This window comes from Rhizobium sp. C104 (assembly GCF_022354505.1).
GTDB lineage: Bacteria > Pseudomonadota > Alphaproteobacteria > Rhizobiales > Rhizobiaceae > Rhizobium > Rhizobium redzepovicii.
Genome location: NZ_CP092353.1, coordinates 173,015 through 230,685, shown reverse-complemented (window position 1 = coordinate 230,685; position 57,671 = coordinate 173,015). Strand labels below are relative to the sequence as shown.

The 57,671-nt window shown below is 57.5% G+C and carries 41 protein-coding genes and 19 pseudogenes (2 of these 60 running past the window's edge); 21 read left to right on the top strand and 39 right to left on the bottom strand.

Going from position 1 to position 57,671, the window contains the following annotated elements; translation table 11 throughout:
* From MF410_RS33240 to MF410_RS33220, 6 genes and pseudogenes are all read right to left on the bottom strand, one after another.
* On the bottom strand, nucleotides 1–1,052 hold the 5' portion of the coding sequence (locus MF410_RS33240) for a condensation domain-containing protein (RefSeq protein ID WP_239621051.1). It extends 97 nt beyond the left edge of the window; 1,052 of the gene's 1,149 nt are visible here — the first part of the coding sequence; the start codon lies at nucleotides 1,050–1,052; the stop codon falls past the left edge of the window.
* Nucleotides 1,053–1,499: 447 nt separating this feature from the next.
* Nucleotides 1,500–1,745: an aminotransferase class III-fold pyridoxal phosphate-dependent enzyme gene (locus tag MF410_RS36715; protein WP_245424680.1), complete on the bottom strand. Its 246-nt coding sequence runs from the start codon at nucleotides 1,743–1,745 to the stop codon at nucleotides 1,500–1,502.
* Nucleotides 1,746–1,839: 94 nt separating this feature from the next.
* A pseudogene (locus tag MF410_RS33235) lies at nucleotides 1,840–2,492 on the bottom strand (aminotransferase class III-fold pyridoxal phosphate-dependent enzyme).
* A 92-nt stretch (nucleotides 2,493–2,584) separates the two neighbouring features.
* Nucleotides 2,585–3,073, bottom strand: a pseudogene (locus tag MF410_RS33230) (IS630 family transposase); the annotation flags it as partial.
* Between the two features lie 79 nt (nucleotides 3,074–3,152).
* On the bottom strand, nucleotides 3,153–3,767 hold the full coding sequence (locus tag MF410_RS33225) for a group II intron maturase-specific domain-containing protein (RefSeq protein ID WP_170961545.1): 615 nt from the start codon (nucleotides 3,765–3,767) through the stop codon (nucleotides 3,153–3,155).
* Nucleotides 3,768–3,887: 120 nt separating this feature from the next.
* Nucleotides 3,888–4,991 (bottom strand): annotated as a pseudogene (locus MF410_RS33220) (IS3 family transposase).
* A 75-nt stretch (nucleotides 4,992–5,066) separates the two neighbouring features.
* Here MF410_RS33220 and MF410_RS33215 point away from each other — a divergent pair.
* The 3 genes and pseudogenes from MF410_RS33215 to MF410_RS33205 all read left to right on the top strand — a co-directional run.
* Nucleotides 5,067–5,156, top strand: a pseudogene (locus MF410_RS33215) (IS5/IS1182 family transposase); the annotation flags it as partial.
* A gap of 10 nt (nucleotides 5,157–5,166) precedes the next feature.
* A pseudogene (locus MF410_RS33210) lies at nucleotides 5,167–5,681 on the top strand (transposase); the annotation flags it as partial.
* 364 nt (nucleotides 5,682–6,045) lie between these two features.
* A complete protein-coding gene (locus tag MF410_RS33205) occupies nucleotides 6,046–7,179 on the top strand; it encodes a response regulator transcription factor (RefSeq protein ID WP_239621050.1) in 1,134 nt (377 codons plus the stop codon).
* 246 nt (nucleotides 7,180–7,425) lie between these two features.
* Here MF410_RS33205 and MF410_RS33200 read toward each other — a convergent pair.
* The 25 genes and pseudogenes from MF410_RS33200 to MF410_RS33090 form a co-directional block, all read right to left on the bottom strand.
* Nucleotides 7,426–8,590, bottom strand: a pseudogene (locus tag MF410_RS33200) (uridylate kinase).
* Nucleotides 8,572–9,617, bottom strand: a pseudogene (locus MF410_RS33195) (aspartate-semialdehyde dehydrogenase). The pseudogenes MF410_RS33200 and MF410_RS33195 overlap by 19 nt, the downstream one beginning before the upstream one ends.
* Before the next feature lie 352 nt (nucleotides 9,618–9,969).
* Nucleotides 9,970–10,983, bottom strand: a complete 1,014-nt coding sequence (locus tag MF410_RS33190; protein WP_096772145.1) for a 1-aminocyclopropane-1-carboxylate deaminase — start codon at nucleotides 10,981–10,983, stop codon at nucleotides 9,970–9,972.
* Between the two features lie 24 nt (nucleotides 10,984–11,007).
* Nucleotides 11,008–13,436 (bottom strand): annotated as a pseudogene (locus MF410_RS33185) (glycoside hydrolase family 2 protein).
* Between the two features lie 67 nt (nucleotides 13,437–13,503).
* Nucleotides 13,504–14,463, bottom strand: coding sequence for a DUF1839 family protein (locus tag MF410_RS33180; RefSeq protein ID WP_239621049.1), 960 nt, complete (start codon nucleotides 14,461–14,463; stop codon nucleotides 13,504–13,506).
* Nucleotides 14,464–14,465: 2 nt separating this feature from the next.
* A pseudogene (locus MF410_RS33175) lies at nucleotides 14,466–15,337 on the bottom strand (amino acid--[acyl-carrier-protein] ligase).
* A gap of 5 nt (nucleotides 15,338–15,342) precedes the next feature.
* Nucleotides 15,343–16,536 carry an acyl-CoA dehydrogenase family protein gene (locus MF410_RS33170; protein WP_096772147.1) on the bottom strand — a complete coding sequence of 398 codons (1,194 nt, stop codon included), beginning with the start codon at nucleotides 16,534–16,536 and terminating at the stop codon, nucleotides 15,343–15,345.
* Nucleotides 16,536–16,787, bottom strand: coding sequence for an acyl carrier protein (locus MF410_RS33165; protein WP_096772148.1), 252 nt, complete (start codon nucleotides 16,785–16,787; stop codon nucleotides 16,536–16,538). The genes MF410_RS33170 and MF410_RS33165 overlap by 1 nt, the downstream gene beginning before the upstream one ends.
* The gene (locus MF410_RS33160) at nucleotides 16,784–17,080 is read right to left on the bottom strand and encodes an exopolysaccharide production repressor protein (protein WP_239621163.1); all 297 of its coding nucleotides are present in this window, start codon (nucleotides 17,078–17,080) and stop codon (nucleotides 16,784–16,786) included. Before MF410_RS33160 ends, MF410_RS33165 begins: the two co-directional genes overlap by 4 nt.
* A 132-nt stretch (nucleotides 17,081–17,212) precedes the next feature.
* Nucleotides 17,213–17,528: pseudogene (gene fdxB / locus MF410_RS33155) on the bottom strand (ferredoxin III, nif-specific).
* Nucleotides 17,528–17,731, bottom strand: a complete 204-nt coding sequence (locus MF410_RS33150) for a CCE_0567 family metalloprotein (RefSeq protein ID WP_096772150.1) — start codon at nucleotides 17,729–17,731, stop codon at nucleotides 17,528–17,530. Before MF410_RS33150 ends, fdxB begins: the two are co-directional and overlap by 1 nt.
* A complete protein-coding gene (locus MF410_RS33145) occupies nucleotides 17,718–18,230 on the bottom strand; it encodes a NifX-associated nitrogen fixation protein (RefSeq protein WP_096772151.1) in 513 nt (170 codons plus the stop codon). The genes MF410_RS33150 and MF410_RS33145 overlap by 14 nt, the downstream gene beginning before the upstream one ends.
* Nucleotides 18,231–18,233: 3 nt before the next feature.
* Nucleotides 18,234–18,728 (bottom strand): nitrogen fixation protein NifX, encoded by a 495-nt coding sequence (gene nifX, locus MF410_RS33140; RefSeq protein WP_054186335.1) that lies wholly within the window; start codon nucleotides 18,726–18,728, stop codon nucleotides 18,234–18,236.
* The gene (gene nifN / locus MF410_RS33135) at nucleotides 18,725–20,080 is read right to left on the bottom strand and encodes a nitrogenase iron-molybdenum cofactor biosynthesis protein NifN (RefSeq protein ID WP_239621048.1); all 1,356 of its coding nucleotides are present in this window, start codon (nucleotides 20,078–20,080) and stop codon (nucleotides 18,725–18,727) included. The genes nifX and nifN overlap by 4 nt, the downstream gene beginning before the upstream one ends.
* A 9-nt stretch (nucleotides 20,081–20,089) precedes the next feature.
* On the bottom strand, nucleotides 20,090–21,580 hold the full coding sequence (gene nifE, locus MF410_RS33130) for a nitrogenase iron-molybdenum cofactor biosynthesis protein NifE (protein WP_141399572.1): 1,491 nt from the start codon (nucleotides 21,578–21,580) through the stop codon (nucleotides 20,090–20,092).
* 58 nt (nucleotides 21,581–21,638) lie between these two features.
* Nucleotides 21,639–23,180, bottom strand: a complete 1,542-nt coding sequence (nifK, locus tag MF410_RS33125; RefSeq protein ID WP_239621047.1) for a nitrogenase molybdenum-iron protein subunit beta — start codon at nucleotides 23,178–23,180, stop codon at nucleotides 21,639–21,641.
* Between the two features lie 122 nt (nucleotides 23,181–23,302).
* Nucleotides 23,303–24,804 (bottom strand): annotated as a pseudogene (gene nifD / locus MF410_RS33120) (nitrogenase molybdenum-iron protein alpha chain).
* A gap of 106 nt (nucleotides 24,805–24,910) precedes the next feature.
* On the bottom strand, nucleotides 24,911–25,804 hold the full coding sequence (nifH, locus tag MF410_RS33115; RefSeq protein ID WP_054186393.1) for a nitrogenase iron protein: 894 nt from the start codon (nucleotides 25,802–25,804) through the stop codon (nucleotides 24,911–24,913).
* 871 nt (nucleotides 25,805–26,675) lie between these two features.
* Nucleotides 26,676–26,909, bottom strand: coding sequence for a hypothetical protein (locus MF410_RS36880; protein WP_345774745.1), 234 nt, complete (start codon nucleotides 26,907–26,909; stop codon nucleotides 26,676–26,678).
* 1,185 nt (nucleotides 26,910–28,094) lie between these two features.
* Nucleotides 28,095–29,159 (bottom strand): LLM class flavin-dependent oxidoreductase, encoded by a 1,065-nt coding sequence (locus MF410_RS33110; protein WP_097622025.1) that lies wholly within the window; start codon nucleotides 29,157–29,159, stop codon nucleotides 28,095–28,097.
* Between the two features lie 268 nt (nucleotides 29,160–29,427).
* Nucleotides 29,428–29,514, bottom strand: a complete 87-nt coding sequence (locus tag MF410_RS36710) for a hypothetical protein (RefSeq protein WP_275593060.1) — start codon at nucleotides 29,512–29,514, stop codon at nucleotides 29,428–29,430.
* Nucleotides 29,511–31,103 carry an SDR family oxidoreductase gene (locus MF410_RS33105; protein ID WP_245433383.1) on the bottom strand — a complete coding sequence of 531 codons (1,593 nt, stop codon included), beginning with the start codon at nucleotides 31,101–31,103 and terminating at the stop codon, nucleotides 29,511–29,513. Before MF410_RS33105 ends, MF410_RS36710 begins: the two co-directional genes overlap by 4 nt.
* The gene (locus tag MF410_RS33100) at nucleotides 31,042–31,596 is read right to left on the bottom strand and encodes a nuclear transport factor 2 family protein (protein ID WP_097622026.1); all 555 of its coding nucleotides are present in this window, start codon (nucleotides 31,594–31,596) and stop codon (nucleotides 31,042–31,044) included. Before MF410_RS33100 ends, MF410_RS33105 begins: the two co-directional genes overlap by 62 nt.
* 203 nt (nucleotides 31,597–31,799) lie before the next feature.
* Complete coding sequence (locus tag MF410_RS33095) at nucleotides 31,800–32,054, bottom strand: ferredoxin (protein WP_007636857.1); 255 nt, start codon at nucleotides 32,052–32,054, stop codon at nucleotides 31,800–31,802.
* A 20-nt stretch (nucleotides 32,055–32,074) separates the two neighbouring features.
* Entirely contained in the window at nucleotides 32,075–33,253 is a 1,179-nt protein-coding gene (locus tag MF410_RS33090; RefSeq protein WP_179874258.1) for a cytochrome P450, read from the bottom strand.
* Nucleotides 33,254–34,348: 1,095 nt separating this feature from the next.
* Between MF410_RS33090 and MF410_RS33085 the strand changes: the two genes are divergently transcribed.
* Entirely contained in the window at nucleotides 34,349–35,071 is a 723-nt protein-coding gene (locus MF410_RS33085; RefSeq protein ID WP_097622028.1) for a Crp/Fnr family transcriptional regulator, read from the top strand.
* A 79-nt stretch (nucleotides 35,072–35,150) separates the two neighbouring features.
* Here MF410_RS33085 and MF410_RS33080 read toward each other — a convergent pair.
* Nucleotides 35,151–35,435 (bottom strand): annotated as a pseudogene (locus MF410_RS33080) (cobyrinic acid a,c-diamide synthase); the annotation flags it as partial.
* Between the two features lie 520 nt (nucleotides 35,436–35,955).
* Between MF410_RS33080 and MF410_RS33075 the strand changes: the two are divergent.
* The 16 genes and pseudogenes from MF410_RS33075 to MF410_RS33000 all read left to right on the top strand — a co-directional run bounded on the left by MF410_RS33075 (nucleotide 35,956) and on the right by MF410_RS33000 (nucleotide 50,953).
* Nucleotides 35,956–36,495 carry a peroxiredoxin gene (locus tag MF410_RS33075; RefSeq protein ID WP_037080445.1) on the top strand — a complete coding sequence of 180 codons (540 nt, stop codon included), beginning with the start codon at nucleotides 35,956–35,958 and terminating at the stop codon, nucleotides 36,493–36,495.
* Nucleotides 36,496–36,569: 74 nt separating this feature from the next.
* Nucleotides 36,570–38,023 (top strand): annotated as a pseudogene (rpoN, locus tag MF410_RS33070) (RNA polymerase factor sigma-54).
* 525 nt (nucleotides 38,024–38,548) lie between these two features.
* Nucleotides 38,549–38,866: an iron-sulfur cluster assembly accessory protein gene (locus tag MF410_RS33065; protein WP_097622030.1), complete on the top strand. Its 318-nt coding sequence runs from the start codon at nucleotides 38,549–38,551 to the stop codon at nucleotides 38,864–38,866.
* 961 nt (nucleotides 38,867–39,827) lie between these two features.
* Nucleotides 39,828–41,023: pseudogene (nifS, locus tag MF410_RS33060) on the top strand (cysteine desulfurase NifS).
* Nucleotides 41,024–41,037: 14 nt separating this feature from the next.
* The gene (locus MF410_RS33055) at nucleotides 41,038–41,391 is read left to right on the top strand and encodes a hypothetical protein (protein ID WP_141098819.1); all 354 of its coding nucleotides are present in this window, start codon (nucleotides 41,038–41,040) and stop codon (nucleotides 41,389–41,391) included.
* The gene (gene nifW / locus MF410_RS33050; protein ID WP_007636875.1) at nucleotides 41,372–41,755 is read left to right on the top strand and encodes a nitrogenase stabilizing/protective protein NifW; all 384 of its coding nucleotides are present in this window, start codon (nucleotides 41,372–41,374) and stop codon (nucleotides 41,753–41,755) included. The genes MF410_RS33055 and nifW overlap by 20 nt, the downstream gene beginning before the upstream one ends.
* Nucleotides 41,756–41,931: 176 nt before the next feature.
* A complete protein-coding gene (locus MF410_RS33045) occupies nucleotides 41,932–42,783 on the top strand; it encodes an electron transfer flavoprotein subunit beta/FixA family protein (protein WP_097622033.1) in 852 nt (283 codons plus the stop codon).
* A gap of 15 nt (nucleotides 42,784–42,798) precedes the next feature.
* Nucleotides 42,799–43,908: an electron transfer flavoprotein subunit alpha/FixB family protein gene (locus tag MF410_RS33040; protein ID WP_097622034.1), complete on the top strand. Its 1,110-nt coding sequence runs from the start codon at nucleotides 42,799–42,801 to the stop codon at nucleotides 43,906–43,908.
* A 9-nt stretch (nucleotides 43,909–43,917) separates the two neighbouring features.
* Nucleotides 43,918–45,225 (top strand): FAD-binding protein, encoded by a 1,308-nt coding sequence (locus tag MF410_RS33035; protein WP_097622035.1) that lies wholly within the window; start codon nucleotides 43,918–43,920, stop codon nucleotides 45,223–45,225.
* A gap of 12 nt (nucleotides 45,226–45,237) precedes the next feature.
* On the top strand, nucleotides 45,238–45,537 hold the full coding sequence (locus MF410_RS33030; protein WP_007636883.1) for a ferredoxin family protein: 300 nt from the start codon (nucleotides 45,238–45,240) through the stop codon (nucleotides 45,535–45,537).
* 218 nt (nucleotides 45,538–45,755) lie between these two features.
* A pseudogene (nifA, locus tag MF410_RS33025) lies at nucleotides 45,756–47,436 on the top strand (nif-specific transcriptional activator NifA).
* A gap of 216 nt (nucleotides 47,437–47,652) precedes the next feature.
* A pseudogene (gene nifB / locus MF410_RS33020) lies at nucleotides 47,653–49,132 on the top strand (nitrogenase cofactor biosynthesis protein NifB).
* Nucleotides 49,133–49,166: 34 nt separating this feature from the next.
* Nucleotides 49,167–49,373, top strand: a complete 207-nt coding sequence (locus tag MF410_RS33015; protein WP_082366400.1) for a 4Fe-4S binding protein — start codon at nucleotides 49,167–49,169, stop codon at nucleotides 49,371–49,373.
* Between the two features lie 77 nt (nucleotides 49,374–49,450).
* Nucleotides 49,451–49,768, top strand: coding sequence for a nitrogen fixation protein NifZ (locus MF410_RS33010; RefSeq protein ID WP_007636887.1), 318 nt, complete (start codon nucleotides 49,451–49,453; stop codon nucleotides 49,766–49,768).
* 4 nt (nucleotides 49,769–49,772) lie between these two features.
* Nucleotides 49,773–49,985: a putative nitrogen fixation protein NifT gene (gene nifT, locus MF410_RS33005; RefSeq protein ID WP_007636888.1), complete on the top strand. Its 213-nt coding sequence runs from the start codon at nucleotides 49,773–49,775 to the stop codon at nucleotides 49,983–49,985.
* Between the two features lie 29 nt (nucleotides 49,986–50,014).
* The gene (locus tag MF410_RS33000; RefSeq protein ID WP_088396960.1) at nucleotides 50,015–50,953 is read left to right on the top strand and encodes an SIR2 family protein; all 939 of its coding nucleotides are present in this window, start codon (nucleotides 50,015–50,017) and stop codon (nucleotides 50,951–50,953) included.
* Between the two features lie 328 nt (nucleotides 50,954–51,281).
* Here the strand turns inward: MF410_RS33000 and ectB are convergent, their stop codons facing one another.
* From ectB to MF410_RS32970, 6 genes and pseudogenes are all read right to left on the bottom strand, one after another.
* A complete protein-coding gene (gene ectB / locus MF410_RS32995) occupies nucleotides 51,282–52,556 on the bottom strand; it encodes a diaminobutyrate--2-oxoglutarate transaminase (RefSeq protein ID WP_097622038.1) in 1,275 nt (424 codons plus the stop codon).
* A gap of 327 nt (nucleotides 52,557–52,883) precedes the next feature.
* Nucleotides 52,884–53,702 (bottom strand): LuxR family transcriptional regulator, encoded by an 819-nt coding sequence (locus MF410_RS32990; RefSeq protein ID WP_097622039.1) that lies wholly within the window; start codon nucleotides 53,700–53,702, stop codon nucleotides 52,884–52,886.
* 400 nt (nucleotides 53,703–54,102) lie between these two features.
* A pseudogene (locus MF410_RS32985) lies at nucleotides 54,103–54,409 on the bottom strand (transposase); the annotation flags it as partial.
* 232 nt (nucleotides 54,410–54,641) lie between these two features.
* Nucleotides 54,642–55,745 (bottom strand): histidinol-phosphate transaminase, encoded by a 1,104-nt coding sequence (hisC, locus tag MF410_RS32980; protein WP_088396963.1) that lies wholly within the window; start codon nucleotides 55,743–55,745, stop codon nucleotides 54,642–54,644.
* A gap of 184 nt (nucleotides 55,746–55,929) precedes the next feature.
* A pseudogene (gene cysC / locus MF410_RS32975) lies at nucleotides 55,930–56,544 on the bottom strand (adenylyl-sulfate kinase); the annotation flags it as partial.
* Nucleotides 56,545–56,550: 6 nt separating this feature from the next.
* A pseudogene (locus tag MF410_RS32970) lies at nucleotides 56,551–56,691 on the bottom strand (adenylyl-sulfate kinase); the annotation flags it as partial.
* A 50-nt stretch (nucleotides 56,692–56,741) separates the two neighbouring features.
* Between MF410_RS32970 and MF410_RS32965 the strand changes: the two are divergent.
* A complete protein-coding gene (locus MF410_RS32965; protein ID WP_143540776.1) occupies nucleotides 56,742–56,963 on the top strand; it encodes a hypothetical protein in 222 nt (73 codons plus the stop codon).
* A 251-nt stretch (nucleotides 56,964–57,214) separates the two neighbouring features.
* On the opposite strand, the gene MF410_RS32960 is transcribed toward MF410_RS32965, so the two are convergent.
* Nucleotides 57,215–57,671, bottom strand: partial view of a helix-turn-helix transcriptional regulator gene (locus MF410_RS32960; RefSeq protein WP_063856477.1) — the 3' portion only. 50 nt of this gene lie beyond the right edge of the window; 457 of the gene's 507 nt are visible here — the last part of the coding sequence; the start codon falls outside the window, past its right edge; it ends in the stop codon at nucleotides 57,215–57,217.

Genomic DNA, 57,671 nt, shown 5'->3' with positions numbered 1-57,671 from the left:
TGGTATGCCTGCGCCCAAAGCGCGGCATTCACCCGCTTCATTAAGTCCCCCAGAGTGGGGTCGCCTGACAGATCAATCCGCAGTGTCGGCGCGTCTACAAAGGGGCCGATCAGCCCCGCAATCTCGGAGCGCGTGCGGTTGGCGTCCGGCGTGGCAATGACTATCTCATCCTGACCCGACAACCGTGCCAACACGAGCGCCCAGCCCGCCAGCAGAGTGACGAACAATGTGGTCCCAAGAAGACTGCTTTGTGCCTTGAGCCGCGTGGCCAGCGGCTCCCGTAACACGAACTCGACGTAACTGTCCCTGCGGTCCTGCCGCGCCGGACGCGGCCGGTCTGTCGGCAGCTTCAGCGTCGTTGGCGCGCCCACCAGTATCCGGCCCCGGTATTCCGAGTGGCGCTCCAACAGCTCGCCCGCCAGCCAACGACGCTGCCAAACAGCATAGTCCGCATACTGCACCGGCAATGGCATCAGCTGATCGGCGCGGCCCTCGCAGGCCGCAGTGTAGCGCTCGTTGAACTCGCGCGCCAGGATCTTTCCTGACTGCTCATCGGAGATCATGCGGTGCATGGTGATCAGTAACACGTGGTCGTTCGCTGCCAAGCGCAAGAGCCGAGCACTGATCAGCGGCCCGGAGTCCAAGTCGAACGTCGCCTGCACTTCGTGGCTCATGAACTCCGCGAGGGTCGCCTCCACATCTGCTGCCGCCGTCAGATCGTCCCGTTTCAGTGGCAGCCGGACGTCCGACGGCCCGATCCGCTGGAACGGCCGGCCGTCGTCAACCCCGAAGGTGGTGCGCAGCATCTCATGACGCGCCACCAGCCCGTCCAAAGAAGACTGAAGGACTGCCTCGTTCAACTCGCCGCGAAGCCGAAGCTCCATCTGAACGTGACGGGCTCGGCTGCCGTCCACCGGACGCGACGAAAACCAACGCTCCTGGGACAACGACAGCGGCACCCGCTGTGGGCGAGGCAAAGCTTCAATTGGCGGAACCGCACCAAACAGTGCAGCATCTATCGCATTGATTGGGAGCGTTCGAGCAAAATTCATGTAGACCTCCTCGGCCGGAGCTTGCAAGACCCCCATGGTCGTAACGGATTATTTCACGCTGTCCCATGCAATCGGCGTGCCATTGAAGAGATTGTGTCAAAAGGCGCAAAACCAAGGGATTTGCATCGCAGCGACGGAAACTTGCGGCTGGCGTGTCAGGTTCCGAACATAAACAGGCTTATCGCAAACTCGGACTTTGGGCGCGAGAATGCCTTAAAAAGCCTGCTTTTTAGCCTGACCCTTGATTCAGAAAAAGCGCGAGCAGCTCGTTCTGCTGGCGGACGGATGGTCAGCGGTCCAATCCTTTGCTCAGGAAAGCATCGCCTCGAACATGGCACCGGCCTTTCTTGCTGAGTCGAACAATTTGCCGATCCTGGTGGTCGCTCTCGATGCGTTGGCAGGTGTTTGTGCAATTCAATGCGCCGGCTGCGCCGTCAGAGGGCGGCTTTAGGGGCTTGTACGCACAGCCTTGTCCAGAATGTCCAGACCACGTTGAAGCGTCTGCCCGTCAATAGTCAACGGAGGAAGAAATTTGACCACTTGGTCCTCCGTGCCGCATCGTTCTATCACAAGTCCGTCTTCGAAGGCCTGGCGGACAATTTTCTCGGACAGTTTGCCCGTACTGCAGTCAAGCCCCATCATCATGCCCCTTCCACGTACGGAAAGGTAAGAATCTCGGTTGCTTTGAGCGATTTGCCGAAGGCGCTCGCTCAGGATGCGTCCTGTTTCGACAACAGCTTAGACAGGTTTTCATTTGTCCAGTATTTTCGCAAAGCGGCAGTGCCCGTCACGAGTGCGAGATTGTTGCCTCTGAAAGTCCCGCTGTGCTCGCCCGGTCGCCACACGTCCAGTCGGGTTTGAACAGCAAAAGGGACAGAGGTAGTCCACAGCCACTGAGGGACTTTGACAAAAGAACGATGTCTGGAGATATATTCGCAAACTCAAAACTGAAAAAATCGCCGGTTCGGCCGCAGCCCGCCTGAATGTCATCAACAATCAGGAGGATGCCGTTCTTTTTGCAAAGCCGATCGAGCGACTGCAGCCAGTCTTTGCTGGCAGGATTTATACCCCCTTCCCTTGGATGGTTTCTAAAATGATGGCTGCCGGCATGTCAATACCACTGCTAGCATCCGCGAGCACCCTTTCCAGATATTCTGAAGTGTCTTTGTCAGCTCCCCAATACCCGTCGTAGGGCATGAACACTGCGCCGCCAGCAGGAAGACCTGCTGCATCTCGGCAGTATCGATTGCCAGTTACTGCGAGCGCGCCTAAGCTCACGCCATGATAGCCGTTGGTGAATGAAATTATACTGTGCCGTCCAGTGGCCTTGCGCGCGAGTTTCAAAGCAGCTTCGACGGCATTGGCGCCCGTAGGACCGGCAAACTGAAATTTGTATGTCAGACGACGCGGGCGCCATTTTATCTCGTCAAAATACTCCATAAACTCTCGTTTCGCTGACGTGGCCATGTCCAAGCGTGGATAATCCGATTTGATTTCAAGTATTCCACGGCATCGTCTGGAGCAAATCCTGTTCAATCCGGATCATATCCAGCAGCCTTGAAGTAATTGGCGCATTCTGCGGGGGTGAAGCGGGGTATCAAGGCGCCGACTGCGTCCCACAGGGCGTCAATCTTACGCTCCGCCCGGCCTCGCAGCATCGCCTTCAGTTTGGAGAAGGCGTTATCGATCGGATTGAAGTCTGGGCTGTAAGGAGGCAGGAACATGAGCGTGGCGCCGACACGTTCGATGGCGTCGCGTACACCGGCTGTCTTGTGAGCCGGTAGGTTGTCCATGACCACCACGTCGCCGATCTCCAGGGTAGGCACCAACACCTGTTCGACGTAAGCCAGGAAGACGTTACCGTTCATGGCGCCATCGTAGACAAACGGCGCGGTCATCCCGGTGAGGCGCAACGCTCCGGTAAAGGTCGTTGTTTTCCAATGGCCATGTGGCACGCCAGCTCGGCAACGCTCACCTCGAAGTGCACGTCCGCGTAGCCGTGCCATCTTGGTCGAAAGGCCGGGGTGAGTAGGCCGGAGGGATTTCACCTGCCGGCCTCTCGCAGAACGGTGCGTGAACCTCTCGATTACACCGCTCCCATCAGGTAAACGTGTTCGTTCCGGACGCCTGCCAGTGTACGAAGAGGTCCCGTCTATCTCGGGCAAGTTGCCGCAGGAACTGCGAAGCCCGAGTTTTGTGGAACCGAAAGCGCTTGTACTTTCGCATGATCCAGGCCTTGAGCTTCCGATTGACATAGTCAGCCAGGAAGAACAGGGCCGAACCACTGAACCGCCCATAATAGGCAATCCATCCCCGGAGGAGCGGATTGATCTGTTTGGCAATTTCAGCCAGCGTCCCGGGCGTTTGCCGCGGAATGTTCAAGCTCTTGATCGTGGCCCGCATCGATTTTAGCGCCGCCGGACTGGCCGCTGGGGTATAGCCACAGAAGAACTCATTCCGCTGTGAAGTCGCCACCTGTCGCGGCCTGAACTGGTATCCAAGGAAGTCAAATTTGAACGTCGGATACATTTCCCGGCGCCGATTATCTTTGCCGTAGACGATATGGGTCTTAGTCGGATGCATCTGAAGTCCGCATTCTGCCAGCCGCGCTTGGAGCTCGACCATGAGGGCCTCTGCTTCCTGCTCGGTCCGGCAGTGCACCAGACCATCGTCTGCATACCGACACCATGGTAGATCCGGATGCGTCCGGGTCATCCAGACGTCAAACGCGTAATGCACGAAGAGGATTCGATAGGATCGGGCTGACCACGCCCCCTTGCGGGTGAACCGCTCCCAAACGTTGGACCACCGGATGCTATAGTTTTCCGGCTTTACTCAGGGAGGCGGGCTGGTTGCGCACCCTGAATTCACCAACGAGATCGGCACCTTGTTGCCGATCGCACCATGAGGTCTTTCCTCATTGTAGTATCTACGCCAATCCTCCATCTTTTCGCGGGCATCCGCAAGGGTCAGGAACCAATGCTGGTTCAGGCATTCTGCACGGAAGCGGCCATTGAACGCTTCGATGAAAGCATTATCAGTTGGCTTGCCGGGGCGTGAGAAGTCCAACGTCACGCCCTTGGAATAGGCCCACAGGTCCAAGTCGCGCGACACGAACTCCGTCCCTTGGTCGACACGGATCGTTTTCGGATAGCCGGCTTTTTGGCACACCCGTTCAAGGGTTTGCACAACGTCTTCGCCTTTATAGCTATGACGTGGATCAAGCACCGGCACGTAGCGCGAGAAGGTGTCGACCACCGTCAGCACGCGCAGTTTCTTACCCGTTGCGAGTTGGTCGTGAACGAAGTCCATCGCCCAGACGTCGTTGGGTCCGACGGCCATGTGCCGATCCTCGCGAAGCTTGGCTTTTACCCTCCGCTTCGGTGTCTTGTTCCGCAACTGTAGCCCCAAGTCCCCGTAAATGCGGTAAGTTCACTTGATGTTGGTGCCCCAACCCTCGCGTTCCAACAGCACATGCACGCGGCGATAGCCGTACCGCACACGGATCTCGCAGATCTCGCGAATACGACGTTCCAAACCGGCCTGATCAGCACGGCGAGAGGTATAGTGGTGAGTTGATCGATCGAAGTTCAACGCTCCACAAGCACGCCGGATCGAGATCGCCCAATCGCGGCACATGCCTTTCACCATCTCCCGCTTCCGAGCAGGCCTCAGAGCTTTCGGCGGATGACATCCTGCAACATCTCGCGGTCCAGCGTTAGATCCGCGACGATCTTCTTCAGGCGCGAATTCTCTTCCTCGAGACTGCTTCAACCATTTCATCTCCGGTGGCAGCATGCCCGCGTATTTTTTCTTCCAGTTGAAATAAGTCGCCTGGCTGATCCCCGCCTTCCTGCAGATTTCAGCAACCGACACGCCTTCATCACCTTGCTTCAGAATGAACGCCTTCTGAGCGTCCGAAAACTGCGATGCTTTCATCGTCTTCTGGTCCTTTCCCAGCCAGGAAAATGCACCGGAAAACTCTAACCAAAATTGGTCCAGTTTGAAGGGTTCAGATCAATCGAAAGCGCAACCGCATGGGCGCAAATCGCTTCAATCAGAATGCTCACAAGGCGCATCGCAAGATATTGGATATACGAATGAACTTTTGAATCGGGCTCTCAGGTTCTTCGAGCAGCTCTACCGGATCGAAAGGCAGACGCGAGGCGAAAAGCCCGACGCCGGTGAAACGACAGGTGACTGCATTCGCCGATTCCGCCAACAGCACAGCTTGCCTGTCCTCAACGCCCTGAAGACGTGGCTCGACAACATCGCGCCAAAGATCGTGCCGGATACCAAGCTCGGCGATGCCGTCTCCTCACCCTGAACCAATGGGATTACCTGACACGCTACATCAGCGATGGCAGGATGCCGATCGACAACAACATTTTGGAGCGCGAGATCAGAGTTTTTGCCACCGGCAGAAAATCGTGGCTGTTCAGTGATACCTCCGACGGTGCCAAGGCCAGCGCCGTGATCTACAGTCTCATGCTGACCTGCCGTGCCTGCGGATCGACCCGCTCGCCTGGCTGCGCCACACTGCTCACAGAGTTGCCGCAACGGGGCAAAGCGGCCGAAATCGACGACCTGCTGCCGTTCAACTTCTCCAAGACTATTAAGGCCGGATAGAACCGGATCTCGCTACCAATGCGCGAACGTCATCGGTCTTGCCGCCGTCAATGCGCATCGAAAATCGCGCTTACGACTATGCCGCTGCAAGCGCTAGGTCGAATATTGACCATATTTCGGATTCGACAAACCCGACAGTAGGTGTCGGTTTCCAGCCGTTTTTGCTATCAATTGCCACGAACTCCCATGCACCGGCGATTGGAGTATCCGGCCAGGAAACGGCACCCAGGACACCTTCGAGCGGAATTCACACGCGCCATACCACCCGCGCCCCGCATTGTAGCATGTCCGGCGACGTCACAAACGCGACAACAGCACTTACGCCATATTGTTTTTAGAACGTCGGGCTACTTTGGCACGGTGCATGCATGATTGTGAGCAAACCGCATTACCGAGCGAGGAGAAGTCGTCCTGTGATAACACCCATCTACAATACTGTCCCGGCCACTCCCAGGTCGCTCATCCCGATCTGGAAGATACGATTGCTGAGCGGAATCTGCAGGTTGATCAATCCACGATCAACCGCTGCATTGTTCCCGTCTCTACTCACCTGCTGGAGCTGTTCAACGGATGCAACGGCCCCACCGGAAACTGGCATATTGACAAGAACTACATCAAAGTCCGGTCCAATCCGATTGATGCTGACTTGAAAGCATGGTGTCGGCGGCAATCAGTGCGTCGCGTAGCACACTGCTCTTCGTGGCCAAAATTCATATTCGCGACAGAACCACAAATGGAGCGGCCGGTCGAAGGCACATCTGAAGGGTCTACGATGTCGAATGACGCTACTAGTCCGGGTTTCCTGCCACCGCCAATGGTACTGATCGCTGCGGCAGACGATAGCTTTCGCACGTTTTTGGAATACACCGTAAAAAGCAATGGCCTTGTGGTTGCAGGCGTGAGCGATGGCGAGGCGCTTGCGAAGCGCCTCCGGACAACGGCGCCGGATCTGCTGCTTCTTGAATCACGTATACCCGGTGTGGAGACGCAGACGCTCTGTGAACGCCTCCGCTTGGACCGCCGGACGCAGTCAATGTCGATTATCGCGCTTGCGGCCGAAGGTCACGAAGCAAGTCGGCAAGAAATGCTTGAGTCCGGTGCCGACCAGTATCTTTGCAGACCATTCTCGCCCGAGATACTCATGACAAGTATTGGCGCGATCTGGCAGGAAGCGAATCGGGATCCCGCCCTCAGCCCAAGAGAACTCTTGACCTTTCTCGATCTCGAACTGGATGCAAGCAGTTATCGCGTGCGGCGAAATGGACGTACGATTCATCTCGCTCCAATGGAGTTTCGACTGTTGCACCATCTCATGAAGGACCCACATAAGGTGTACTCCAGGGATGAACTGCGGGGCGCGGCTTGGCAACGCGCTGTTCATGTTGGCCCCCGCACCATCGATGTCCACATTGGCCGCTTGCGAGCGGCTCTCAATAAGGCGGGCGGACAGGATCTCATACGCACCGTATGGTCCGTCGGATACGCACTTTCCGATTAGGCACGCGAGGTATTTTGGCTACAGGTAGCTTCGTCGACCTGCCTCCCCCGCGCCCTCAATTGTACCGATGTTGGAGCTGTTCCATACCATCAAATCAGCTGTGATGTGATTACTGTTCAATGCCGGGAAAGGATGACGAGCAAGCTCAATATTTGCTCATTCCTGCTTCTTACGCGTTGCCCCATGCGCCGGGGCTCCAAGTGTCTCGAGCGACGGTCCCATCCGCTTCGGCACCCCTCGACGGCGTCATTGCGTATTTTCCGGCGCATCCGTACCGATGAGCAACGAACTGTGAGCGGAGCGCTGCTTAGCCGCTCTCGGCGCAACTGGTTCGCCGTCCGTTCCGGGATACAATCGTTCATGGATCTCACGCGCCCGGGAAATCGCCAGCTTATGATCGTCTTCCAAATGGACGCGCAACGTTGAAGAATCGAGCTCTGTCACTGCGGTTCTTGAACCAACGGAGACCGAGCGGTTGCCTGTCAGCGCGACAATCCGAAGGGCAAAATCAACGTCGCTTAAAATGCAAATGCCGATCCCGCGGTTGTCCTCCGTACAGATTGCGCTGATGTCCTCCTGATCAAGAATCGCGCGGAGCTTGTTGCGTTCCGCAAGGCTGCCGCACGATAACACGGCTGCACCGCGAGCCAGTGTCACGGAAGGGGCATTCCCATGCTCTGTGACAATCGTGCCATTAACCACTCCGTCGCTGGTGAGCGATTTGCAAGCAATGGTGACCGAGTGCTTTTCGGCATACTCCACTGCCCTGTGGTGCAGTACTTTTGCGCCATATCTCGACATCCGTGCGATTGTCTCGTAGGCAATCTTTGGAATCAATCGCGCTCCCGGCACAAGATAAGGGTCTGCTGTATAGACACCCGGAACATCCGAGTATATTTCACAAAAGCGCTCTCCCAACATGGAGGCAATTACGATAGCTGTCAGATCAGAGCTATTTCTGCCGAGAAACGTTAACCTGCCCGACTGATCAATTGCCTGTCCGCCCGTGGCAATGACAATGTCATTTCCCCGTAACGCTGCAATAATTGAACTAGGATTTACGCTTTCTATCGAAGCGCGGCCGAAGTCTGAATTCGTACATATTCCAAGGGAATAACCGTTTAAAGACATGACGGGAATCCCTTGCCGGCTCACGGCGGCCTCCAACAGGCAGGCACTGAGCATCTCTCCGGTTGCGAGTGCCGCATCGAGGTTCGATGGTTTTACTTGCTTGTTGACGTCGAGCATGACTGATTTGAGGTTGTCGGTCGTTCCCGACATTGCGCTGACCACGGCAACGATTTTGTTTTCACCGGCTGCGAGTTCGCTCGGCTAAATGCCGAGCGACTCGACCGAAGTCTTCAGGATGCCGAAAACTAGAGCCTCCGAATTTTAGAACCGTTGCGTACATGGTCCACCAATCACGTTGTTGGCGATTGCAAGCTTTGCGATGGGAAGTGCGTTAAGCGCCGCTCCAACTTGAAGATTATCTGCGACGATCCAGAGCCAGAGCCCGCACGGATTCTCGGGGTTTACTCTCACGCGCCCGACGTGAACAACCGTAGGATCTTCCAGAAAGCGCGGTGTGGGGTATCCTTCGTGGGTTCCGTCTGCATAGAGCCGGACATCGGACTCTATCGCCAGCAACTCATGAACCCGCTCCAGGGGAACGGGCTCGTGTAGCTCGAGATACACCGCCTCCGAATGGCCATTTACTACGGGAACCCGAACGCAGGTGGAGGTTAACCGCAGATGAGGCAGACCCAAGATTTTTCGAGACTCCTGAACGAGCTTACGCTCTTCTAAAGTCACGCCCTCCGAGGCGATCTCACCAACTTGCGGTATTACATTGAACGCAAGGGGAAAAGGGAAATGCTCCGCGGTTGGCGGCGCTCGTCCAACCAGTGCGGCTCTGGCCCCTTCCAATAGCTCGTCGATCCCTTTCAGGCCGCCCCCGAAGCGGCCTGAAAGGTGGTCAAAATGATCTGATGGACATCGAATTCAGTGACCAATGGTCTAAGAGCGCGGACCAGCTGAATCGTAGAACAGTTTGGGTTTGCCACTATCCCCGAACGCGGGCGAGCCGCGAGCGCATTAGGACTAACTTGTGGTATGAGGAGTGGTACGTCCGGGTTCATTCGAAAGGCGTTCGAGTTGTCGATCACGAGGGCGCCCTGGGCTGCGAACAGAGGTCCATATTTGGCGCTTACCGCGCCCCCTGCGGAGAATAACGCGATATCGGCTTGGGTATCGTCGATTTCGTCGAGTGGCTCCACGATGCAGATTTCATCTCGAAACCTTGTTTGGCGACCGACCGAGGTGCGGGACGCTAGCAACCGCAAACGAGAGACCGGAAGCTGGCTCGAATCCAGCAACTTTATCAGTTCAGCCCCGACGGCCCCCGTGGCTCCAATGATAGAAATATCCAAGGCTCTCATGATACTCGACCTCCAGAGGGCAGTTCCGGGCAGCTCGCTGCCCGCGTGGCTATGTTCACTGCTCCTATGGAGGCTGTGTCAGGTTCCTGATTGGGTATGGTGGACGATCACCGCCCACACTCTATGTGATGATGGAATCATCAAAAACTACCAGGTTCGGTAGGGGCCGTATTGAATGCACCTGCTATGCATCACATGAAAAAACATTCAGCAAACCGTACTTTTTGTTGGAGGTGCCTGTCACTCAGACCGAGGTTGGCTCTAAACTGGAGATTTCCGAGAACTCGCAAGAGCATCTTCGTGGAGCAGTACCACCGCATAGCGCGTGCGCTCGCCGCAACATCGCCTGGCGTCAGCCGTTGCGAAAGGCATAGCTGTAACCGTTGATCGCCGGAACGCCCCCCAAATGCGCATAGAGGACCTTCGATCCTTCTGGAAAAAAGCCCTTCTGCACGAGATCAACCATCCCTTGCATTGATTTGCCCTCGTAGACCGGATCGATGATCATGCCCTCCAGCTGCGCGCACAAGCGGATGGCCTCCTTCGTTTCCTCTGACGGAATGCCATAACTAGGATACGCATATCCCTCGAGCAGAAGCACGTCGTCGTCGTCGATTTCCTTGTCGAGGTCAACGAGCGTTGCAGTATGCCGAGCAATTTTTAGCACCTGCGCCTTGGCTTGGGCGGGGCTTGCGGAGGCATCGATCCCGATCACGTTGCGCTGTCGCCCGTCACTGGCGAACCCGACCACCATGCCGGCTTGCGTCGAACCCGTCACCGTGCAAACCACGATATAGTCGAAGGCAAATCCAAGCTGCTTCTCCTGTGCACGGACTTCCTCCGCGAAGCCGACGTAGCCGAGACCACCAAATGTGTGAACGGATGCCCCGGCTGGTATTGCATAGGGTCTACCTCCTCTTGACTTGACCTCGTCGAGTGCCTCTTCCCAACTGCCGCGGATGCCGATGTCAAAGCCCTCATCGACCAGCCGCACCTCTGCTCCCATGATACGGCTCAAGAGAATGTTACCGACTCGGTCGTAAACGGCATCTTCATGTGGTACCCAGCTCTCTTGGACAAGCACGCATTTCATGCCGATCTTGGCGGCGACCGCCGCGACCATCCGCGTGTGGTTGGACTGCACGCCGCCGATGGAGATAAGCGTATCGGCTTTCGACGCGATCGCAGCGGGGATGATGTATTCGAGCTTGCGAAGCTTGTTTCCGCCAAACGCGAGACCGGAGTTGCAGTCCTCGCGTTTGGCGTAGATTTCCATCTTTCCCCCTAGATGCTTGCCGAGGCGGTCGAGCTTCTCGATGGGCGTAAGTCCAAAGGTGAGCGGGTATCGTTCGAACTTTTTCAGCATGTTCTCTCCAGTGACTTACCTTGATCAGACTTCGACTATTCGCCGGCTACCCAGGGTTTTGATCTGACAGGTGGGAACAGTTTCCGCCGACGTTCCAGTTCTCGGATGAAGCCTCAACCGCCGCATCGGACCCGGCGGTAGGTGGAACCAATCATCCTCCGCCCGATAGGCCTCAAGATCGATCTGTACCGATTGTGCAGCCGGTCGCTGCGCAGATCAAGGAACCAGTGATCGTCCTGATGCGCGACGGAAGCGGTGATTTCGGCCTCATGAAAGGCTTTCGTCCTGCCCAAGGGGAAATAGAAAGCTTCCGCGATCAGCGCCTCGGTGTCGGGCGCTATGAGACGCGCTACCGTGACGTCATGCGACGGCGGGCCGAAGCGGAAGGCATAGGTGGTGTCGAAGAAGGCGCCGAGAGATCGGTGCAGGCGATCTTGCACTTGGCGCGGGCTTCGATCGAGAGGCCAAGCTTACCGCTCACCACTTTTTGACGGCCATCGCGCAGGCAGCGGACCTCGGGATCGAGGTCGAGCGTCACATTGCTCTCGTTGGCCACATGCAAATCGAGACCGTTGGTGCCTTCGTCGGTGAAAAGCACTTGCACGGGCCGAAAGGGGCGGCGCAGCGCATACCATGTTGGCTTCGGTTCTCCGGTCGAATCGATACGCCCCAGCCGGGCCAGGCAATAAATCCTACAGCGTCCAGACCAGAGCGCCGTTGCAGCCCGAACCCTGCCGCCGCCACTCGGCATAACACTCTTCCGCGACTTCGCCGGTGACCGCCTGCGACAGAGCAAGATAGAGATCAGGATCCTCCCGGAGCAGCCGATCCGACTCGAAACCATAGAGCTCGCAAGATAATGATCGCGCACATCCTCAAAATCCCAGGAGGCGCCACGATCGCGCGGCACACGCTCCTTCCATAGCGGGCTTTGGACTGGAGGAACCGAGAGATGCCGCGACAGCTCCGGGCCTGTGGTAATGCGCGAAACCCAAGCTTTCCGCCGCAAAGCGGACGTCAGCGCGGCGTGAGTCATCGAGAGGGCGCATATAGGCTCCGACGCCGACGGCATGGCGCCGCCGAAGGGCGAATTGGCGACATAGGGGATATCCGGCCGAAGCGATCGGGCAACCGCCGGTATGATCTCCTCGACGATGGGGCTCGGCCAGAGTCGCTCCGGCAGGCCGAGCATCGCCGCCTGCTGGTTTCGCTGCCGCCGCAAACGACGGCGAGTGATGGCGACAGTCGCGTGGCGGAAAGGAACTGCGCCACTTCCGCCTCGACATGGGCGTTCAAAGCCTTATCGTCTTTCGGATAGTCGAAATTGGCGAACATGAAATCCCGCCAGACCAGCAGGCCGAACTCATCGCAGAGGCGGAAGAACTCCGGCGTCTCCTAGGCCATAGTGCCGCCAATGCGGATCAGGTTCATACTGGCCTCCGCCGCCAGCCGCAGCCACGGTTCGGAATCGGCGCTACCGCCAGGTAGGCGCACGATATCGGCTGTGATCCAGACCGCGCCACGGCAGAAGATGCGTTCGCCGTTTACCATCAGGCCGAAATCCTGCCATCGGGGCCGCGATCGATCGCCAGCCGACGAAAGCCGGCGCGTCCGAGCGGATGCTCGACATCATCGATGATCAGCGTGACCTCATGGAGGTGCGGTCTTCCATGCGTGCGTGGCCACCATGGCGTCACACTAGGGATCTTCAGGATCGTCGTGCAGCGGCCGTGGCTATCCCGCTCGAAGGCCTGCTTGATCTCGCCGCAGCGAAGGGTGACCTCGCTGACATACCCTTCGATCGAAAGCGAGGCATAGAGCAGTCCCTCGCCATCCTCGAGCAGATCAGACCGCAGCGAAAGGTCGCGAACGATGGGCTTATGCGGATGCAGCAGCGATACCGGCCGCCAGGGTCCGACGGCCTGTCTTTCCGGGCACCAGCCAGGCATATGGCCGAGCAGGGTCGTGCGCACCAGCCGCAATCCCTGCGGCGTGATCATTTGCGGCCGCCAGCGGGCGCGCGGGCCGGGTTCGCCAAGGCCCGGCTCCAGCGCACGGAAGCACAATGCCAGTTCGTCGCCGCCATGAAGGTGAACGGCAAGATCATGGGTTTCGAACATGCTCTCGGAGACGAGAATTTTCTGGCCGTTCAGGAAGACTTCGCAGAGCGTTGCCAGACCTTCCAGCCGCAATACGGCATCGCCGGCATTAACATCGACCAACCGGCAGAGATACCAAGCGTCACGGTCGTTCAACGGATGCGGTTGTTCTCGGTCGAAAAGCCCGGCCTTTTCCAGCGCTTCCGCCACAGTGCCCGGCACAGGTGCCGGGATGAGACCAGCCGAAGGCGATAGATCCGAAGACGAAGCGCAGGCGCCCGCATCCGTCAGAACCAGATTCCAGCCATCGCTCTGCAGCGCGTCGCCGCTGATATCAGCCAAACGCCCTTGCATTGGATCCCCCAACTCAAAACATGATCCCGATAAGTGAAAAGCGACTCTTGGAGGAGATCATGTTCAACTACAGCTTTTGTTGAAGCAGGCCCATCATGGAATCCCATGCATCCACGGCCGGCTCAAGCGCCATCTGCAACGGCTCGAATTTCTTGCGCGTCACAGCTCGGGCAAGCTGGAACTGCACCGATTTCGCCACTTCCGAAATCCGCCGTGCCTCACCAGCCGCCTCAGCGAAATCCGCCGACAGCCAATCGAGATGACTGCCCGCCAGCTCGAAATTGGCCCCGAGCTGGCGCAGCGTATTGAAGGCATATTTATGGAAAAAGCCGAAGGACCGCTCGGCCACCGCTTCCGCCTGGGCCGGGAAAACCGCTGCGAAGGCACGTATGGGGTTGGCCGTGGGGCGGCGGCAGAAATGGAAATCCAGGAGCTGCCGCGATGTTTGCCGAATGGCGGATTTTCCCGGCGCCTTTTCCGGGAATTTAGCAAATTCGGTATAGGGCAGGAACGGGGGATCCTCTTCCGTAAGCTGCAACTGCAACAGTCCGTCGAAATCCTCGCCCGAAAGGCTGAAGAAGCCGCCATTGTGAAAATAGTCGAGCGAACGGCCCGCGATATCAAGCCGATTGATCGCCATCGTCGTCTTGCCGTGCTCGCAGCGATAGCCGACGCCCTGCGTATCCGGCATAAAGAAGGGATCCATCTCCACCAGGCAAAGCCGGCCACGACCGATCTGTTCGGCAACGTGATGCTGGACCTCGTTGTAGATCGCCAGCTCCGTGCAGCGGATGCCGTAGATCGCTTCGAGATCTTCGAGCGGCACCTTGAAGAAGGGGAACTGGTCGCCCTCGAAATCCAGGGTCACAGTGAAGCCGAGCATCGCTTCCGGAGGCAGCCTAAGCGTGTTCAGCACTTCGATCCAGAGGTCGATATAGCAGTTGGTTTCCGGCCACATACGCTCGCTGGCGTGCAGCGCGTGTGACTTATGGGTAACGGGATCGAGGTCCCTGAAGACGGAAGCCATGATCAACCCCACAGTGCCTTGCGCACGCTCTCGGGCCATTCCACGGTATCGAGCCCATGATGATGGAGAAGCGCAAGCGCGATGCGCTCCAGCCCGAAGCCGACACAGGCCGTGTGCGCGACGCTGCCGTCTTCGAGGTTGAGACCCCATTTCGTGCCGAAGGCGTCCTGATGATAGTTGAAGCTCATGCAGGCGGTGGGATTGGCGGACGAGGTGATCGGGATCAGCAGTTCGAACTTCAGGTTCTGGTCGCGCTGATTGTTGGCGAGCATCTTGCCGGCGCGGCCGAAGAACGGATCGTTGGCGATGTCGATCGTCACCTCGAGGCCGACGGCTTTCATCATCTCGACGCCGCGATCCATCCAGCGTTGGCGGAAATCGGTGACATGCTCTTCGGTGCCCATGCAGACATATTCGCGCATCCGGAACAGCTGCTGGCGGGCCGGGTCTTTCGACGGCTCGTGGCGGAAGCAATAGGATTGCAGGTCGAAGAGGCCGCCCGTCTTCGGCAGATTGCCGCGCTTGGCGACCGTCGGATAGAGCGGATAGCAGGCAGCCGGCGTCAACACGATATCGGTCGCTTCCTGCCCCTTGGTCCAGTCCTCGCCGACTTCCATGCATTGCAACAGGCTGACATGGTCGAGTTCGCTGCCGCAGAAGCTGTGCACTGTGCCGGCCAGCTGCGGGAAGCTCTTCATGTAGCCGCTCTTTTCGAAAAAGGCGCGGTTCATGCCGGGCGGAAAACGCATGGCCTCCGCACCGTCGCCGCCGCCTCTTCGAACTGGCCGCTGCGGCCATAGAGCCCGTCGATACCCGTATCGATCAGCAGGCCGGATTCGAAAAGCCGGTCGAGAAACGAGGTCTGCATATCCATGACTGTTACCCCAGTAGGCTAGTGTCCTGCTTGTGGACAAGAAGCATGCTCGACGTATTGCCGAGGATGCGGTCGTTCGAAATCATCAGCTGCGCGGAATGGGCGTCGCGCAGATGGCGTCCCAGGCTGAAGGGCGTGCCGTTCTTGTAGCCCATGATGCCGCAGATCAGCATGGCGTGGTTGACGATCTCCAGGATCGTCTCGGATGAGGCGATCTTGACGTTGTTCATCGCCACGGCAAAGCCCATCGACGACAGCCTGTCGGGATCGGCCTTGGCATGTTCATAGGCCTTGAGGCCGGCAACCACGTTGGATTTCACCATCTGGAGCAGGTTCGACACCTCCGCCAGGCGCAGCGCACCCGGCGGCTGGGCATCCGGCGCCTTGCGGGCAGCGGCGCGCACGAAGGCCTGGGCGCGAGCGACGGCGTCGACCGCAATGCCGTACCAGACACCGCTCCAAAGCAGATGCGAGGAGGCGAGCATGGACTGCGCCGCGATTTCGGCAAAAGGCTTCGGCAGGATCTGCTCTGCCGGCGCTTGTCCCTTGAACAGGAAGCCGTCGGAGCAGGTGCCGCGCATGCCGAGCGTGTTCCAGACGTGCGTTTTCTCGAGCGTGTACTGGTCCTTGAGGAAGGCCGTAAGCACCTGATCGGAGGAAGCCGCCTGGGCATGCGCACGCGAGGTGATGAGAATGGCGTCGGCATGCGAGCCGTAGGAAATGACGGTGGCATCCTTTTCGAGGCGGCAGCTATCGCCATCGACCTCAACCGCACAAATACTGTTGCGCAGGTTTCCGCCGATCCCACCCTCGGTGGTGGCGGAGGCGATCAGCAGTTGCTCGGCAGCAATGCGGCGCATGAAATGGCAATGCCATTGGCTGTCGGCGCCGTGTTCGACAAGGCTCGACAGCTTAATGTGGTGCATGGCGAAGACCATGGCGCTCGCCGCGCAAGCCTGGCCGAGCATCGAGCACAATTCGGCGATCTCGGTGATCGAGGCCGATTCACCGCCGAGATGGTGCGGCACCTGAATGCCGAGCAGCCTTTCGGCGCGCATCGCATCTACAGCTTCGCGCGGGAAACGGCCTTCGGCATCGACTGCGTCAGCATATTTGCCGGCGATCGCCGCGACGCGTGCGGCGCGCACCGCCGCCGCGTCTCCGGCCCTGGCTTCAATCAGAGCGCCCGCGACGTTCATCAGACGACCTTTCGGCTATCCAGGATCATGCCAACCGTCTTTTCGATGGCGACGATGCTGGCAAAGGATTTACGGTTCAGCAGATTGTCGGGAAACTCGATATCGAAAGCCTCTTCGATGCGGAGCATGAGTTGCACCGACGCAAAGGAAGACAGCCCCGCCGCATAGAGATCGGCGTCGTCGGCAATCTGATCCATTGTGACGGGGAGCGCATCACACTTGGCCAGCAAATCGCGAATAGTCTCATTCATCCTGGAGTCCCTCTAGGCAATCGCAAACACGGTAACGGCGTCTTATCCTGAGCCGAGAGGTAATAGTGAAAGGCCACCCAAGGGAGCGCCGATACTCGGAGGGTTTGACCCGGTTGGAGCGCGTCGGAGCCTTCATTTGTCGCCCTCATGATACGCTTGCGACTGATAGCGTCCTTCCTGGCAATGATCGACCGCTTAGCCCTTTGGCGACCGCTCTGAGCGCGGCTAGACCGCCAGATGAGAAAGAGCATGCTTGCGAAATAAGCCACTTGAAGAAGGAGCCAAGCACCCATCGTTTTGACCATTACGATGCGGATGGAATGCGAGACGAAGTAGCTCGTTGGGGCGCTGGCGCCGACGACGAGCAGCAGGAGGAGACAAAAGATTCTGAAGGGCAACACTGTTCTCCTGATTTGTTCGCAAGATCACGCAGCAACCTTGTCTGCGGCAACATGAGTCTGGCAGTTCTTCGGGCAGACGCGGCCACAGGCTCCGCAGCCAATGCAACAGCCGGCATGGTCGACGACCATCAATGCGATTGAGCTCGCCATCGAAGTCGTCGTCCTGGCCGTCGCAGATGCCGAGGATTTCACCGGTGTCATCGATTCCGTGAAGGTGCATGACCTCGCGCGAGCAGACCTTAAAGCAGCGGCCGCAACCGATGCAGGTCGTGCCATCGATAGCGGTCAGATATTCCGGCATCCATCTGGAGCCATCGCGGGTAACGAAAATTGGGCCCATCATCGTGAGTTCTCCAATGCGCCGAGCTCTCGTTTCGCAGCCTCCAACTCGGCAAAAACCCCGAACGTCTTCTCGGCGACCGCCTTGATCTCGGTCCAGTTGACCGGGAGGTCCTCGGCTAGGTCGTGCAATTCCATCTTCGCATTGCCCGCCCGCGACTGCAGCTTGCGGACCTTCTTCTGTAGTTTCTCAAGGTCTGACATGATCTCCTTCCTCAAAAACCGGCTCATCACGCCCGCGCCACATTGGGACTGCGATCGCATCGTCGACCAATTTTGTGCCCACCTCGGCGAGTTTCCCAAGCATCTCAAAGCCGAACCGGTGGACATCGCGTAGGGTCTTCGACAGAACGACCAACCGTCCGGTCGTGAGAACCACGCGGCCAAAGCCCTCATGGCCGATCGTCATGATCGGCGATGCCACCAGGCCGCATCGCTCTTCGATAACAAGTCCCACGCAACTGTAAAAATTCTGGAGCCTCCACAGCACGTCCGGATCGGGATCGCCGATGATCGGGATCTCACGGCGCTGCTCCTTGGCGAGGATGAAGTCGGCCAGCAGGTCAGCGTCCGATTTGCCTTCCCACGCCCCATGGGCATCCTGAGCGCGGATGAGCCTTATGAGGCATCTGAGAAAAGGGGTGGCGAGATCCCCATCCTCGTTGATAGCAGGGCCATCCGTACTTCCTGCCAATGTACCCATGTCCTAGTCCTCCTCATCGAAAGGCTTCTTTTCGGTGGCGCCTGCTTCGGCTAGCACCTTGCGCAACCAGGGCGGTGGAGTCGTCCTGAGCATCGCCCTAGTTTGGGACAGTACGTCTTCAATCAATTGAGCATCGGGTACTTTTATCGGGTGGATTTTGGCCGAAACGACCCTTGCTGCCGAAGGCCCGCCAATCGCCAGACAGAACAAGAGGTGACAGCCTTCCAATGCCTTCACCTTGGGGGCAATGCGATCGTCGCCCTCGTTTCGATGCATTCCGCTCTCATCGGAAACGTCTTCGAAACACAGGACTTCCACGAGTTTCCAATCGTCGGGACTGACGTCAAAGACCGCGAAGCGCTTGGCCGATCCGAAATGGGCGTCCAGACATTTCATATCTTGGGTGGCGATTGCTACGCGCAAGGCGCCAGCCTTCCGCTTCGGAGCTGCCGAGTGAGCCCCGTCAGGGACGATGGAGAGGCGACGGGCGGCGGTCATCTAGCCAGTTCTCCTTTGCGGGAGGGATCAAGCGATCCAGGACACGGCGCGCGCTGATTGGCCTGGAAGATGTTGGAAACATCGAAGATCAGGTCGCGCGTTCCCTGATAGAGACTTGTGATCTTATGCTGGCTGCCGAGTTGGTCGAAAATCGGGAAGCCCACCCGCATAAGCGGAATGCCAAGGCGCTCCGCCGCTTGTCGTCCATGCGAATGCGTAACAAGAAGATCAGCGTCGACGGCAAGTTCTTCGAGATCGCCAAGATCACCCACCTGGAGCGATTCGACCGGCATTTCCTGGATTATTTTTGAAGTGCCGGTCGTGGTGACTGCCGCCGTAATCTTGGCGCCCATGCCGGTGAAGAAGGTAGCGAATTGGTAGAGCTGGTCCGGCTCCGCAGCAATTGCGATCTTCTTGCCGCCGAAATAGAAATGCCCGTCGAGCAGGGCGTCCTGCAGCTGTGCTCGGCGACGGCGAATGTTTGCTGGCACCGGCGCACCTGAAATCCTTGAAAGCAACGAGACGAACCGGTCGGCTCTTTTCAATCCTGTCAGCGACTGGAACAGTGCGTAAGGCACTCCCGTCCGGGTCCGCAGTAGCTCTGCGGGGCGGCGCATATGCTCGCCGATCGCGATACATTGTGCCGCCGTGCCAAGCTCTTGGATCTCGTCGACGGGAGTACCGCCATAGGTGGTCGGCACCCAACGATCGTCGGGCACCGTGCCGTCGAGCGAGCCGGAAATGTCCGGCAGGATTACCGGCTTCAGACCGAAGCTTTCGACCGTTTCGCGCAGAAGCTCGATGTCGGCGACTGTCACATGCCATCCTGGTAGGATCGCAATCTTCTTTTGGTCGCGGCTCTGCTCGCCTTGCGTGGTGATGCGCTCGATCATAGAGGTGACAGCCTTAGCCCATCCCTCTTCGATCGCTCCCTCGAAATCCGGTGTGCTCGCCAGCACGATCTCCGTACCCGCAAGCTCATCGGCACGATCCCGCTTGATGTTGGTGAGATCGCCTGCAAAATCTTCGCCGCGGGTTTCCACCAGGGCTGTCGTGCAGATTCCGATCAACTTTGGTTTTGCGCGCCTCTTGAGATTGAGTATCGCCTCTTCCAGATTACCTGCGCCGCCGAGGATCGTCGCCACTGCGTCCAATGCCGTTGTCTGCAAGGGAATGGCTTCCTTGAAGTGCCGGACTAAAAGTACGAGAGCCAGGCTGGTGCAGCCCTGGCTGCCGTGGAACAGCGGCACTGCACGCTCGACGCCAAGAAAGGCGAGCGCGGCGCCGAGCGGCTGTGATGATTTCAGCGGATTGACCGCAGCTGATTTGGTCTGGGGAAAGACTTGAACCATCGGCTTTCCTCAACGCTTGCCGAAGCTGCCGGCGACCGCGCCGACAAAGTTTTGCAAGGCGTACCCAGTCTCGTTCTCGCTCTTGGTATTCGTCAGTTCTTCTTCCACCGCATGCTGGCATTCCCACGGTGCCGGCTCCCGCACCTCAATCCAGATCGGATTGTGAATAGCAAGATCGATCTGGCGAACGAGCTCCACCATGCCGTCATAGCCGGCATAGGGCTGGTGGCGTTCCTGGTTGATATCGAGCCAAGGTGTCTTGGCCTTCAGCGCGATGAATTGCGTGCGCCCGCCAGACAACATGATGTCGGCTTTACCGTCGGCGAGCATGTTATAAAGCTCGCGCGGCGCCATCGACTCGAACAGGTGGTTTTCGTCTTTCAGGAGTTGCTTGATCCGTTCCTTGTCTTCAGGCGTGGATTTCTTAACCGAGGTGCCGACGATCTCGATGCCCACCTCCATCAGCGCATCGACAATCGACCAGGACTTCACGCCGCCGGTGTTGAGCAACACGCGCTTGCCTTCAAGCCTTGGTCGATATGCTGCGAGTTTCTTCCAGGCAATCGCCTCCTCCTCCGCGATCAATGCCTCGGTGCGCTCGAGGATTTCGGGATCCGCCCCCTGCGTCACGAGCAGCTTGGCGATCTGCCTGAGTGCTTCAGAGGTGTCGGTAATGCCGTAGAAGGAGCCTTCGAAGAACGGGATATCCCAGAGCTCCTCCATTTTGCGGGCAAGGTTGATGAGTGCTGTCGAGCACACCAACATGGACGCCTTGGCGCGATGCGCAGAAGCAATGTCAAGATATCGAGCGTCTCCTGGAATGCAGGCCCGCACTCTGATCCCCAGCCGGTCAAGAAGCGGCTTCACCAGCCAAAACTCGCCGGATAGGTTGAACTCACCAATGATATTGATGTCGTAGGCGGTCACGTCGTTCGGCTCTACGCTGCCGATCACATGATCGAGCAACGCTTCACCGGCGAGCTTATTGCCAAGGTTCTTGGAGCCGGCAAAGCCCGGTGCGTTGACTGGCACCACCGGAAGGCCGAATTTTTCCGCGGCCCGCTCGCAGACCGCCTCGATGTCGTCGCCAATCAATGCTGTCACACAGGTCGAATAGACGAAGACCGCCGGTGGAGCATAGGCCTCCTTGATCTCGCGGATTGCTTTAAAAAGCTTCCGCTCGCCGTGTCCCATCACCACTTCGGTTTCAGTGAGGTCGGTCGTGAAGCTCGTGCGCCAGAGCGTTGGACCTGAGGAAGCCGATCCTCGGTTGTCCCAGGAATTGCCCTCACAGCCGAGAGGCCCGTGGATCAGGTGCGCGACGTCGGTGACGGGCTGCAGCACGATCTTGGCGCCATCGAAAGCGCATCCGCCGGCTGCCGCCCCGGGGATCAGCGACTTCGAGCAGCCGTTCTTACGCGCCTTGGAATCCTTGCTGCGGTTCTTCTCGCAGGCAGGCTCGTCGAAGACGTCCTGGACTTTAGCATTGAGCGAGGGCATTGCGGTCTCCAAGTTCAGATGAAGGCGGCCGGCCTCACAAGGCCGACCGCCGCCGCTCCTAGCGGGTCAGGTCGTAAGAATAGTCTGTCACACCCGGCTCGCTCGTCTCGCGATCGAGCTTGTCGAAGATCTTGTCGAGGATCGTCGTCAGGACGCGCAGGCCGCCCTGGTAGCCCATGAGCGGGAAACGGTGGTGATGGTGCCGGTCGAATATCGGAAAGCTCAGCCGGATCAATGGGGTGCCGGTGTCGCGCTCGAGATACTTGCCATAGGAATTGCCGATCATAAGATCTACCGGCTCGGTAAAGAGCAGCGAGCGCAACGCCCAGAGGTCCTTGCCCGCCCAGACCTGGGAATCCTTGCCGAAGGGCGAGGATGCGAGCAACGCCTTCATCTCGGCTTCCCAGGCCGACGTGCCGTTGGTAGCAAGGCAGTGGGTCGGCTCACCGCCGGTTTCCAAGACGAAGCGGGCAACGGCGTAGACGAAGTCAGGATCGCCGTAGATCGCGTATTTCTTCCCGTGCAGCCAGGCCTGGCTATCTGCCATAGCGTCGACGAGACGGCCGCGCTCCAGGCCGAGTGCCGGAGGAATTTCCTTGCCGGTAATCTCCGAGACCTTCATCAGGAATTCATCGGTCGCCTGGACACCCAGCGGATAATGGAACGAGGCCGTAGCCTGACCGACCTCCTTGCAATATTCCAGCGTTTTGCGCGTGTTATAGTGCTGCAGCGACAGGGTCGCTTCGGCGTTCAACGTCGTTTTCACGTCCTCGATCTTCGTGCCGCCGTCATACATGCGGTACGTGCCGTCAGACGGCGTGTCGAACTGGTCGGAGGCATCCTGGATGAAGATGTAGGATACGCCCATCATGTCGAGCAGGCGCTTCAGTTCGCGGTTGTTGCCGACGCAGAAGCCGTCGAAGCCGGGAATGATGTTGATGGCTTGGGCAACCTCCTTCCGCTCGTTGCCTTTCCAGAAGTTCTCCAGAATGCCCTTGATCATGCCGTCATAGCCATCGACGTGGCTGCCGACGAAGGCAGGCGTGTGAGCGAAAGGAACATCGAAGTCGTGCGGGACCGACCCTTCGTTCTTTGCGTTTTCGATGAAGCTGTGGAGATCGTCTCCAATGACTTCGGCCATGCAGGTGGTCGAGACGGCGATCATCTTCGGATCGTAGAGCTTGTATGTATTGGCGAGCCCGTCGACCATGTTCTTCAATCCGCCGAACACCGCCGCGTCCTCCGTCATCGAGGACGAGACCGCCGATGAAGGCTCCTTGAAGTGACGCGACAGATGCGAACGGTAATAGGCGACGCAGCCCTGGCTGCCGTGGACGAAGGACATCGTTTGCTCAAAGCCTGCGGCTGCGAAGACGGCACCGAGCGGCTGGCAGGCTTTGGCCGGGTTCACGACCAGGGCTTTGCGGCCCAGGTTCTTTTCGCGATACTCCCAGGTCTTCGTGAAGTCGTTTTGATCGGCAACGACCTGATCCGGGTGGGGGCATTCGAATTTAGCTTTCTTCTCGGCGAGCATCTGCCTGTATTCCGGCTCGCGGAACAGGGGAGCATGATCGAGAACTTTTTCCGCCGACTGCGGCATAGTAAGCACCTTTCTTTTCATCGCGCCGCACCGGTGGCGGCAATGGGATGTCATCTGTCACGAGTGCGGATCAAGGCCGATGGAAGGGCCTGGCCTGCCCCTTCCCAAGACAGGCCAGGCTCTCATTCGGCCGCAACCGCCTCAGCTGGCGCGGCCTTTTTTTTCCAGGGGACGTCGTAGAGATCCCACACCGGATTATTGATGGCCAGATCCATGTCGCGGGCGAATATGGCAAAGCCGTCATAGCCGTGATAGGGGCCCGAATAATCCCAGGAGTGCATCTGGCGGAAGGGGATGCCCATCTTCTGCACCGGATACTTCTCTTTGATGCCGGACCCAACAAGGTCGGGGCGGATGCCTTCGATGAACTTTTCCAGCTCGTAACCGGTCACGTCGTCATAGATCAACGTACCCTTGTTCACATAATGGCCGGTGCGCTGATAGTCGTCGTTGTGGGCGAACTCGTAGCCGGTGCCGACGATCCGCATGCCGAGGTCCTCATAGGCCGTGATGACGTGGCGAGGACGCAGGCCGCCGACATAGAGCATCACCGTCTTGCCTTCGAGGCGCGGCCGGTACTTGTCGACGACAGCATCGACCAGGGGCCGGTACTTGGTGATGACAGCCTCGGTCTTGTCGACGATTTCCGGACCGAAGTGCTTGGCTATTTCGCGCAGGGAGGTTTCGATCTGGGACGGACCAAAGAAATTGTATTCCATCCACGGGATGCCGTACTTTTCCTCCATGTGCCGACAGATGTAGTTCATCGAGCGGTAGCAGTGGATGAGGTTGAGCTTGGCCTTTGGCGCGCGCTCGACCTCAGCGAGCGTGGCATCACCCGACCAGTTGCCGACCACGCGCAGCCCCACCTCCTCCAATAGAATGCGCGTAGCCCACGCGTCGCCACCGATATTGTAGTCGCCGACGACGTTGACGTCATAAGGGCCGGTCTCGAACTCGACGTCGTTCTTGTCGAAAACCCAGTCACGGATGGCGTCGTTGGCGATGTGGTGGCCGAGCGATTGCGAGACGCCGCGGAAGCCCTCGCAGCGCACCGGCACGATCGTCTTTTCGTGCTCCTTGGCCTTCTTGCGCGACACCGCCTCAATGTCGTCGCCAATCAGCCCGATCGGGCATTCCGACTGCACGCTGATGCCGTTGTTGAGGGGAAAAGCGCCTCGATCTCGTCGATGACCTGTTCAAGCTTCTTGTCGCCGCCGAACACGATGTCCTTTTCCTGGAAGTCTGAGGTGAACTGCAGCGTCACGAACGTGTCGATGCCCGTCAGGCCGACGTAGTAGTTGCGGCGTTGCGACCAGGAATAATGACCGCAACCGACCGGCCCGTGCGAGATGTGGACCATGTCCTTGACCGGCCCCCATACCACGCCTTTGGAGCCGGCATAGGCGCAGCCGCGGATCGTCATCACGCCCGGAATGGACTTGATGTTCGATTTGACGTCGCATTCGGAAAGCGCCTTCGGCTCATCGCCAGGCTCGTCGCCGCTCGTTGCGACGCTGAGGTGCTTCTTGCGGCGCTTTGCCGCCTTGTCTGGATATTGCGCTAACACTTCCGCAATGAGCTTTTCATGCAAAACGCTGTCATTCTCGTAATCAAGGCTCATGGGCCCCTGCCCCTTTCAAGGTTCGGGTTAGGTCGTCGTCGACGAAGCGTCTTTCGTGGAAGGACGCGCTGGCTCAAGGGCCAGCGCGTCCTGTCGACAGCGGCAGTTATTGAGCCGCAGCCACCGCTGACTCCTTGGCCTGTAGTTCGGCCAGCATCTGCTCGTCGCTCTTCATGATGCCGAAGTCGAGCAGCATGTCTTCGAGCTCTTCCATGGTAATCGGGGTCGGAATGGTCCCTTGGCCCGAATTGGCATGGATCTTCTCGGCTAGCGCCCGATATTCCCCGGCCTGCTTGGAGTCCGGCGCGTACTGGATCACCGTCATCTTCCTGAGCTCGGCGTGCTGGACGATGTTGTCACGCGGCACAAAGTGGATGAGCTTGGAATTGAGCCTGGCAGCCAGCGCCTCGGAGAGGTCGAGCTCGCGGTCCGTCTGGCGCTCGTTACAGATCAGGCCGCCGAGCCGCACGCCGCCGGAATGGGCATATTTCAGGATGCCCTTGGCGATGTTGTTGGCGGCATAGAGCGCCATCATCTCGCCGGACATCACGATGTAGATCTCCTGGGCCTTGTTCTCACGGATCGGCATCGCGAAGCCACCGCACACCACATCGCCGAGCACGTCATAGGAGACGTAGTCGACATCGTCATAAGCGCCGTTCTCCTCGAGGAAATTGATCGAGGTGATGACGCCGCGCCCGGCGCAGCCGACGCCCGGTTCCGGACCGCCGGACTCCACACACTTGATGCCCTTGTAGCCGGCCTTGAGCACGTCCTCGAGCTCAAGGTCTTCCACCGAACCTTCCTGGGCTGCCAGATGCAGAACCGTGTCCTGTGCTTTGGCGTTCAGGATCAGCCGGGTGGAGTCGGCTTTCGGGTCGCATCCGACGATCAGGATCTTCTGCCCGAGGTCGACAAGCGCTGCGAGCGTATTTTGGGAGGTGGTGGACTTGCCGATCCCCCCTTTGCCGTAAAATGCGATTTGACGCAAATCTGACATATCGCCTTCCTTCTTTCGTTCCATCCATCGCTGAGTAAAAGGCCGGCAGCTCGCGCCGCCTCCCAGGGCAGTCTTCAAAACCCGTGCCATGTGGGCCGATCGAGCCGAAGCAAAGGTCTTTTTGTTGGGTTTCAGGAAGTTAGCCCGAGCCAGCACAGGAAACTGGCCAACCAACCCTAATGTCGCCGACCGGACAAAGCCGACAGACGGTGTCGTAAGGGCATCACTTGCACCGCTCGGTCGACCGCGCGGCAGGGAGACCGCGACTATCAGCAGGATCAAACGAAGCTCCGAAAACTGGAGACATTCGCACATCCCTGTAGCCAAGAGAGAAATGGTGAAGCTTTCGATCCCGCAAAACGTCGAGGGCGATCAAATCGCGAACAGTATTGAATAGGCCCGTCTTTCGCCCGAGCTTCTTTCTTGAGTGGAAGACGCCTCGCGACTTGATCATCGGGCAGTTTCCGCCCCTTCCAGGTCGCCCACGAACGGTAAGCCCGCCAGGGAACGACAAACCTTCCGCAATATTGCTCGGCCCCAAACCGCTCAGGAATGGCGCGGAAGTGTTGCGCGGCTGCCCAGCCGGCGTGGACAAAAGAAACAAAGCCGGTCGCCCGGGCTACAGGGACTCGATCAACTGACTGCGAACTGCTGAATCTTTTGTTCGCATTGAGGAATCTGCGACACCCACTCTGGCGCTTGCTCGAGTCACCAGCTTGACCGACGACGGCCGCATTCGAGGACGAGTATCATTTCGTCGAACGCTCGTTGCGTGATCGCCCTTGATGAAAAACCCTTTTGCCAGTTCCAACGCCGCGGCCGGACATGGGGCAACCATTGCCCGATTGACCCCATCTCCAACTTAAGTGGCTCAGCTCTCTTCAATGAGCCCACAGCTGGCAAGGGCAGAGACGAAATCGTGAACGTCGCATTTGGTGACGTCATACCGTTCTGATTTAAGCTCGCTCAGTATCCTTGGTAGTGTATGCTCGCCGTCCAGTTTCGAAACCAAACCGGCGACCCAAGGCGGAGGAGATTGGATGATCTTTCTTGATTTCTGGGATTCCTTCCCGATCCAGATACTCCCGTCCTCGGCTACAAACACCTGATGAGAACGCTTTAATAACGGCTTAAAGTAGTGCACGAGGGACCTCACTCGGTACGAGGGGCGACATCGCAACTGAATTTGCAGCCGGGACAGACACACCGTCGCCCTTGTTGCAGTTTGGCGACTTCTTCGCCAATGGCAGAACGCGGTGGACGGTCCGAAACATAATGCCGTTCATGCTCTTTTCCTCCTCTTCGAGCCTTTCATTGGCCCAACCCATCGCTGGCGATTTTCATCCCTTAAGGCGGCTTCGGGAGGCCCATACGGTCGTATGAAGCCCACTTCACCTTACGGTCGACTCCGCGACCAATTGCTGACAAACAAAACTCCAATCCCTCGGCATGTGGGAGATCCAAAAATCGTGCCAGCTGCGAAAAGAGCCTAGGAAAAGTTTTCCTATTTGCTCGGGGCTTAAATGCAACTGCATCAACAGCGCCCGAACAATATCGTCGCGTTTCAACAAATCGGCAGCGCCGCATGCGCGCCAATCAACCGCAGACGAGGGAGAAAACTCCGAGCAGCTCCGGCGGTGTTCTGGTACTTGCGCACCTTCAGGCAGGCCCAAGCAGGACGGGCGGTTCTGGCTCCTCGCTGTTGCAATTGATCTATAACATTGGAGAAATTCACAATGAGCAGCCGCGCATGACGAATGTCGGAAATCGATTAAATGCAGTTTGGTCGGGACCATAGCGCCGGCCGGCCTGCGAATGACACAGTGTTGCAATGTGCGACCGCGGTCCGCCGCCAAACGCGAGCGGAGGTCGGCACTTCCGCATTTCTCGATTCGATTGACGCGATGTCCATCATTTCGTCTTCTCGGCGTGCCGCAACGGGAATAAGCCGAGAACGACCTTTTGGGCCCTGCCGCCATGCACGTAGGCAGCGTTCTTCTATTCATATTCTGTTTTGGCGAATCTCGCCGGAAACGGTGGACGTGTCGACCGCAGCGGGTAATCGAGAAGCCTGCCAGTGACTGCCAAGCGTGTTACGGTTGCAGCGGAAGGCCGGCCCATGAAGACCGACCAGAGGTCTCTTCGATCGGTGGGTGCCCGGGCAAGGGCCCTTGCGGTCGATGTCTTCGGGTCGAAGAGAAGGATCTCAGGGTCATCTGGCCTCGAGCAGGGATCTATTGCGGTTATCACCTTCGTAATTTGATCGCAGATTACAGCGTCCGAAAAGCGGTTATTCTGCCACGTCAGGCCGATGCCCAAGCGATTTGTTCACCTCCGGGATGATCTTGTCTCCCCAGAGCTCGATCTGCCGCAGCATCGTCTTCTGGTCGAAATCTCCCATTTGGGTCTGGATCGCGATCTGGGTTGGTTTCAAGATATCTATCTCTTCCAGTAGCCGATCGATGACGCGATTGACGCTACCAACCGGCAGGTTCTCGCGCATCGTCTCGAAGGAGAGGTCCTGGCGCGTCGGTGTTTCATGCAGCAGATAGCCATCCAGGCTTTGCTGGCGGCGCAGAAGCAATACTTCGGAAAGCCGCCGTTGGAAGCGGGCATTATCGAGATAGCTGTTGATCTCCGCCTCCTCATCGCTGGCATAGCAGCAGCGCAGCAGTGATATCTTCGCGTCCGAAACATTCTTCCCTTTAGAAATTGCGGCTTCTTCGATGCGTTCGCGCAACACGCTCAAACTGTCCAAGCCGTCGTGGAATGCTGTGATCAACAGATTGTGTCCCTCACGATAGGCCCGCCCCATGCTGTTTCCGGACGCCGTAGCGATCCAGATTGGCAGCATTGGCCTCTGGACCGAGCGGACGGAAATCGCTGTCGGGGGTATCTTTTCGAACCGTCCGTCGTGCTCAAAGATCCTCTGATTGAGACCCTTGACAAGAATGTCCAAACATTCCGAAAAAACAGCCGGCGCCTCTTCGACATTGACGCCGAAGCGCTCGAACTCAAACTGCTGGTATCCAGAGCCGACGCCGAGCTCGAGCCGGCCGTTGGAAACGATATCGGCCAATCCAATCTCGGAGAGCAGGCGAAGCGGTTGATAGAGCGGCAACACACAGACGGCGGTGCCGAGGCGAATGATGCTCGTCAGGGCGGCGCAGTGCGCCACCATCATCAAGGGCGACGGAACCAGGCTGTAATTGTTGAAGTGATGCTCGGCAAACCATGCAGTCTGGAAGCCAGCTTGCTCTGAAAGAACTACCTGTTCGATGGAGTTGCGGATGATCTCGTCGGACGATTGATGATAACCGCGCCGCGCGGCCAGGAGGAACGTTGCAAATTCCATGATGATTCCTTTGCGGCAAATTAGCGATCGGGGTTCGCCAACTAGAAGTGGCGTGTCGGTTATCCGCTCCTCACCCCGCTCGCCGACACGGCAAACTCAGAAAGCTCGAACGCGGCCGTCTGTTTTGCTTCTCGATGAATGTAGTGCCTCGATCGGGAGCGCTTTGGGAGCATCGTGCGCCGGAGCTGCTCTCCTACGACATTGTCGGCTCCGATGGAGCCGCAGCCGGCCGTTTGGTGGATAGTCGACGATCATTGTGCAGCCTCCGCTAAATGTTTTGATGAAGTTCGCCGGCAAATGCCGCATCCCCGGCCGAGGTCCACCCGCCGTCAACGTAAAGGGTAGAGCCGGTCACGTACGATGCGTCAGACGATGCAAGGAAGAACGCTGGTCAGCGACGTCTTCCGGCCGTCCCATCCTTCCCATCGGGATGCGCCGCCTGATTGCTTTCGGATCGACGTGGCCGAGCTTTTCCATCTTCGCGACGGCAGGCGTGTGTATGTAGCCAGGCGCGACGGTGGCTGTGCGAATGCCAACCGGACCAAGTTCGGCCGCCATGCGTCGCGTCAGGATTTCCATGCCCGCTCCGAAAGCATCGTAGGCGTGGCGCGGTGCAAAGGGCAGTAATGTGTTGTTTGGTCCCAGATTTAAGATAAGGTTTCCCCGACGCATTACCTTGATCGCCTCGCGCGCGCAGGTGAAGGCGCCGGTGAGTGCGGGCTCGATCTCTGTCGGCATTTGTTCGACCTCTAACACATGATAGTTGGCCGCATTATTGACGAGGACGTCTAGCCGGCCGAAGTGCCTTCGCAATTCCTCGAACAGCGCCACCACGTTTCGACGGCGATGTCCACGGACCTCGCGATATGCTTGCCACCGAGGAAATCGGCAAGCTCTGCCGCTGCAGCGCCATCTTTGTCGGCAATTACAAGCGTCGCCGTTTTCCGCAAAGCGGCGCGCAACGGCAGCGCCTATGCAGTCCGCCCCGCCGATGACAAGCGCAATTCGCGCGGTGGAGTGCTCGGCAGGAGGGAAGAGTTCGGCTCGTGGCGTCCCGGGCACTGGCGGGTGCGCCTCGCCCGGTTGATTAGACGATCTCCAGCCACCGTCGACGGTCAGCACCGACCCGGTGATGTAACTCGCTTGCGCGCTGGCGAGAAAGCGCACCGCCCGGGCAATTTCGTCTGGACGCACCACGCGACCCATTGGCACCCGGCTGCGCACCGCGGCGAGGTCTATCTTGCCCGCGCGTTCAAGTTCCGAAACCATCGGCGTGCGTACGTACCCAGGTGCTACCGCCGCAACGCGGATGCCGCACGATGCAAACTGCCATGACAGCGATTTCGTGAACGAGATCAGGCCTGCCTTCGAGGCAGCGTAGGCGTTGCGTTTGGGATTGCCGAGCACGCCTGCCAGCGAGGCGACATTGACGATGACAGCGCCTGAGCCTATCCGTCCCGCTACTTCGCGGGCCATTGCAATGGGCCCAATCAGATTTACTGCCAAGATGCGTCGGAAGCCGTCGATAGTCGTATCAACGGTCGCAGCCATAGTAGGGCCTATGGCCGCGTTGTTGACGAGCACACCGATATGCCCGAATTGTCGTTCGATCCGATCATAAAGCGCAGGGATATCCTCCTCTCGCGAGACATCGAACTCTAGCCCAAGATGGGCGGGCCCGAGACCACGGGCCAGTTCAAGCACGCCGCTGCCAGGCAGGTCCACGGCGACGACAGTATCCCCGCCTGCGGCAAGAGTGTCCACCAGGGCATGGCCTATCCCGCCTGCAGCGCCTGTGATGATGACGATACGTCCGGCTTGTTTCATGAGATAAAAGTTCCCTGACCAACGTTGACGATCTCGAGGCATGAATCCTAATCGATCAAGCCTCACTTTCATCTTCTTGAAGGAATGCAGTCTTCCTAAATGCGTAGACGGGGTCATCGGGACATGATGCTCCGATCGGCTGCCGGCGGCCGAACTGCTCAGTCTCGGATGCCGCGGCCAAGATCTGCTCCTCGACCAGATCATAGACCACCGTCCGTTCGGCAATTCTCCAATCCCCTCCCTTTTTCAGGAACAGATCGCAATAGCGGCCGCAGATCAGGGCCTGACTTAGCGTCCCGGCCTTGTCCGGTGCGCGTTGCAGTGCGGCGAAGTAACTTTCGACGGCGGCTTTTTCCGGGCTGCTGAACTCAATCAGAATGTTCGTGATTTGATGGATGTTGCGCGGTCCCGTCTTAAAGATACCGAGGGCGAACTCGATGAAGCCCTCGGCCGAACCGGAATAGGCCCCGTGATTGTCACGTGCATCGGGCCAGTAGGAACTGCGCAGCGCCCCTTCATCGGCGCGGTCTATCCCGCGGCAATACCGATAGAGGCAGTCGCGGATCGCCTCGCGGTCGAGCAATTCGGTAATTTTTTTTTTGTGTTTCATCGCTTATCGCACATCTGATATCGGGGGCGCTTACCAATCCGGTGACGCAGCCAGCTTTCAACTGCTCGGCTGACGTAAGGAAAACCCTCTCTCTGCTTGGGCATGCATGTAAACAACTGCCCTAGAAGTAGACACCACTGGGAGAGCTGCGGGTAAGGTGTTTGGACAGCGACGGCGCCGTCATGCACCAGTTACGTTGCGTTTCAACCCCCACAATGTTGGTTGAACAAAAGGCGATCAAGCAACGCATCGGAAGTGCAATCTATCTCCAGCGCACGTTCGGGGCAGGATCGAGCGCCTCGCGATGCGAACAATTCGTCCTTCTCCTCAACATCGATTGCACCGGGGAGTATGTATCCCTCGTCGTCAAGATTGAATATTTCGGGCGCTTGGGCCCAACATCTTGCATGACCTTGGCATTTGGCAGTGTGTACTATGATGCGCATGCGGTACTCCATGTCTTTCCTCCTCTCAATTATCAGGACCAGTCCAGGATCAGATTCTCCATTCCAAACACGTGGCCACCATAGGTGATGGGCGCGGTACCATCCTTGATACGGAAGTCAGGAATGCGGGACAGCCACTCCTCCAGGGCGATGACGATCTCCTGCCGGGCAAGGTGTGATCCAAGACAACGATGGGGACCGTACGCAAAAGCGGTGTGGCGATTGTCTTCTCGTGCCAAATCGATCGTGTTCGGATGCTCGAATTCCGCCGGATCACGATTGGCAATCATTGTGGCGCAGGAAACGAAGTCCCCCTTACGGATCGGCGCGCCTTCGAAATTGATATCTTTCGTTGCCACACGGATCATCTGCACGGTCGAATAGGCGCGAAGCAATTCTTCGGCTGCGAGCACGATTCGATCCGGTTTACTCCGCAGCAATTCCTGTTCTTTGGGATTGCGCGCGAGATAGGCGAGGTCAAAGCCTATCGCCGTTGCGACCGTGTCCAGTCCGGCGACGAATAGGAGCACGCCAATACCATGGATTTCCTCGTCTCTCAACGCGCGGCCATCGACCTTTGCCTGCACGACCAAGGTCATGAAATCGTCGGTCGGTTCTTTGCGGCGCATGGCTGCGAGTTCATCGATGAACGCCAGAATCGTCCGGGCGGCTGCGGTTCGTTTGATGCCGTCGCCGTGAAGCAGGTCCCTCCCCCAGCCCACAAATGTATCGAGGCGCTCATCGGATAAGCCGAGCAAACGGAGGGAGATACTAACCGCAAAAGGAAAGGCGAAGTCGGTCAAGACGTCGCAGCTTGTGCTCGACGCGGAAATCTTGGAAATCAGCGCAATCGCCCGATCACGGACAGCCGGTTCAAGCTCCATTATCCGCTTGGGCGAAAGCAGCGGATTGAGTAGCGAGCGAAACACGCTGTGAGCCGGTGGGTCGAGTTCAAGCGGGATCAACGGCCAGTTTTCGCCAAGGGCCGACGCGAAAAGGCTCCGATGGCTGGAAAAGGTTCCGGTGTCCTGCAGCAATTTGCGTTGGTCCTGGGCGCGCGTAATGACCCAAGTACCTCGTCCATCGCGCGTATTGCAGGGAGAATAAAAGATCCGCGGCCCATTATGGAGGCAAGCGACAGCTGCGTGCGGATCCCCGTTTGGCATGCGCTCCATGCCGGGCGACGTGAACAGGCTGAAGTCCTTCACCATTTCGGGAGGGACATGTTCTGGAACCCGAATGGTAACCACTGCTTTTCTCCTGCCGTCAAAGACCCTTCGCCGAAAACGAATTTTCCTCGCAGAGGAAACGAGAAAAATCGTGGAGCGCCAGACTACCAACTTCCGCAGCGTGACGCGCCGATAACATGCGATGCAGCGATCAGATCGTCGTGCGGCTCGAAACTCACGCTGGGTTTTGGCCGAAGTCGAAATTCTTAGATGTCTCGCCCGGCTTGCCGGTCGACATCCGAATTTCACGAGGTTCCTCTCTTTCGGTGGAATGCGATCTGAGCAAAACATACATTTTGATTTCATTCGCTCCATGGCGGCCACCAAAGAATGAGTACCGGCCGACAGCTCTTGCCGCCCCGCAAGAACTTCCAAGGTTCGTGCCAATTTGATTGATTTGGCCGGCAAAAAGTTTTTTTGATTGCTTTCCCAGCTATTTAGCTTGAGCCAGAACAAAGATTGGCTGCTCAGGCCCGTGTCGCGTATCTAACAAAATCCGACATCAGGTGTCGGATACCATTTATTCAAGCGCGACTAATTTTCCGGCCACCACAGCCGGCAGTCAGAGACCTGCAGCGCGATGCATAACGATGCGCTGATGTACAGCGATGCAGTGGGATAGCTTGAGGGTGTGGTAGCTTTGAATTGCGGCATCGAGCTAAGCGGCCGAATTCCGGGAACAGCTCGACGCGTGCAACTCCTCTGTCCTCAGGATATCAGTTCTACCAGCCCCGACGACGCCACCCTGAGAGGACATCGCGGCGGCAATTTGCCGATTGGGTGTTGCCCAACAGCAATGGAATGGTGGCCTTTGCCGTCAGCCGAAACGGGAGGCGATGCCGCAGAAAGCCCGCCCAGCCGGCGGGGCGAAGATGCCGTCCGAATAAAATGCACAAGCGGCCCTGCCTCGCACGGCAAGAGCGTAGGTATGAAGACTTGATCTGGATCAAATCGCAATCCCAATGAAATTGATAGGCATCAAAGACGCGCTGGAAGAAATCGGGATAGCCGAAGTCGCAACGACCGCGTAGTCGTCTCGGCATGCCCGGCATATGCGGTTTTCGAAGGGATCAGGACATGGACGTCGCACGCAGTGAGGTTCTCGAGATTGGCACTTCCGTCGCTTGCCGTTCCTGCCAGGCGCGGCACGGCGTCGTTTGCGGCGCCTTGTCGGCTGGCCAGCTTAGCGAACTCGGCCGCCACTCGCTGCGCCGCAAGGTCGATGCGGGCTGCGAGATCATCGCACAAGGGTCGGAAAACTCTTTCTATTCGAACATCATGCGCGGCGTGGTGAAGCTCTGCAAGGTGATGCCGGACGGGCGCCAGCAGATCGTTGGCCTGCAATTCGCCCCCGATTTCGTCGGCCGGCCCTTCGTGCGTGAAAGCACGCTGTCGGCCGAGGCCGCGACCGACGCGGAGATCTGCGTGTTCCCCCGCAATTTGCTCGAACGCATGATATTGGAGACCAGGGAATTGCAGCGTAGCCTGCACGCTCAGGCGCTGATCGAGCTGGATGCCGCGCGCGAATGGATGCTGACGCTCGGCCGGCGGACCGCCGAGGAGAAGGTCGCAAGCCTGCTCCACCTCATTGCCGCCCACGCCGAGACGGCGACGGCGACGAGCACCGCCTTCGACCTGTCGCTATCGCGCGCCGAAATCGCCGATTTCCTCGGGCTGACGATCGAAACCGTCAGCCGCCAGCTGACCCGGCTGCGCAAAAGCGGCGTCATCCGCATCGAGAACATCCGGCATATCACCGTGCCCGACATGGATGCGCTCGCAAAGAAAATCAGCGGGTAATTACCACCCGCATATTGGCAGGGCCGGCTTGGCGCCAGTGTAAAGAACTGGGCCGCATTGTCGGGATGCAGACGGACGTGCCGCGCGCCGCCACATCGAGCATTCCGGCACAAAACTTTTAGTCCCGGAGCCGCCGGCTTGCAACTCGGGATAGCCGCCGGGCAGGTAGATGGCATCGCCATCGGCGGCCGGCGTCGCCAGCGAGCGGTGAGAGGAGCAAAATCTCAGCCCCGCGGCGCCGCCAGCCGAGCAACATATGCTCGTAGGCCAAAGACTACATCGCGCGCCACGGCGACCCGGGTGCCGATCGGCATCAGCCGATCGATATTGGCGGCTGCGAGCTCTTCACGCCGCGCCCTGCGATATTGGCCATCGCCGTCTGCGTGACGAAATCATCGGAGCAAGTCGCGTGCCTATGCACCGTTTGCGTTTCACCATTTTCGATGCACGGTCCGAGCCTGGCGACCCCTTTTTGTCGGGCCTCAAACATTCTTGTCCAGTTTCAGACAAGAAAAGGTGCGCGGGTAGACACACGCACGAGCAGAACCTCAAACACCGTGACCCGCGCCGGCTTCGTTTCCCGCCGCGACCGGATCGGCGGGCAGCATGCTAAAGTTCTGGTAGGCGGCAGAGACCCTGATCGAGATGCGGTCGGAAGTAGCCAACACAGCGCCCTGCCGTCAGCGCGGGACAAAGGCTTCACAATTCACCTTGCCCGCATAGGCAAGCGCTCGAATACGGCGACGAAGGCTCTGTGCTGACCGCAAGTCCAGTTCCTTCAGGTCAAATGGCATGACGCTTGCTCCCCGGCGTGTGGGCCGAGGTCGGATTTGTTAGCCGTGACCGAGAGGCCGCACATAAATCTTCCTAGAGGAGCTTCATTGATGACCATGGAAAAGCAGGTCCCTATTGTCACCTTTCGCACGCGGGTTCGCGACGAGTCTATATCCGGTCCCAACCCCTACCGCTGGGAAGACAAGACAACCGACGACTATTTCAGCGGTAAGCGGGTAATCCTTTTTTCCCTGCCAGGCGCCTTCACCCCCACCTGCTCCACTTTCCAACTGCCCGATTTCGAAAGTCTCTATGTCGAGTTTAAGAAGAAGGGCATTGACGAAATCTACTGTCTCTCCGTCAACGATGCCTTCGTCATGAATGCTTGGGGCAAGGCCCAGGGGCTGAAAAATGTCAAGCTTATCCCGGACGGCTCGGGAGAATTCACTCGCAAAATGGGTATGCTCGTCGCCAAGGACAATCTCGGATTCGGTCTGCGCTCCTGGCGCTACGCTGCCGTGATCAATAATGGCGTCGTGGAGGAGTGGTTCGAGGAGGAAGGCTTTGGCGACAACTGCGCAACCGATCCGTATGGCGTCTCTTCACCGCAAAACATTTTGAAATGCCTCAAGACCCCAGCCTTCGCATGAGCAGAGAAGCCAACGGCCAGCAGCTACCACTTGTCGCGCACACCTGCGCCGAACGATAGGAGTTTGCTCGAACCATGAAGTCCTTTACAAGCCTTCATCAGCGTCAGCAGCAATCGCTGGTTATTACGCCCCAGCTCATCGAGTCTATTCGCATGCTGCAGCTAGCGCACACCGAACTGAATCAATTCGTGGAACAGGAAATCGAGAAGAACCCATTTCTCGACCTAGCGTCGAATGACAGCGGGGCTTCTGGCGACGTATCGCCGACTGTGGCGGATAATCAAAATATCAGCGCGCGCGAAGACCACGTTGATGGGCCGGCCAGGACGGACATGCCTGAGCTGTCGAGTCCCTGGAAATCAATCCGCGACACAGGCAACCTTTCGCCGGGGAAAGGCCTTCTCTGGATGAGTTCGCCGCCTCGACTGAGACATTGCACGAACATGTCGCCCATCAGATCGCCCTCACCGCCTTCACACCCCAGGAGCGGCTGATTGCTGGCGCGCTTGCCGATCATCTGAATGACACTGGGTATCTGCAAGTGAACCTTCTGGAGCTAGCAGAGAGGCTAAATAGCCCTGAGGCTAGAGTGAAACTGGTTCTTGAGGCTTTGCAGCTATTTGACCCACCGGGCATTTTTGCGCGAAGTCTGAGCGAATGCCTCGAGATTCAGCTGCGCCAGCGAGACCGGTTCGACCCGGCCATGGCAGCTCTGGTCGCAAATCTCGAGTTGCTTGCGCGACGCGATTTTCGAGCACTGAAGCGACGTTGCCGGGTCGATGAAGACGATCTTCTCGATATGTTGAACGAAATCCGTGCCCTTGACCCAAAGCCTGGGAACCAGTTCCAGTCCGCAGGGTCGGAATCCATCATACCCGACGTCTTCGTCCTGCCCTCGCCGGGAGGCGGATGGCAAGTCGAACTTAATCGGGAGGTTCTGCCCAAGGTACTGATCAACCAAACCTATTTTGCGCAAGTTACTCGCCTAACCGCCCAAAGTTCGAAAGATCAGTCGTTCCTCAACGAATGCTTCCAGAACGCGAGCTGGTTGGTTCGGAGTCTCGATCAGCGCGCCACGACAATCCTCAAGGTGGCAACCGAAATCGTGCGCCACCAGGATGTCTTTCTGGAAGATGGCATTGCCCATCTTCGGCCTCTCAATCTTAAGACCATCGCTGACGCGATCGACATGCACGAGTCCACTGTAAGTCGGGTGACGTCGAACAAATATATTCTCACGCCCCGCGGCGTGTTCGAACTCAAATATTTTTTCACAGTTGCGATCCCCTCCTCACAAGGCGGTGACGCGCACTCGGCCGAAGCTGTGCGCCATCAGATTAGGGCAATTATTGCCGCAGAAACGCTCGATAATGTGCTGTCCGACGATGGCATCGTTGCGAGGCTCAAGGAAACTGGCGTCGACATTGCTCGCCGCACAGTCGCCAAATATCGCGAGGCGATGAACATCCCCTCGTCCGCGCAACGCCGGCGGGAGAAACGGTTTGTACTAGCGGCCGCGGAGGGATAACGGCCTTCGTACCATGGGTCACGCCCTTCCCACAATCCGCAAACCTGAGGCACATGTGACATCATGCTCTGGTCCTTCTCCATAGATCGATTTGATATGGGCTGGCGACCGCAGCCTCGTCACGGGGAGCTTCAAAAGTTGTGCCGGCTGCTTAAGAAATTCTAGAAAAGACTAGATGTCTGTTCCATAGCTCAAGCGCTTTGGCGGCTAAGCGGTTAATCACGAAGCTCGTGTCGAATTTTGATGTCGCGCAATCGACAAATCTGAAAGTAGTTGTCGGCTCCCATTCATTTTCCGCCGAACCGCTAAAATTTCGGTGCGGCGGCAACGAGAGCCTCAACCGGAAATGACAAACGGAGAGACGCGGGCAGACGTTCTGGAGTTGACGCGTTTTCGGGATGTCCGATGTTCGACGACGCAGGAATACAACACACGGGCCGGTGGAGCTCTTGGTCTTCCTCACCGCTTGGCACGGTGCATGCACGGTAATCCGAAATGCGCCATCGAACAGAAAGGAATCATCCCATGATCAAGCTCACAGAGAATGCCGCTGCCATCATGAACGTCGCGCTTTCCCGAGCCGAGCAGGCGGAAGGCTTTCGCATCGCGGTCGAGGCAGGTGGGTGCGCCGGCTACAAATACCTGGTGGGGCTGGAGAGCGTCCAGGGCCAGGGCGACGCGGTGATCGAAACAGATGGGGTCAAGGTGTTCGTTGACGCCGGCTCCCAAGCACACATCAAGGGCATGACGATCGACTTTGTGACGGGGCCTGAATCCTCCGGTTTTGTCTTCGACAATCCCAATGCGCAACAAAAGTGCACATGCGGCAAATCTTTCGGCTGATCACCGGGAAAGGGAGAGAGCCCATGTGGAATTATAGCGAAACGGTCATGATTTCCTTGTTCAATCAGAAGAACGACGGCATGCAGGAAAATCCCGTCATTGAGACCGGGGCAGCCGATCGTAGAGGGCCTGAATTGATCATCGGAGTCGACCCAAAGGTGGAAGCGTTTTCGGTGACACCGTCGTCCTTGCGTGGCAACCCAGCGACCGCCTCCTCGTCAGCGCTGGCCGAACTCATAACCCGAAAGCCCGCTGATAGAGCGCCTCGGACCGTCCGTCAGGAGACAGCAGGCTTTTTAGACTGTTTGCTGCCGGAGAAAAACGTCTGCTCATCCACGGATTATCCTGAGGCAGCAAAATTTCGTGGCGGACATCCGGGCAAGGATTACGAAGGTGACGCCCCATCTTCAAACAGTTCCGTGCCGATGAAGGGTGAGCGAAGAAGCGTGCGTGTCAAGAAGCTCGATTTCATGACCAAGTCGCTCACTTCGCTAGGTTTGGCTGTAGCCGGACGACACTCGTCCAAGCCGTCGAAGACGTGTCAGGGGTTTATACTGTACTGGTCGTCGAAAGCCTCGTTCCGGCAGAAGAGGACCATCAGACCGCCACAACAGAAATCTGAGGCCTTGAGAAGTTGGCAGGGTCGAACTCGATGTTGTAGCCGACAATCGCGTCGGGCAGGAGCAAAAAATCGCCGCCGCCTGCAACAGTTCAGTTCTCAGCGACAAGCTAGGCTGACGACCCACCTAGTTAAGCCGCCGCGGCGAATCCAGCCATTGGAAACGGCGCGAGCGCAAAGCGTTCCTCCCTTTCTGCTGATAGCGGCGATGCGACATTATCGACGCCAACGAGATCGCGCGACGCGCCTTCCAGCCCGCGCTGGCTGCCCGAGGCCAGAAAACAACAGCATGTACAAGACGCTGAAGCATTATCACCGCGTCCCCTCAGTCGAGATTGACCCATGAGAGCGATCTATCTCGACAATAATGCAACGACCAGGGTCGATCCTGAAGTGGTTGAAGCCATGCTGCCGTTCTTTGCGGATCAGTTTGGAAACCCTTCGTCGGCACACGCTTTTGGCTCCTCCATCCGCGAGGCGGTGAGGAAGGCGCGCCGGCAATTGCAAGCGCTGATCGGCGCCGAGTTCGATTATGAGATCGTGTTCACCTCGGGGGGACGGAAAGCGACAATACAGCGATCATTTCGGCGCTGGAGGTGATGCCTGAGCGCACAGAGATCGTGACCTCCGCAGTCGAGCATTCAGCGGTGCTGACACTCTGCGGCCATCTGGAGAAGACGCGCGGCGTGAAGGTACACAGGATCCCAGTGGATCGGCATGGACGTCTCGATCTTGACGCCTACGAGAACGCCCTCACTCATCGCGTAGCGATTGTTTCGATCATGTGGGCGAACAACGAGACGGGAACCATTTTTCCGGTCGCTAAGCTTGCCGACATGGCCAAGAGGATCGGTGCACTTTTCCACACGGACGCGGTCCAGGCGGTCGGTAAGGTTCCAATGAACCTCCAACCTACTGCAATCGACATGCTGTCGTTGTCCGGACACAAATTCCATGGACCAAAAGGAATCGGCGCACTCTATCTTAGACGGGGCGTATCTTTCTCCTCACTGGTCAAGGGAGGTCATCAGGAGCGCGACCGACGCGCAGGGACAGAAAATACGGCCGGGATTGTAGGTTTAGGCAAGGCTGCCGAACTCGCCTTGAAATCAATGGACGACGAGACGACCCGATTAAGGTCGCTCCGAGATCGATTGGAGAACGGCATCGTCCAGCGTGTTCCAGGCGCCTTCGTAACCGGCGATCGGCTTAAGAGGTTGCCAAACACGGCGAACATCGCCTTTCAACGTGTCGAAGGCGACAGTATGCTCCTTCTTCTCAATCGCTATGGCATCGCCTGCTCTTCCGGGTCTGCCTGCTCCTCCGGTTCGCTGGAGCCGAGCCATGTCTTGAGGGCAATGGACATCCCTCATGCCGTGGCGCACGGAACAATCCGCTTCTCGTTCTCGCGCGATAACTGTGAGGAGGATGTCGACCGGGTGCTCGAAGTTTTACCTGGCATCGTTGAGAAGCTGCGGAGCCAATCCCGTTCCGGCCACGTGGCCGACACGAGCAGCCGGGTTCGTTCAGGGGAGTAGTAGCAGGCACGCTCATGAAACGGCAATTCCTTCTCACCGATACGACCTGCATTACGGCGAACCTTCACCGGCATCGTATGAATGATCAGAGAAAAGCTGGGGCTCGTTCAGTCACACAGATCGCCGGTTCACCGCCAATGCGTGTTCATGAGGGCGTCCCGCGCCACATCATCTTATTGGATCTCTCGACACCATCGGTGGATCGATTTCGACCACCAGCCTATGCCGATTCCAGTAGCAACGCGACTGCCTTGCGGGAAACCGCGTCGAACCGCGCATTCCGTATGTTGCAGTTTAAGCTACGGGAGAACGGTCTCGAGATCACCGCTCACGACAAGGGGAAATCTTATGTGCCGTTGCTCCGCTGACAGCAGTCCCATCAATGTCGAGGATATCCTCAATCGGCTGAAATGTCTCTCAGCTGCGGAGGAGTTCTTCGCAGCCCTCGGGGTCCGCTATGACCCGAAGGTTCTCGATGTCTCACGACTCCATATCATGAAGCGTATGGGCCAATACCTCGCGGCAGAGGACTTCTCCCATCTCCCTGACCAGGTAATCGCTGCTCGTGCCCGTGCCATACTGGAAAGGGCCTACTGTGATTTCGCCACCTCCGCGCCGCTCACGCACCGGGTCTTCAAGGTGCTCAGGGACCACAATCCGGACAGACCTGTCACACCCGGCCGCACCATTATCCCGTTGGACTCCTTCCTGAAGCCGTTCGAAAAGGAATGAGCACGGTTGCGACACGACAATGTCGGGAAGCCTACAATTCAGTCATATGCTAGCAACGCCGGAATTAAAGCCGTTTCAAGGGGATAGCGAATGCCAAACGGTTGGCACGAATGATGCACGCAAGCATATGTACTGACAAGCCGGCCACCCATAGAGGGAGGGAGTAAGAAACCGCCATGCACATAGTTATCTGTATCAAACAGGTACCGGACTCCGCACAAATACGAGTGCATCCGGTGACGAACACAATCATGCGTCAGGGGGTGCCAACCATCATCAACCCCTATGATCTGTTCGCCCTTGAGGAGGCACTCCAGTTGCGCGACCGCCATGGAGGCGAGGTGACCGTGCTCACCATGGGGCCGCCCATGGCAGAGGACGCGTTGCGCAAGGCGCTCACTTACGGCGCCGACCGCGCCGTACTCTTGACCGACCGTCATTTTGCCGGCTCCGACACTCTGGCAACCTCGTTTGCTCTTTCGCAAGCCATCGCGAAGATCGGAGAGGCCTTCGGTACGCCCGATATCGTCTTTACGGGCAAACAGACCATCGACGGCGATACCGCCCAGGTTGGGCCTGGCATCGCCAAGCGCCTGGACCTCCTGCAGCTCACCTACGTGGCGAAAATCGTCTCTGTCGACATCAATGGGCGCGAGATTACGGTGGAGCGCCGCTCGGAAGGGGGCACGCAGACGCTGTTGAGCAAGCTCCCTTGCCTGATTACAATGCTCGAAGGCACAAACGAAATCCGCCGCGGCTCGTTCGATGACGCGCTACGGGCCGCGCGCAGCCAGATCGTGAAGTGGAATGCGGCCGACGCTGGCATAGAGGACCTCACCAAGTGCGGCCTGCGTGGCTCGCCAACCGTCGTTAAGAGGGTCTTTGCCCCTCCTGAGCGGCCGGAAAAGGCGGAGCAGATCGATACCGCGGAAAAAACGCCGCGCGATCTCGCGGAGGAGTTGATCGCTGGGATCTTTTTGCGCCAGCCGGCGCTCGAAAGCGAACTCGCCTTTGACGGCGAAGCGTAAAGGCAAGGAGCGACGATGTTGAGCACGAATCGAGAGAGCCCTCCTCCAGCCGTTGGCCGTGCCGCCATGAAAAAAGAGCTGCCCGATCAGTTTAAGGACCATCGGCACGTTTGGGTCTTCATCGAGCTGGAGCGCGACCAGGTCCATCCCGTCTCCTTCGAGCTGCTCGGCGAAGGCCGCAAACTCGCCGACAAGCTGGGCGTCCAGCTTGCCGGCGTCGTTCTCGGACCGCCGGAAGAGGCCACGTGGTTTGCCGTCGCCGAGGCTTTTGCATATGGCGCCGACCTTGCCTACCTCATCGAGGCCCCACTGCTCGCCGACTATCGAAACGAGCCCTTCACCAAAGCATTGACGGATCTGGTTACTAACTACAAACCGGAAATCCTTCTTTTAGGGGCAACGACGCTCGGGCGCGACCTTGCCGGTTCCGTGGCGACGACCTTGTTGACAGGGCTCACGGCGGATTGCACCGAACTTGATGTGGATGCGGACGGCTCGCTTGCGGCGACCCGGCCAACTTTCGGCGGCTCCTTGCTGTGCACGATCTACACGCTCAACTGCCGGCCGCAGATGGCAACGGTTCGTCCGAGGGTCATGGCCATGCCGCCGCGCGGAAATAATAAGATCGGACGCGTCATTCGACACAAAGTGTCGATGATCGAGGAAGAGATCGTCACTAAGGTCCTCGGTTTCTTGTCTGATGGTCAGTCGGAGACGGCGAATCTCGCCTATGCGGATGTCGTGGTTGCTGGAGGCCTCGGTCTCGGCGCGATGGAGAACGTGAAGCTTATGAAGAAACTCGCGCGGACGATCGGGGCCGATTATGGCTGTTCGCGCCCCCTCGTCCAAAAGGGCTGGATGCCTGCTGATCGGCAGATCGGCCAAACTGGCAAAACTATCCGGCCGAAGCTCTACATAGCGGCCGGCATTTCCGGCGCCATCCAGCATCGCGTTGGCGTCGAGGGAGCTGATCTTATTTTAGCCATTAACACCGATCCTAACGCGCCGATTTTTGATTTCGCTCACCTTGGCGTGGTCACCGATGCGATCCGTTTACTGCCGTCATTGACGGAACTATTCACCCATCGACTGTCGCCGCACAGTCGCGATAAGCTTGCAAACTGAGGGCGCCCCATGACCGAGGAAAACTTCGACGCCATAGTTATCGGGGCCGGCATGGCCGGAAACGCAGCTGCTTACACGATGTCGAGCCGCGGCATGAAGGTGCTGCAATTGGAGCGCGGCGAGTATCCGGGCTCCAAGAATGTGCAGGGCGCCATCATGTACGCGGACATGCTGGAGAAAATCCTGCCGGACTTCCGGGATGATGCGCCACTGGAGCGGCACTTGGTCGAGCAGCGCTTCTGGATGATGGACGACTCATCCCACATCGGTATGCAATACCGGTCGGACGACTTCAACGAGTCAAGACCCAATCGCTACACGGTCATTCGCGCCCAATTCGACAAATGGTTTTCACGCAAGGTGCGCGAGGCCGGAGCTACTCTTCTATGCGAGACGACCGTGACGGAACTCGTTCGAGATCCAAAGGGCAGGGTGATTGGCGTTCGCACCGACCGCGCCGGCGACGTGATCCTTGCTGACGTGGTCGTTCTCGCAGAGGGCGTCAATGGACTGCTCGGCACGCGGGCTGGATTGCGTGACACGCCAAAGCCGGAAACTGTCGCGCTCGCCGTCAAGGAAATGCATTTCCTGGCCGAAGAGGTGATTGACCAGCGGTTCGGCCTCAAGGCCAATGAAGGCTGCGTCATCGAGGCAGTTGGCACGATCTCTCGCAACATGGCCGGGCTTGCCTTCCTCTACACCAACAAAGAATCGATCTCGATCGGGATTGGCTGCCTTGTCTCCGAATTCGCGGCAACAATGGAAAGTCCTTATGACCTGCTCGAAAAATTCAAAACCCATCCCTCGGTCAAGCCGCTGATCGCAGGATCGGAAGTCAAGGAATATGCGGCTCATCTCATTCCAGAAGGTGGTTACAAGGCAATTCCGCAGCTTTTTGGTGACGGCTGGGTCGTCGTCGGCGACGCGGCACAGCTTAATAATGCGGTGCACCGCGAGGGGTCCAACCTCGCCATGACGTCGGGGCGCATCGCCGGCGAAGCAATCGTCCAGATCAAGAACCGCAAGAAGCCGATGGTCAAGGAGCACCTCTCCCTTTACAAGTCGATGCTTGAAAATTCATTCGTCATCAAAGACTTGCGGAAGTACAAGGACATGCCTGCCCTGCTGCACACCAATTCCCGCAATTTCTTCACGACTTATCCAAAATTGCTGTCGCAGGCCGCACAGAACTTTGTGCGAGTGGACGGCACCCCGAAGATCGACAAGGAACGGGCGACCACGGCCACCTTCATCAAGGCACGCTCGCGCTGGGGGCTGTTTGGTGATGCGGTCCGCTTGGCGCGCGCGTGGCGATAAAGGAAAGATGAGATGACGGTTGCAGTGACGAACATACGCGTAGAGGACAAGCTTTACCAAAATCGATATGTGGTCGATGCCGGACGTCCGCATATTAGGGTGCGTCCACACGAGTGGCCGAGCGTAAATCTGTATGCCCTGACAGGTGTCTGTCCGGCCAAGTGCTACGAATTGAATGACCAGGGCCAAGTGGAGGTTATCGCCGACGGGTGCATGGAGTGCGGCACGTGCCGCGTACTCTGTGAGGCAAGTGGAGATATCGAGTGGAACTATCCGAGAGGCGGTTTCGGCGTTCTCTTCAAGTTCGGATAAAGGTTTGCAACTCAACGACTCAGAACCAACTGGGTTTGCAGACAGGCGCATCGGAAACTTGCAGAGGTGCGCGTTGCGGATTGGCATTAGAAATTACTATAAATACATGCAAGCAAGGGTTATAAGAAAATTAGACAACCCGAGGCTATATAATGACCCACATGCCCGCGCGATCGGTCGATGGAGTGGAGCCCCTATCTGCGCTACCTGCTGGACCCATGCGCCAAGCGGGCAGCGGAATCTACGAGATATCAAAGGTCCTAACTGCCCCCGCCCGGCTAGAGATCACGCTTGCCAACGTCGTGAACGTCCTCTCTTCCTTTCTGCAGATTCGACAGGGAGCAATCGTTGTTCTGGACGCTGGAGGTCATCCCGAGATTGCCGCAACTGGCGACATCCCCCACCCTCTCAATCAGCCGCTCGAGGCGTTATACCGAAGGCCGTAATCGACCATATCGTGACAACCGGTATGCCCTTTATTGTAAAGGATGTTGGCAAGTCCGAATTGTTTCAGGCTGATCCGCAACCGCCTTGGAGCAGCGGCACCGTCCCGATTTCTTTTGTTGGCGTTCCGGTAAAAGCCGATAACAAAATAATTGGCACAATATCGGTCGATCGCGTCAGGAACGACGCCGCCCCCTTCCCCGCCGACGAGGACGTTCGCTTTCTGACCATGGTCGCCAATCTGGTCAGCCGGACGATCCGGCTTCATCGCTTCCTGAACCTGGAGAGTCGGCGACTTATCGGCGAACAAGAGAGACCGGAGAAGCCGATCAACACGCAAAGGGGCGCCCGGGCCGACATCCACCCGTCAAAATCGACGGGATTGTCGGGGATAGCCCGGCTCTCCAGCAGGTGGTTGAAACAGTCTCGGTGGTGGCAAGGACGAATTCCACCGTGCTTCTGCGGGGCGAAAGCGGCACCGGCAAGGAATTTTTTGCTCAGGCGATCCATGAGCTTTCCCCTCGTAGAAACAAGCCGTTCGTCAAATTGAACTGCGCCGCGCTGCCTGAAGGCGTCCTGGAATCGGAGTTGTTTGGGCATGAAAAGGGCGCTTTCACCGGGGCCATCGCGCAGCGTGCCGGACGCTTCGAACTGGCAAATGGCGGAACGCTTCTGCTTGACGAGATTGGCGAGATTTCGCCCGCCTTTCAAGCCAAGCTGCTGCGCGTCCTGCAGGAAGGCGAGCTGGAGCGAGTGGGCGGGACCAAGACGCTTGCGGTCGACGTCCGGCTCATATGCGCCACGAATAAAAACCTCGAAATGGCTGTTGCAAACGCGGAATTCAGGGCCGACCTGTATTACCGCATCAGCGTAGTTCCAATTGTCCTGCCGCCGCTTCGAGAGCGACCCGGCGATATTCCACGCCTTGCGAAAGCTCTTCTTGACCGATTCAACAAGGAGAACGAAAGCGAGCTTACGTTTTCGCCGTCGGCGATCGAGGTGATGTCGCAATGCTATTTCCCAGGCAACGTCCGGGAACTCGAAAACTGCGTGCGAAGGACTGCTACCCTTGCACGTTCAAGCTCGATCGTTTCGTCTGATTTTGCCTGCAAGAACAGTCAGTGCCTTTCGTCGCTCCTCTGGAAAGGAACCGACGGGTCGCCCAGCGGCAATACCATCGATGGGCGTGCCCGGAGCAATGTGATGCCGGCTGCATCGCCGCGCTCGAGCGGGAACGTCGGTGCGTCGGACGAGGTGTCTTCCGTCAAGGCCTGTGATCCGAACGGTTCCGGTTGTCCCGCAATGGACTCGCGCCTCACGCAACGGGACCGGCTGATCGAGGCGATGGAAAAGGCCGGGTGGGTTCAGGCCAAGGCGGCTCGTATCCTCGGCCTTACGCCACGTCAGGTCGGCTATGCTTTACGCCAGCATCGCATCGAGGTGAAAAAGCTTTAAGCGTCCAAGTGACGTTTGGACCTTCTCGCATTTTCAATGCCTGGTTTTATGGCTTCGGCCAACTCCTTTGTCGACTGTCGAAAGCTCGACAAATCTGTGTCAGAACACGGTCGGAATCGAACAACAATAAGCAAATTATTGAAGCGAAATCCAATGCTTGGGATGGCATGGCTTTTGCGTTTTGAAACGCGACGTCAACTAGCAACGGAGCATTCAATGTCCGCACCGATGATTTCGCTTGAGAGTGTGACCAGCACGACATCCTCGGATCAATTGCTGGTGACCGCGAAACCGAGTGGCTGCACATCCTCGTCATGTGGCGTGTCCACAAAGCCGGCCGACATGGACCAGGCTATCTGGGCGAAGATCAAAAACCACCCCTGCTATTCAGAAGAAGCTCACCATTATTTCGCGCGCATGCATGTCGCGGTCGCACCAGCCTGCAATATCCAGTGCAACTATTGCAACCGTAAATATGACTGCGCCAACGAAAGCCGGCCTGGGGTAGTCTCGGAAAAGTTGACGCCAGACCAAGCGCGGCGCAAGGTCATTGCCGTCGCCAACGAAGTGCCGCAGCTTTCCGTGCTGGGTGTCGCCGGACCGGGCGATGCCTGTTACGACTGGAAGAAGACAAAGGAAACGTTCGAACGAGTTCGCGGGCGAGATCCACGACATCAAGCTGTGCATCTCCACCAACGGGCTTGCGCTGCCGGATCACGTCGTCGAACTTGTCGACATGAATGTCGATCATGTGACAATCACGATCAACATGGTTGACCCTGAAATCGGCGCAAAGATCTATCCCTGGATCTTTTACCACAACCGTCGTTACACCGGCATCGAAGGCGCCAGAATCCTGCACGAGCGGCAGATGTTGGGCCTGGAGATGCTGACCGCGCGCGGCATCCTCACTAAGGTCAATTCGGTGATGATCCCTGGCGTCAACGACGAACACCTGGTCGAGGTAAACAAATGGGTCAAGGAGCGGGGGGCGTTCCTGCACAACGTCATGCCGCTTATTTCCGATCCGGCCCATGGCACCTACTACGGCTTGACCGGACAGCGCGGCCCGCGGGCGCTCGAATTGAAGGCGCTCCAGGATCGTCTCGAAGGCGGCGCAAAGCTGATGCGCCATTGTCGGCAGTGCAGGGCCGACGCCGTCGGCCTGCTTGGGGATGATCGCGGCCAGGAGTTCGCACTCGACCCGATTCCAGAAGAGATCACCTATGACGCCCATAAGCGCGAGGCCTATCGGGAAGTGGTCGCGCGCGAACGCGGCGATCACGCGACCGCCAAGAGCGAGGCAATCGAGACAGTCAAAGCAGCCGGCGACGGGTCCCTCCACGTCGCGGTCGCGACAAAGGGTGGCGGTCGCATCAACGAGCACTTCGGCCATGCGAAGGAATTCCAAGTATACGAAGCTTCGTCGAGAGGCATCACCTACGTCGGGCATCGCAGGATTGAACAGTATTGCCTCGGAGGCATGGGCGAGGAAGCCACCCTCGACGCCATCATAACTGCGCTGGAGGGCATTGACGTCGTGCTATGCGCCAAGATCGGGGAGTGCCCTAAGAATCGGCTCACGGAGGCCGGGGTTCGGGCAACGGATGCTTATTGCTATGACTACATCGAGACCGCCATCGGCACCCTCTACGCCGCCAAGTTTGGCGTCGAACCACAAGCAGCGACGGCGTGAGCGCTCTTAATCCAACATCTTCAGGAGTTTTAAAATGGCCTTCAGGATCATAGCGTCCCAATGCACCCAGTGCGGTGCCTGCGAGTTCGAATGCCCCTCCGGCGCGATCAGGTTTAAAGGAGAGATCTACGTTATCGACGCGGAAAAATGCACCGAATGCAAGGGCACCTTTGAAACGCAGCAATGCGCGGAGGTTTGTCCCGTGCCGAAGACCTGCGTCGCCGCCGCACCTGCGATTTGACCTTCAGCATGGGTCGGGGCTCCTGCGGAGAAGCCGCCTGCAATGACATCCTGCAGCTCCCAGAAGGAGGAACGCCGATGGGCCTTGGACGTGAACAGGAGGTCGAAATCCACAAGCCTCCACGATTTATACCCGGCGAGCGGGTGAGGGCCAGACTTCACGTAAAGAATGACGGCACCTATGCTGGCAAAAACATCGGCGAAAATTTGGTGCGGAAGGGCGACGAAGGCTATGTGCGCGACATCGGCACCTTTCTCCAGCAGTTTTACATCTATGCCGTCGAATGGGTCGAACATGGCACTATCGTCGGCATGCGTGCGCGTGAACTGACGAGCCTAGACAACGCCGCTGCTTGCGGCGCTGCTGAAATCGCGGGGCCCCCAACGAAGGAATAGCGACATGAAGATAATGATTCGCAGAACGAGCGCCGGCTTGTCGGCTTACGTACCAAAGAAAGATCTCGAAGAGCCGATCGTAGACGTCGAGACTGATGACTTGTGGGGCGGCACGGTCACACTCAGGAACGGCTGGAGGCTCGTCCTGCCCAAGCTATCGCGGGATACGCCTCTGCCGATCACCGTCCAAGCAAGGAAGATTCCTGACGAGGACTGATGCTGCAACGACAGACAAGAGAAACCAGCATGAACACAATCTTGACCTCGGACCGTCTCCTAATCGTTCGCAACGGTGACGCGGAAAAAAGACTTAAGCTGCTTCAGGAAGCGCTCGCTGCGGATCGGATCATTCCCTATCTCGGTCCGGATCTCCTTCGGCTGCAATCCACGGAACCACCTGTACCGGACACCCCGGAAGCCGTCTCCGCGGCACTCAACAAACGCACACTTGCTCCCTCCAGGATACGCAGCAATATGTGGTCAGTCGCGCAGTTCATTGAACAGCGACGGCATCGCCGGACGCTTCAGACCTGGATGGCAGAAATATTTGGAGCACCCGTGGCGCCGACGGCCCTCCACGACTGGCTCGCGACGTTGCCGATCTCCCTTATCGTCGACGGCTGGTACGACGGGACAATGCGTGCGGCTTTCGCGAAGACCGGTCGAACGGATGTCGTCGAGATGCAAGGCGTCACGCGTGCGAACGGCGGCGGCGACATTTGGACAAAAACTTACGATCTCTCCGGGAGAGACGTCGAACGCGTCTCAGCGCCAAAGACGGTCCTCTATGCGCCGCACGGCAGTGTTATGCCAGCCTCGAACTTTCTAGTGTCCGATTCCGATTACGTGGAAGTCCTAACCGAAATTGATATCCAGACGCCAATTCCTGAAATGGTGAAAGAACGGCGTACAGATCGCGGTTTTCTTTTCATTGGCTGCCGCTTCAACGATCAAATGCTCCGGATCTACGCTCGACAGATCATCAAGCGCTCCCACGGCCCCCACTTTGCAGTACTTGATGCGGAAGGCCTTACCAAAAACGAGCGGCGTTTCCTTGCAGCGAGCGCAATCACGGTTGTCGACCTGCCGACCGGCGAAGCCGCGGCTCTGCTTGTCCCATTTGGCATTAAGACGGATGGTGAGGAAGGCCACACGGCTTCCGGTTCGAATTTCCGTAGCGGCTAGGGTGTAGCCGCAAATAGAAAGTGCTCTGTTTCTGCTAAGTTCGAATGTCATACTGCCCAGGTTTGCTGACGTGGTGGCGATGAGCGCGCGTGATCTCTGCAGCGGATCGAGGCTCTGTCGCAGGTGATCGACGGCAAGATCGGGGACGACCGCAGATTTACTGTTCGCTCAATGCCATGCGGAGGACCGATGGTTATCAAAAAAAAACCTAAACAATTCCCACTACGCGGCAGAACCGCGGCCGGAATCGCCAAAGATAAGCCCTCGCATCGGCCACCATAATCAAGTTGTACGCTGATCGGCCGAAACGAGAGACCAAGGTTTGTCTTTAAACGCTCACCCGCACCGACTTCTCCAGGATGTCCAAACCGCGTTGGGCAGTTTGACTGTCGATAGTCAAGGGAGGAAGAAGCTTGATTACCTGGTCTTCCGCGCCGCATCGCTCTACCACCAGTCCTTGTTCGAAGGCTTGGCGGACGATTTTCTCCGCTAGTTTCCCCGTACGGCAGTCGAGCCCCAACATCATGCCTCTTCCCCGCACGGCAAGTTCAGAACGTTGGTTGCTTTGAGCAACTTCCCGAAGGCGCTCCATGAGCTGGCGTCCTGTTTCGATAACGCCCTTAGATAAGTTTTCATTTGTCCAGTATTTTTGCAAAGCAGCACTTGCCGTCACGAGTGCAAGGTTATTGCCTCTGAAAGTCCCAGTGTGTTCACCTGGCTGCCAAACGTCCAATTCGGATTTGAGCAGCAGAAGCGATAGAGGTAACCCATAACCGCTGAGGGATTTGGATAAAAGCACGATGTCTGGGGATATACCCGCAGACTCAAAACTGAAAAATTCGCCAGTTCGGCCGCAGCCAGCCTGAATGTCGTCAACAATCAGTAGGACGTCGTTCTTTCTGCAGAGCCGCTCAACTGACTGCAGCCAGTCTGTGCTTGCAGGGTTGATACCTCCCTCGCCTTGAACAGTTTCCAGAATAATAGCTGCCGGCAAGTCGACTCCGCTACTACTATCAGCAAGCACCTTATCCAAGTAGTCGGACGTATCGTTGTCGGCTCCCCAGTAGCCGTCGTAGGGCATGAAAACTGCGCCGGCAGGGGTAAGACCTGCTGCATTTCGGAAATAGCGATTGCCGGTTACGGCAAGGGCCCCCAAACTCCCTCCGTGATAGCCGTTTGTGAACGAGATTACGTTGTGCCGGCCGGTTGCCTTACGTGCGAGTTTCAAAGCAGCTTCAACAGCGTTGGCACCCGTGGGGCCGGTAAACTGAAATTTGTACGCCAGCCCGCGCGGGCGCAAAATTATATGGTCAAAATTTTTGATAAATTCTCGTTTCGCTGATGTTGCCATGTCTAACGCGTGGACGATCCGATTCGATTGCAGGTATTCCACTGCAGCATTTCGGATGTAGGGGTCGTTGTGACCGTAGTTAAGGGCACTCGCGCCGGAAAGAAAATCAATGAACTCAAAACCATTCTCGTCTTCGAGGATGGCTCCTGCCGCCTTTCTGAACACCACAGGGAAGGATCGTGAATATGACCTCACATTTGACTCGAGGGTTTCAAATTCCAGTAGCGAGTTAGAACTACTCTCTTGAGGCATGATCTTCCTCCATAAGAAACTTGCAGAGTCTCATCTGGTCGTGAACTAGTCGAACCGCTCCCGGTCTGCCTTCACTAACCCTTTACAATTGTAGGCTGGCATCCTAGCCGACAACGGCGACCCATTGCACCTACCTGCAAAGGGAGTATCGTCATAGACCGTTTCTTGGTTACAGGCTCAGCGCGTGCCGGATACACGTTTGGCTGCCGTTACTGCCGGACGGCAGCGTTGTGCCCAGTCCAACATCAGCAGTTGCGATATGACCGAAGACAGGTTCCGATGGCCGCCCCGCAACGGCCGGACGCAGGACCACACCCCGAGTTGGTCCTACAATTCGATAATTCCAAGGCTTGCTGCTTTCAAAGCCGCGACCGTTCGGCTACTGACATCCAACTTCCGCGTTATATTTTTTATGTGAAAATTTACAGTATTCTCAGAAATATCAAGTATCCGCCCTATATCCCATGAAGACTTCCCCCTTGCTACCCAGAGAATACACTCTCTTTCTCTTGGAGTAAGTTCGGGGCATTTTCCCGCAACCCGCTTCGCAAAATCCGCGACACTCAGATGGAAGTGCACAGCCGCAAATTTCAGATATGTAACCATTTTATTCTCGGGCTCGCAGGACGAGGGCCGAGCAAAGCTCATAATCGCAAAACTACCTCCGGGACCGTGCAATGGAACACTGACCCCTGACCTCAAACCGAACGCTGCAGCCTCCTCGAAAAATCGCCGTTCCAGTTCCGTTTTGATCATGTCATTGTGCGCTTCACTCCAACGGAAAGCGTCCGCCTGCTTTCGGCTCTTTTTGATGATGGGATCAATTCTGTCATAGCCCATCTTGGCATAATGATCCTGCCACTCATCAGGATAGCTGACGGCAGGCGGATTGCAGCGGACCATCTTTAGGATTTCATCGCCCGATTGACGATGATAGGCGACCCATGGGAATTCGAGAATCCGAGCAAATGAACACAACAATTCGAAAAGCTTCGGGGATCGAATTAAGCCCTGAGTTTTTTCGAGGAATTGGTAAAATTCAGCTGCATGCGCTTCTTCGATTGATTTAGGGAATTGCATGAGCGGAACCAAAAGAAAGCTGAAAGGATAGGTACCTGTCGGCTCCGCGGCCTCGACAGAATGCATTCACCCAAGTTCTGTAGCTCTGCCGCCGCATCCTTTGCCTCCAAACATCGTCACCGTCGTTACAGAGTTTTCGATGCAGAAACTCCGGCGTTACTGCCGGAAGGGCTACACAACTTGCTCTGACCACGTGTGTTGCTCTTGGACTTGATTCGAGGAGTATCAAGAGCTGTGCCAATTTAGATCCCGGAGCAATTGCCGATGTTAATCAACGATTCGACCGCTTGGGTGCACGGCTGGACATACCAAGTTTTGTCGTAAGTCGATGAAACCCGACAAAAATAGCCATTGAGCGGCCCATCACTAACAACCATGTTTGACCCATCGCCTCTCCAGTCATCCACGCAAGGGGATGGTGGTGGCGTATCCCCACGTGCTCATTTCCGAGTACGCTTACGATTTTGGGATCAGAACCGCGGATGCCATCTTCGATCCTGTAAAGAGCCGCGATACGCAGCAACGCCTCGTCGACGATAGGCGAGCCCTTCTTCGGCTTTGCCTTGATCAGCTTTCTGGCGCCATGAACCCACCAGAAAGCGAGCCTCAGCGGATTACCGCGCATGCGGTCTGGCGTAACCAGGTGAGAGTAGCCCCCGTAGGCATCGACTTGGATCGCGCCGTTGAATCCGTCTTAATTTCTGCAGCATATTCGCCGTTACGCCCAGGCCGAGCACCCCGCCGGACGGCAAAGATCCGTTCCAGCCGCGGTCGCAGCCCCAGAGATAGCTATTTTCGTCCTGCCGCGCCCCATCCAAACAATGGAGCCGTGGTCTTATCTACATAGAGCCGTCCAATTGGCCATGTCGTCTGTGACCGGGTGCTCCACTCGTGCGCTAACAACACGCGTAATCAAGGGAATCGAGACTGCGCATGCCTTACTGTGTTGCGCCTATTTGTGATCTTATTGCCACGTGACAAGCAGTGAGCAATAGTTCGAACCGGCTAGCTCTGCGTCTTCATGCTTCCAGAAATGATGTCCCTGGCAGCTGAAAGGAACGCATCCATTTGGGTTCTGGTGCCGATGCTGACGCGAATATAATTTTCCAATCCGGAATCGGGAAAGACGGCTACAAGTACGTTCTGCCTAGCCAAAGACGCTTGCCACCATTTGCCATCTTGTGCGGGGGGCACCCGAGCAAGCAAAAAGTTTGTGTGGGACGGGATCACAGAAAAGCCCAATTGAGACAAGGCAGTCGTCGTTCTGTGTCTTTCATGTTTAATATATTTGTGGTTCTCGTGGTAGTCGGCGCGGTGCGAAAGGATACTAATGCCCACCGCATGGCCGATTACGTTCATATTGAAGACATTTTGGAGGTTGCGGAGCCTCTCAATAAGCTCAGGATGACCAAAGCCAAAACCAACACGTATTCCAGCGGCTGCAAAGCCTTTCGAAAATGTTCTCAATATCAGAAGGTTTGAATGGCGATCGACGAGGCGCAGGGCATCATCGGGCGCAAAGTCGACATACGCTTCGTCCACCACTATCAATTGGTCAGATTGCGCGACGAGGCGGTCGATTTCGTCCACGGGAACGAATGTTCCGGTCGGATTGTTCGGATTGGCCAGCAGTATGAATTTTGCATCTCTTGCTGGACCAAGAAGCAGCTGCTCGATCGGCAGAGAATAAGACTCGCCCCATTCGATTTCGAGAAGTCGAGCACCCTGCAACATGGCAAGTTTGCGGTTAAAGGAAAAACCTGGCGATATCATCGCCACGCTATCTCCCGGGTCTAGGAATGCTCTGTAGATGAGCCCGAGCAGCTCAGACGAGCCATTCCCGGCGATCACCTGATCCTGGGAGAGGCCATACGCATTGGCGGCTGCGTCGCGCAAACTCAGATTGTCATCTTCGGGATACAGATAATGCCGTTCGAGGGCCGCCAGCGCACTTTGCATCACCATCATCGGCAACGGAAATGGATTCTCATTCGTGTTTAGTTTAACGCAGTTTGCATCTCGCCCCGGTTGATTGGAGGGTAGCGCATTTAGCTGTCTCGCCACCGGCGAAAGAGCCGAAAGCACGCCCTGCAGCTTTGCATCAGACATATCTTTTCTCCGTTTCAGTAAGCCGGCCGTGAGCGCGTGATCGGCTGTCTCATGCTGAAGCCAACAATAGCATCGGACGTTGGCGCGGCCCGCCTGGGGCTGCAACGACCACCGCGTAGTTAATAGCCAAGGACCGCCGCGGCCGCCTCAAGCCGCCAATGCTTAAGCCTCCGCACTCTCACAATCATGCGTCACTTTGCTCCATTCGCCTTTCGAGGAACTGTTCGATCTCAAACGCCAACGCCGCAGGGTCGTGGCCAACCGTTTCGAGATGCAACTCAGGGCTCTCAGGGCTCTCAGGGATCTCGTACGGTGAGGAAACGCCGGTGAAATTGGCTATCTTGCCAGCGAACGCCTTCCGATAAAGCCCCTTCGGATCGCGCCGCGCGCATTCTTCGAGCGGCGTGTCGACGAAGATTTCGATGAACTCCCCCTCCTCCATCAGTTCGCGAGCCATCCGGCGTTCGCCGCGGAACGGCGAGATCAAGGATACGAGCACGATCAGCCCGGCATCGGCCATCAGCTTAGCGACCTCGGCGACGCGGCGGATGTTCTCGACGCGATCAGACTGGTTGAAGCCTAGGTCGCGATTGAGCCCGTGGCGCACGTTGTCGCCGTCGAGGATGTAGGTGTGCTTACCGCGGGCATGCAGCAACCGGTCGAGCGCATTGGCGATTGTGGACTTGCCGGAGCCGGAAAGTCCGGTGAACCACAGGACGGCTGGCCGCTGGCTCTTCATCGCCGCGCGTGCGCCTTTGTCAACGCCCGTCGCCTGCCAATGCACGTTGTCGGCGCGCCTTGCCCAGCTTTGGCTACCGCTGAAAAGCTTTGTATTGAAGACCCCGGTCGGCCCATAAGCTTTGCGAAAGAACTCGGGAGGATCGACATGGTCGATGATGTCCAGCTCGTTTTCCCAGCACAGCTTCCACCGCAGCTCAGAACGCATGCAAAGACCTCCTTTGGTATTTCTTGCTGCTATTTTGAAGCACGCATTGTTTGATTGAAGCAGCGGTCACCCCGCTGCATGTCGGCTCTTCGCGCTATAGCCAGTCCGGACCGTCGAAGGTTTCGCCGTCACTCGCGTCTGAGATCAAGATTCCTAATGCATCATCATGGGAGATTGGTAAAATTAATTGTGTCAATGAAATCATCGATGCTTTGGATGATGAATATACGGGTTTCTTAGGCTTTGACGTGACCTTCCTCCTTGCCGCGTAAGACGACCGCGCAACCCCTTCAGCGGCCGAGAGCAGGGATGAGTTGGACCAGTTGACCCAACATGCGCCTCCCCGTTTACCCACCTATGCCCCGCAGAGCTGTGGCGATAATTGGTCGGCAGCTAGTCCTAACCGCCTGCGCAAAGCTCGCTTCGGCAACCAGCAACGGCGCGAGCGTTTGGTCGCGGCTTCTGATAGAACTTCATCAGGGACGGACGCACGTTCTGTTTCTTGACGCGAGCGATCTACACCTTATTCGCGATCGTCTGCAGTGGCGCTGGTAGACGCGACTTTCACAGCACCATCGCCGCTATCGCTACCGGTCTCGTCTATGCGGCTTAGTAAGCTGTAAATATCTTGCAAAATCTCTTCATCGAAAGTCCGCAACTTCACGATAGTAGCCAACAGCAGAACCGCTTTGGTTTCAGTTTCGCCCCAAAGATAAGGTGCCGCCGGGGCGATAATCTCTTCCGGAGTCGCATCCAAAACCTCACACAGATGAATCAGTCGGCTCACGGTCAAGCGGGATACTCCATTTTCGTACCGGCCGTAGACCTGCTTAGTGATGCCAAGCAAGGGCGCCAGTTTCGAGCGCGGGAGTTTTCGCTTATCGCGGGCTTCGCGAAGGCTGATGCTGATCAAGTTTTCGAGTTCGGCGCTAAGTGCAATCCGTCCGTCAAAAGGTTTTCGATAGACCGGCTTGTCTATG

Coding starts and splice junctions, on each gene's coding strand:
- MF410_RS33040 (WP_097622034.1), top strand. CDS start 42,799: ATGTTGAGCACGAATCGAGAGAGCCCTCCTCCAGCCGTTGGCCGTGCC.
- MF410_RS33015 (WP_082366400.1), top strand. CDS start 49,167: ATGGCCTTCAGGATCATAGCGTCCCAATGCACCCAGTGCGGTGCCTGC.
- MF410_RS33190 (WP_096772145.1), bottom strand. CDS start 10,983: ATGCTGAAAAAGTTCGAACGATACCCGCTCACCTTTGGACTTACGCCC.
- ectB (WP_097622038.1), bottom strand. CDS start 52,556: ATGCCTCAAGAGAGTAGTTCTAACTCGCTACTGGAATTTGAAACCCTC.
- nifE (WP_141399572.1), bottom strand. CDS start 21,580: ATGCCCTCGCTCAATGCTAAAGTCCAGGACGTCTTCGACGAGCCTGCC.
- MF410_RS33095 (WP_007636857.1), bottom strand. CDS start 32,054: ATGGAGTACCGCATGCGCATCATAGTACACACTGCCAAATGCCAAGGT.
- nifN (WP_239621048.1), bottom strand. CDS start 20,080: ATGGTTCAAGTCTTTCCCCAGACCAAATCAGCTGCGGTCAATCCGCTG.
- MF410_RS33065 (WP_097622030.1), top strand. CDS start 38,549: ATGATCAAGCTCACAGAGAATGCCGCTGCCATCATGAACGTCGCGCTT.
- MF410_RS33150 (WP_096772150.1), bottom strand. CDS start 17,731: ATGTCAGACCTTGAGAAACTACAGAAGAAGGTCCGCAAGCTGCAGTCG.
- nifX (WP_054186335.1), bottom strand. CDS start 18,728: ATGACCGCCGCCCGTCGCCTCTCCATCGTCCCTGACGGGGCTCACTCG.
- nifH (WP_054186393.1), bottom strand. CDS start 25,804: ATGTCAGATTTGCGTCAAATCGCATTTTACGGCAAAGGGGGGATCGGC.
- MF410_RS33160 (WP_239621163.1), bottom strand. CDS start 17,080: ATGGGTGCTTGGCTCCTTCTTCAAGTGGCTTATTTCGCAAGCATGCTC.
- MF410_RS33100 (WP_097622026.1), bottom strand. CDS start 31,596: ATGAAACACAAAAAAAAAATTACCGAATTGCTCGACCGCGAGGCGATC.
- MF410_RS33075 (WP_037080445.1), top strand. CDS start 35,956: ATGACCATGGAAAAGCAGGTCCCTATTGTCACCTTTCGCACGCGGGTT.
- MF410_RS33085 (WP_097622028.1), top strand. CDS start 34,349: ATGGACGTCGCACGCAGTGAGGTTCTCGAGATTGGCACTTCCGTCGCT.
- MF410_RS33010 (WP_007636887.1), top strand. CDS start 49,451: ATGGGCCTTGGACGTGAACAGGAGGTCGAAATCCACAAGCCTCCACGA.
- MF410_RS33030 (WP_007636883.1), top strand. CDS start 45,238: ATGACGGTTGCAGTGACGAACATACGCGTAGAGGACAAGCTTTACCAA.
- MF410_RS33110 (WP_097622025.1), bottom strand. CDS start 29,159: ATGGAATTTGCAACGTTCCTCCTGGCCGCGCGGCGCGGTTATCATCAA.
- MF410_RS33045 (WP_097622033.1), top strand. CDS start 41,932: ATGCACATAGTTATCTGTATCAAACAGGTACCGGACTCCGCACAAATA.
- MF410_RS33165 (WP_096772148.1), bottom strand. CDS start 16,787: ATGAATGAGACTATTCGCGATTTGCTGGCCAAGTGTGATGCGCTCCCC.
- hisC (WP_088396963.1), bottom strand. CDS start 55,745: ATGTCTGATGCAAAGCTGCAGGGCGTGCTTTCGGCTCTTTCGCCGGTG.
- MF410_RS33205 (WP_239621050.1), top strand. CDS start 6,046: ATGCATGATTGTGAGCAAACCGCATTACCGAGCGAGGAGAAGTCGTCC.
- MF410_RS33000 (WP_088396960.1), top strand. CDS start 50,015: ATGAACACAATCTTGACCTCGGACCGTCTCCTAATCGTTCGCAACGGT.
- MF410_RS33170 (WP_096772147.1), bottom strand. CDS start 16,536: ATGAACGTCGCGGGCGCTCTGATTGAAGCCAGGGCCGGAGACGCGGCG.
- MF410_RS32990 (WP_097622039.1), bottom strand. CDS start 53,702: ATGCATTCTGTCGAGGCCGCGGAGCCGACAGGTACCTATCCTTTCAGC.
- MF410_RS33090 (WP_179874258.1), bottom strand. CDS start 33,253: ATGGTGAAGGACTTCAGCCTGTTCACGTCGCCCGGCATGGAGCGCATG.
- MF410_RS33225 (WP_170961545.1), bottom strand. CDS start 3,767: ATGACCCGGACGCATCCGGATCTACCATGGTGTCGGTATGCAGACGAT.
- MF410_RS33145 (WP_096772151.1), bottom strand. CDS start 18,230: ATGGGTACATTGGCAGGAAGTACGGATGGCCCTGCTATCAACGAGGAT.
- nifT (WP_007636888.1), top strand. CDS start 49,773: ATGAAGATAATGATTCGCAGAACGAGCGCCGGCTTGTCGGCTTACGTA.
- MF410_RS33105 (WP_245433383.1), bottom strand. CDS start 31,103: ATGACCCCGTCTACGCATTTAGGAAGACTGCATTCCTTCAAGAAGATG.
- MF410_RS33055 (WP_141098819.1), top strand. CDS start 41,038: ATGAAACGGCAATTCCTTCTCACCGATACGACCTGCATTACGGCGAAC.
- MF410_RS33035 (WP_097622035.1), top strand. CDS start 43,918: ATGACCGAGGAAAACTTCGACGCCATAGTTATCGGGGCCGGCATGGCC.
- nifW (WP_007636875.1), top strand. CDS start 41,372: ATGTGCCGTTGCTCCGCTGACAGCAGTCCCATCAATGTCGAGGATATC.
- MF410_RS33180 (WP_239621049.1), bottom strand. CDS start 14,463: ATGGCTTCCGTCTTCAGGGACCTCGATCCCGTTACCCATAAGTCACAC.
- nifK (WP_239621047.1), bottom strand. CDS start 23,180: ATGCCGCAGTCGGCGGAAAAAGTTCTCGATCATGCTCCCCTGTTCCGC.